Source organism: Isoptericola sp. S6320L, assembly GCF_023015685.1.
In the GTDB taxonomy this organism is placed as follows: domain Bacteria; phylum Actinomycetota; class Actinomycetes; order Actinomycetales; family Cellulomonadaceae; genus Isoptericola; species Isoptericola halotolerans_A.
The window spans coordinates 1-55818 of sequence record NZ_JALKAT010000013.1 but is presented as its reverse complement, the minus strand read 5'-3'; the positions used below and the strand labels follow the sequence as shown (position 1 = coordinate 55818).

Below are 55818 nucleotides of genomic sequence, written 5' to 3'. Positions count from 1 at the left end.
GTCTCGTTCGCCACGGCGTTCGCGCACTCGTGCAACACGGCCTTCATCGGGACGGCCGAGGCGGTCACGCAGGCCGAGCTCGCCGCGGCCGGCGCGGACCTGGGGCTCGGCACCTCCACCCGGTTCGACCGGACACCGGTGTTCACCGGCTCGGTGCCGTCCGAGGCGTCGCAGACGGGGCACGCGGAGTCCGTCATCGGGCAGGGCAAGGTGCTCGCGTCCCCCTTGGGGATGGCGACCGTGGCGGCGAGCGTCGCCGCGGGGGAGCGGGTCGAGCCGCGCATCGTCCGGTCGGTGACGGACGCCGAGGGCGCCGAGGTGGACACGTCCGCCGAGCCCGAGGCCTCGGCGGACGCCTCCGCCGAGGCACCGGAGGACGGCCCGGCCGGGGACGGGCTGACCGAGACGGAGGCCGCCGACCTGCTCGACCTCATGGGCGGCGTGGTCACGGACGGCAGCGCGTCGGTGCTCGCCGACGTCCCGGACGTGGTGGGCGCCAAGACCGGCACGGCGCAGTACGGCGACGGCTCACGCCAGCACGCGTGGATGCTGGCGGTCGCGGACGACCTGGCCGTGGCGGTGTTCGTCGAGGACGGCGAGTACGGCTCGACGACGGCGGGCCCGCTGATGGAGAGATTCCTCGCGGGCCGCTGAGCCGCCGGTCAGCCGCTCATCAGCCGCCGGTCAGCCGCTCATCAGCCGCTGGTCAGCGGCTCAGGAGCGGTAGCCCGCGTCGGCGCACATCCGCTTCACCACGTCGGCGGCCGACTCGACGTCGGCGGGATCCGCCGAACCGCCGGCGAGCGAGGTGGCGAACGGCTCGCGGACGGCCTCGAGGATCGAGGCGGGCCCGGGCTGCGCGTCGAGGATCTGTCCCTCGAGACGGTCCCGGATGGTGGTCAGCTCCACGGAGTTCTCGGCGGTCGCGGGGTAGGCGACCGCCGAGGTCCACCGCTTGACGCGCTTGTTGATCGACTGGCTGCCGCCGACGTGGTACGCGCGGCAGGTGGCCGCGACGTCGACGCTCTCCGCCTCCGCCGGACCGGCGGCGGCGGTGGGGGACTCGGCGGCGGGGCCGCCGCTGCCCGGCTGGGCGCACGCGGCGAGCAGGAGGACGGCGGAGAGGGCCGCGGCGGCGGCGAGGGGACGCATGGGGCGATTCGACTACGAGGTGCCACGCCCAGGCAATCCTCAGCCCCCGACTGTGCCGAGGGTCACTCCCGGACGAACCGTGCGCCGCGCTCGGCGACGCGTCCGGCGCCCCGTCCGCCGTCGGCCGCCGCGTCCCAGGTGTAGACCTCCGTGCCGGTGACGAACACGTGCTCGGCACGGGAGGTCACGTCGAGCGGGTCGCCGGACCAGACGACGACGTCGCCGTCCAGCCCGGGTCGCAGCGCCCCGACGCGCTCGTCGAGACCGAGGAACGCCGCCGGGTTCACGGTGAGCGCCTCGAGCGCCACCTGCCGGTCGAGGCCCTCCTTGACCGCCAGCGACGCCTGGTGCACCAGGAAGTTGATCGGCACCACGGGGTGGTCGGTGGTGATGGCGACCCGCACCCCGGCCTCGGCCAGGCGCGCGAGGCTGGAGATCGCCCGGTTGCGCAGCTCGACCTTGGTGCGGGTGGTGAACATCGGGCCGAAGATGACCGGCACGTCCCGCTCGGCGAGCACGTCCGCGACGGCCGCGCCGTCGGTGCCGTGGTTGATCACGAGGCGGTAGCCGAACTCGTCGGCGAGTCGCAGGGCCGTCGCGATGTCGTCGGCGCGGTGGACGTGCTGGTCCCAGGCGAGCTCGCCGGCGAGCACGCGGGCCAGCGTCTCCTTGCCGAGGTCGCGGGCGAACGGCTCGCCCTTGGCCTCGGCGGCGGCGCGGGCGGCGGCGTAGTGCTGGGCCTCGACGAAGGCCTGGCGGATGACCGCGGCGACGCCGAGCCGGGTGGACGGCAGCTTCTTCTGGTCGCCGTAGACGCGCTTGGGGTTCTCGCCGAGGGCGGACTTCACCGAGACGGCCTCCGCGAGGAGCTGCTCGTCGACGGTGCGCCCGCCCCACGTCTTGATCGCGACGGTCTGCCCGCCGATCGGGTTGCCGGAGCCGGGCTTGACGACCACGGACGTCACGCCGCCGCCGAGGGCGTCACGGAACCCCTCGTCCTCGATGTTGATGGCGTCGAGGGCGCGCAGCGCGGCGCCGTTCGGGTCGGTCATCTCGTTGGTGTCGTTGCCCGCCCAGCCCTCGGACTCCTCGTGCACGCCGACGTGCCCGTGCGACTCGACGAACCCGGGCAGCACCCACCGCCCGCCCACGTCGAGGGTGCGCACGCCGTCGGGCACGGCGACGTCGGTGCCGACGGCGGTGATGACGCCGTCGGTGACCAGGACGGTCCCGCCGTCGACCGGGTCGCCGACCACGGGGACCACGTAGGCGTTGGTGAGGGCCACGGAGCTGCGGGTGGTGCCCGGGGTGCCGGGTCGCGTCGAAGAGGTCATCACCCCATCCTGCCCGGTCCTGTCGCCCGGGTCATCGGTCGGACGGCAGGTGCGCGGCGACGGCCGTGCCTCCCGGTGCGATGATTCGGTCCGTGCTGCGCCCACCGTTCCTTGCCCTCGACGCCGTCGCGGCCGACTGCTACGCGGAGGTCGGCTGGAGCATCGAGCGCGCGGCGTCCTCCTTCCGACGAGTGCCGCACCGCGTGCTCCTCGTGCCGTCCCTGGACCGGAGGACGGCGCTGGGCGAGCTACGACACAGGTCGCTCGCCGACAAGGGGACCGATTGGATCTCCGGGGGCCATGACTTCTTGGCCGAGTGGTACGACGACCCGGGCGCCCGCGAGATCGCGACCGGCGTCCTCGTGACCGCTGGGCAGACACCGCGGAAGTCAGCGGAGCGCGTCGTCGCTCTCGTCGGAGGAGGGCACCCGTGACCGCCGGCGGTGCCGAGACGGTCCCCTGGCGGGTGCTGCTGCCGGTGTGCGTGGGTCTCGTCCTCGCCGTCGGCGGCGCGTTCGTCGCCGGGGACGCGGGATCCACGGTCCTGACCGCCGAGCGTCTCGCCACCCACGGGGAGGCCACCACCGCGGCCGACGCCGAGGGGTCGGGCGGCCGGGAGCGCGCGGTCGAGGCGTCGGTCGCCCTGCCCGGCCGCGACCGTCGGCTCCGGCTCGACGGAGCGACCGTCGCGGACTCCGACCTGGCACCGGCGTCGGTCGGCGCGGAGCTGTCCGGCGCATGGCGTCCGGTGGACAGCGGGCCCTATGCCGGGACGTTCGACGTCCTGCACGATCCTGCCGACGTCGAGACGGTCATGGCCGTGCGCGACGTGGAGAGCGTCACCGGCGACGAGGTGACGCGGACGATCGCCGTCGTCTCGGCCGGGGTGTCGCTGACCGCGACGGCGCTCCTGGCGCTCGCGGCGGTCGTCGGGTACCGCCGTGCCCGCCGGCGGACCACCGGCACCGCCTGAGCGCTGCCGCCCGGTTCAGGCCTCCGGGACGTTCTCCTCGATCTCGCGCAGCCAGGCCGCCGGCGACGCGTCCGAGGGCATCCGCCAGTCCCCGCGCGGCGACATCGTGCCGCCCGCGGAGACCTTGGGCCCGTTGGGCAGGGCGGAGCGCTTGAACTGCGCGGCGAAGAAGCGCCGGTAGAACACGAGCATCCAGTGCCGGACGGTCGCCAGGTCGTAGGCGGAACGCTCGTCGTGGGGGTAGTTCGGCGGCCAGTCCCCGACGGACGCGTCGCACCACGCGTGCCACGCCAGGAACGCGATCTTGGACGGCCGCAGCCCGTGCCGCAGCGTCCAGTACAGCGTGAGGTCCTGCAGCGCGTACGGCCCGACCATCGCCTCGGTGGACTGCGGCGTCTCGCCCTCGCCGACGGGGACCAGCTCCGGAGAGATCTCCTGCACCACGATCTCGCGCAGCACGTCGCCCACCTCGGCGGGGAAGTCCCCGGAGTCGGCCACCCAGCGGATGAGGTGCTGGATGAGGGTCTTCGGCACGCCGGTGTTGACGGCGTAGTGCGACATCTGGTCGCCCACGCCGTACGTGCACCAGCCCAGCGCCAGCTCGGACAGGTCGCCCGTGCCCAGCACGATCCCGCCGCGGTGGTTCGCGATCCGGAACAGGTAGTCGGTGCGCAGCCCGGCCTGGACGTTCTCGAACGTCACGTCGTACACCGGCTCGCCGTCGCCCGCGGGGTGGCCGAGGTCGCGCAGCATCTGGGTCGCCGCGGGCCGGATGTCCAGCTCCTCGAACCCCACGCCGAGGGCGCGCGCCAGCCGCGTGGCGCGGTCCTTCGTCGCGGCCGACGTCGCGAAACCCGGCATGGTGATCGCGTGGACGTCCGTCCGGGGCCGCCCCAGCCGGTCCATCGCCCGGGCGGCGACGACGAGCGCGTGCGTGGAGTCCAGCCCGCCGGAGACGCCGATGACCACCTTCGGCCGGCCGATGGCCTGCAGCCGCTTCTCCAGGCCCGTGACCTGGATGTTGTACGCCTCGTAGCAGTCGAGCGCGAGGCGCGCCGCGTCGTCGGGCACGAACGGGAAGCGGTCGACCTTGCGGAGCAGCCCGAGGTCGCCCGCCGGCGGCCGGACCTCCCACTCGACGGTGCGGAAGCCCGCGACCCGCTCGCCGAGCCCGCGCCGGTTGTCGTCGAAGGTGCCCTGCCGCAGGCGGTCCTGGCGCAGCCGGTCGAGGTCGACGTCCGCGACGGCGCGGCGGGGCCCGTCCGGGAAGCGCTCGGTCTCGGCCAGCAGGTCGCCGGCCTCGTAGACCATGGTCTGGCCGTCCCAGGACAGGTCGGTGGTCGACTCGCCCTGCGCCGCGGCGGCGTAGACGTACGCGGCCAGGCAGCGGGACGACGCCGAGCGCACCATGAGGCGCCGGTCCTCGGCGCGCGCGATCGTGATGGGGCTCGCGGACAGGTTGAGCAGCACGGTGGCGCCGGCCAGGGCGGCCTCGGCGGACGGCGGGACCGGGACCCACATGTCCTCGCACACCTCGACGTGCACCGTGAGGCCGGCGACGTCCGTGGCGCGGAACAGCAGGTCCGGGCCGAACGGGACGTCGTCGTCGGCGAACGGCAGCCGGACGCTGCCGCCCCGGCGGTCCGCGCCGGCGGCGAACCACCGCGACTCGTAGAACTCGCGGTAGGTCGGCAGGTAGGACTTCGGGGCGACGCCGAGCACCCGGCCCCCCTGGACGACGACGGCGCAGTTCAGCACGCGTCCGCCGACCTCGAGCGGTGCGCCCACCACCAGCAGCGGGCGCAGGTCGGCGCTCGCGGCGACGATCTCGGCGAGGGAGTCGGCGACGGCCTCCAGGAGGGTGTCGGCCAGGTGGAGGTCGTCCAGCGCGTAGCCCGACACGGACAGCTCGGGGAAGACCGCCACGGCGACGCCGTCGTCGTGGCAGGCGCGTGCCTCGGCGAGGATGGCGGCCGCGTTGGCGGCGGGATCGGCGACCGTCACGGGCACGGTGCAGGCGGCCACACGGGCGAAGCCGTGGGCGTAGGCGTTGCGGAAGTCCACCCTCCGAGTGTGCCCGACGTCCTGCCCTCCGTGTTCGCCGCGGGCGGCGCGGCCCGGATATGGTCGCACCGTGGCGCAGAAACCTGCGGGCTCCGAGCCTGCTCCCCGACCTTCCCCCCGCTCGTCGGGGGGCTCCGGACCGGACTGGACGCCCGTGCGCAAGAACCGCGGCCGCGTCGTCGCGGCGATCGTGGCCCTGGCGATGCTGCTGACGGCGATCGGGGGGACGGCCGTGAGCATCCTGGGGGCCTCGTCGGCGAGCGCCCACGACCGGCTGGTCTCCTCGGACCCCGCCGACGGCGCCGAGCTCGACGCGCCGGTCGACACCCTCACGCTGACCTTCAGCGCGGCGATCATCCCGGACGGCACCCAGGTGCGCGTCAGCACGCCGGCCGCCGAGGTCGACGCCGACGTCGCCGTCGACGGCGAGACCGTCACCGCGACGTTCGACCCGCCCGCGGAGGGCGGCGAGCACCGGGTGCAGTGGCGTGCCGTCTCGGCGGACGGGCACCCGATCGAGGGCGAGCTCGCCTACGACGTCGCCGCGCCCGCCGAGCCGAGCCCGGAGGCGTCGGAGCCGGCGGACGCCGGTGCGGCGGAGGCGGAGCTGGAGGAGTCGGGCGAGCTGGAGGGGCTCGGTGCCGCGGCACCGGAGCCGTCCTCCTCGCCCGCCGGCGGCGGTGCGGGCACCGACCCCGAGGCCGGCGGCGCGATGCCGCTGGTCTACGGTGCTGTCCTGGTGGCCCTGGTCGGGACGGCGGGCGTGCTCGTCGCCCGGTCGCGCCGCCGCCTGCACCAGTCCGTCGAGCCCGGCCGGCAGGACGGACCGCAGGACTGAACCAACCGTCCGCGGGGACTGCGAGCCACGCCGAAGGGCGCAAAAGTCGCAGGAACGTGCGGATGTTCCTTAGTGTGTTCCCGGTCCACCGGTTCGCGCCGGACCGACCGAGAACGTGACGACGTGCGGGTCTCGTACGTCGTGATCCGGAGAAGGGATTCACATGTCGCTGAACAAGTCCGAGCTCGCCTCGGCCATCGCCGCCAAGGCCGACCTGACCAAGTCGGACGCCGAGGCTGCGCTCAACGCCCTGCAGGAGGTGCTCATCGAGTCCCTCGGCAAGGGCGAGGCCGTCAAGGTCACCGGTCTGCTGTCGGTGGAGCGCGTCGAGCGTGCCGCCCGTACCGGCCGCAACCCCCGCACCGGCGAGGAGATCCAGATCCCCGCGGGCTACGGAGTCAAGATCAGCGCCGGTTCGCTGCTGAAGAAGGCCGTCGCCAAGTGACGTCCCGCTGACCCCGGTCAGCATCTCGAGAGCCCGTCGTCCGATGCCGGACGGCGGGCTCTCGCGCGTCGTGCCGGGGGACGCTCAGAGGTCGCCCTTGCGCTCCAGGTAGCGCATGGCCACCCAGCCGAACGGCACCCGGCCCCAGTAGGTCACCAGCCGGAACAGGATCGTCGTGGACAGCGCGATCGACGCCGGGATGCCCGCGGCGGTGAGCCCGGCGGTCAGCGCGGCCTCGACGCCGCCCAGGCCGCCCGGGGTGGGGACGAGCGCCCCGAGGGCGTTGCCGACCAGGTAGATGACGGCGACGTCGATGAGCCGGAGGGACTGCCCGAACGCCGCCAGCGACGCGTCGAAGGCCAGCACGTAGCCCAGCGACATGATGACGTTGCCTCCGATCCCCAGGGCGAGCCGGTCCGGCCGCCCGAGCATCTGCGACAGGCGGGGCCACACCTGCTCCAGGGTGGGGCGCGTCTTCTCCCAGACCCAGCGGCGGACGGCGGGGACCAGCAGGGTGGCGATGACGGCGGCGGCGACGCCCGCGATCGCCAGCAGCACGGTGATGGACGGCAGCTCGATGAGACCACCGGAGCCGGTGAAGATCGAGAGCACCACGAGCAGCACGACCGTCACCACGAACTGGGACGCCTGCACCAGCGCCACGGTCGCGACGGCCATGGGCACCGCGACGCCGCGGCGGGTCAGCATGCGCAGGTTCAGCGCCGCGGGCCCGATCCCGGCCGGCGCGGCGAGCGACACGAACGACCCGGCCATCTGGGTCAGGGTGGCGCGCCACAGCGGCAGCCGCTTCGGCGAGAACGCGACGAACGTCAGCGCCGCCCCGAACCAGGTGACCGCGCCCAGCAGGAACGCGACGACGATCCACCACGGGTTGGCCTGGCTGACCGCGGCGGTGATCTCGTCGAGGTTCATCGTGGTGACCAGCGCGGTGATCACCACGATGAACAGGGTCAGCATGATGACGGTGCGCGCACCGAACCGGGTGATGTTCTGCGGCTGGACGTCCACCTGCGGGAGCCGTGCGACCAGCGCGTCGCGCAACGCGTCCAGCAGGCCCTTGCGGTGGCGCACGGCGACCCGGGTGGGGGCCGGCAGCGCGACGGACTGCAGCAGCGGGCCGACGGCGGTCACGTCCGCGTCGGGCAGCGCCCGGACGGCGGAGGCGACGGCACGGTCGGGACCGACCTTGAGCGCGAGCAGCGCGAGCATCTGCGTGAGGTCCAGGCGGCGGCCGAGCGTGGTGGAGGCGATCTCGCCCTGCTCCCAGCCGGTGAGCCAGACCCGGGGGCCGCCGTCGTCGTCGCGCCCCACCAGGAGGACGTCCTGCGTGAGCGCGTGGTGCGTCAGGCCGGCCGCGTGGGCGCGCCGGAGCTGTTCCCAGGCGGCCGCGAGGACCGCGTCCCCCGCGGGGCCGTCGAGCGCGTCGTCCGGCAGGTCCCGCCACGAGACGGCGCCCTCGGCGTGCTCGGTGACCAGCACGATGGAGTCGGCGGCCTCGCCGACGCCGAGCAGGTGCGGCGTGCGGACGCCGGCGGCGGTCGCGGCGTAGGTGAGCAGCGCGGTGCGCTCGGCGACCGCCTTGAGCGACACCTGGGCGCGGCCCTCGAGGCCGCGCAGCCGCAGCGCCCGCCACGCCCGCGTCAGCATCCCCACCACGTGCCGGTCGCCGTCGAGGACGACGACGTCGCGGCGGTCGCCGTCGGGGGTGAACATCGCGTACACCCGGGTGTCGCCCGCCCGGGTGAGCGCCATCGTGGCGGGGTCGGCGAGGGTGCCCGACGACGGGAGGTCGGGCTGGTCCAGCGGCTCGCCGCGGCTCCCGCGTGCGCCGACCCGGCCGCGGTGGCGGAGCATGGCGCGCAGGGTGGTGCGTCCGGTGACCTCCCCGGCGGCGTCGACGTGGGTGACCGTGTCGTCGGGGAGCCCGCCGCCCGAGCCGTGGTCGGGTCCGTCGGTGTCGGTGTCCTCGACCTGGGCGGACACGCCCCGGACGCGGACCAGGGCGGTGGGCCGGAATCCTGCGTGCCGGACGGCGGTGACGAGGTCGCCGCCGTAGGCCCGCTCCGAGCGCACCCCCGAGGCGTACTGGACCGCCTGCCCCGCGATGCGGCCCAGCAGCAGGGCCACGAGCACGCCCGGCAGGGCCGCCTGCCCGGTGATGAGCGCGATGACGAGCGCCAGGTAGAGCACGTTCCACGACCACCGCACCGTCCGTCGGCGGGTGCGCGGCCCGGCGGTCGTCAGCAGCCCGGCGATGGCCGCGACGTACCCGGGGATGGTGATCCTCCACGAGCCGTCCCGGAGCACGGAGAGCGTCCGGACGAGCTCGTCGCTGCCGAGCCAGTCGATCGCCAGCACGGCGAGCACGCCGAGGACCAGGCCGAGCGCCGCGGCGACGATCGACTCGACGACCTGCCGTCCCAGCCGGCGCATGCCGAGCTCGAGCAGCACCGCGACCGGCACGATGAGCGTGACGAGCCCTTCGAGCAGGGCGACGGGGACGAAGAGCAGCTCGCCGAGGAGCGTGTTGAACGCACGCACGTCCTGGGTGACGCCCTCGGTGGTGCCGTGCGCGACCACGGACAGCACCAGCACCAGGGCGACGCCCAGCGCGCTGAGGACCAGCCCGAGCAGGTCGGACGGCTTGCGGACGCGCTGCTCGGGGTTGTCGACGACGCGCACCAGGCCGGCGTCACGGTCGGACGGACCCTCCGGGGCGAACAGCGCGCGCAGCGCGCCCGTCGGCGGCTTCGCGACGTCCCCGGGCGCGAGGGAACCGACCTCGTGCACCACGGAGCGCGGTGCAGCGGGGCCCGTGGGGGCCTCCTCACGCGCGCGGGACATGCTCGCGAGTCTAGGTGGGCGCGGCGCGGAGGGCTGGTCGAAATGTGCCGTGTCCGGGGGGTAGTGTGCCCGCACAACTACCGCACCGTCGCGGAGCAGGTCTGATGGCGTCACACCGACGTGATCTGCCCGACACAGGCGGCTGCTAGACAACTCCGTGCCCGCGACGACCCGCGGACGCATCCAGAGGAGATCAACCATGAGGTTCATTCGAGGCAACCGACGGGGCGTGCCCGCCGTCGCCGGTGCGGCAGGCATCGCGGTCCTGCTCGCGGCGTGCAGCGGCGGCGGCGACGGGGAGAGCACCGCCGAGGGCGGCGGCGAGGCCGGTGGCGCGCTGACCATCGGCACCACCGACAAGGTCACGACGATCGACCCCGCCGGTTCGTACGACAACGGCTCGTTCGCCGTCATGAACCAGGTCTACCCGTTCCTGATGAACACCCCGTACGGGAGCCCCGACGTCGAGCCCGACATCGCCGAGTCGGCCGAGTTCACGGCGCCCACCGAGTACACGGTGACGCTCAAGCCCGGCCTGAAGTGGGCCAACGGCAACGACCTGACCGCCTCGGACGTGAAGTTCAGCTTCGACCGCATGGTGGGCATCGCCGCCGAGAACGGTCCTTCCTCGCTGCTGTACAACCTCGACAGCACCGAGGTCGTGGACGACACCACCGTGGTCTTCCACCTCAAGAGCGAGAACGACCAGGTGTTCCCGCAGATCCTGTCGTCCCCGGCCGGCCCGATCGTGGACGAGGACGTCTTCTCCGCCGACGAGCTGACGCCCGACCAGGAGATCGTCGACGGCAACGCGTTCGCCGGCCAGTACACGATCACGAGCTACAACTTCAACGAGCTCATCACGTACGAGGCCTACGAGGGCTACCAGGGTCTGCTCGGCCCGGCCGAGACGCCCGAGATCAACGTGTCGTACTTCGCCGACTCCTCGAACCTCAAGCTCGAGGTGCAGCAGGGCTCCGTCGACGTGGCGTTCCGCTCGCTGTCCTCGACGGACGTCGAGGACCTCCAGGGCGACGACAACGTCAAGGTCGTCGAGGGGCCGGGCGGCGAGATCCGCTACGTCGTCTTCAACTTCGACACCCAGCCGTACGGCGCCGCGCAGCCGGAGGCCGACGAGGACAAGGCCCTCGCCGTGCGCCAGGCCGTCGCGCACCTGATCGACCGCGAGGCGATCTCGGAGCAGGTCTACAAGGGCACCTACACGCCGCTGTACTCCTACGTCCCGGCGGGCCTGACCGGCGCCACCGAGTCGCTCAAGGAGCTCTACGGCGACGGGCAGGGCGGCCCCGACGCGGCCGCTGCCGAGCAGGCGCTGAACGACGCGGGCGTCGAGACCCCGGTCGCCCTGAGCCTGCAGTACTCGAACGACCACTACGGCCCGTCCTCCGGTGACGAGTACGCGCTGATCAAGGACCAGCTCGAGGCGTCCGGCCTGTTCACGGTCGACCTGCAGACCACCGAGTGGGTCCAGTACAGCGAGGACCGCACGGCCGACGTCTACCCGGCCTACCAGCTCGGCTGGTTCCCGGACTACTCGGACGCCGACAACTACCTCACGCCGTTCTTCCTCACGGAGAACTTCCTGGCCAACCACTACTCGAACCCGGCCGTCGACGAGCTCATCCTCGAGCAGAGCGTCACCGCGGACCCGGACGAGCGCACCGCCGTCATCGAGGAGATCCAGGACACCGTGGCGCAGGACCTGTCCACGGTCCCGTACCTGCAGGGTGCTCAGGTCGCCGTCGTCGGGGCCGACGTGACGGGTGCCGAGGACACGCTCGACGCGTCGTTCAAGTTCCGCTACGCGGCGCTGGCCAAGGGCTGACGGGCCGGTACCCCGCTCGTGGCTGCAGCACCGGCAGCAGGAGGCGCACTGGGACGGTACGTCCTGGTGCGCTTCCTGCTGATCATCCCCACCGTCTTCATCCTGGTCACCACCGTGTTCGTGCTCATGCGCGCCACGGGTGACCCGATCACGGCCGCCCTCGGCGGTCGTCTCACCCCGGACCAGCTCGCCGAGCGCATCCATGCCGCCGGGTACGACCGGCCGATCCTCGTGCAGTACTGGGACTACCTGTCCGGCGTCTTCACCGGCGACCTCGGCACCACGCTCAGCGACAGCCGGCCCGTGACCGAGGTGCTCACCACCTACGGTGCGGCGACGCTGGAGCTGAGCCTGTACGCCGTGCTGGTCGCGACGGTGCTGGGCGTCCCGTTCGGGATGCTCAGCGGGTACTTCCGCGACCGTGTCCCGGACGCCGTCCTGCGCGTGCTCGCGATCCTCGCGTACGCCACCCCGGTCTTCTTCGCCGGCCTGCTGCTCAAGCTGGTCTTCTCCGTCTGGCTCGGGTGGTTCCCCGTGGCCGGCCGCGTGTCGACCGCCGGCGAGATCGAGATGCGCAAGGCCGGGGCCGACTCCGGCTTCATGGTGATCGACGCCCTGCAGACCGGGGACCCCGCCGTCCTCCTGGACGTGCTGTCCCACGCCGTCCTGCCGGCCATGGCGCTCGGGCTGCTGACCGCCGGGATCTTCCTCCGGCTGGTCCGGACCAACATGATCGGCACCCTCGGCACCGACTACGTCACGGCGGCCCGGTCGCGGGGCGTCCGCGAGCGCCGTCTCGTCACGGGTCACGCCTGGCGCCCGGCTCTCATCCCCGTCATCACGGTGGCGGGCATGCAGATCGCCATGCTGCTGGTCGGTGCGGTGCTGACCGAGACCACGTTCGAGTGGCGCGGGCTGGGCTTCCAGCTCGCCCAGTACCTGCAGGCGCGCGACTTCGTCGCGGTGCAGGGGATCGTCGTGGTGATGGCGGTCGTGGTGGCCGTGACGAACTTCCTGGTCGACATGATCGCGGTCCTCGTGGACCCGAGGGTGAGGTACTGATGACTGCGCCGGAGATCACGGGCGTCGGCACCGCCGGCGCCGCGCCGGAGCACCTGCGCGGTCGCGGTGCGTGGTTCAAGCGCCTGCCCGTGGTGCACCAGCTGCGCCAGAGCGTCGGGCTGCAGCGCGGCATGCTGGTGGCGGGCCTGGTTCTCACGGTGGCCTTCGTCGTGCTGGCGGCCGGTGCCCGGTGGATCGCCCCGTACGGCTGGGCACAGCTGCGCGGCCCCGACGGCATGTTCGGGGCGCAGCAGCCGCCCAGCGCCGACCACTGGTTCGGCACCACCGTGGGCGGCTACGACGTGCTGTCGCGCGTCGTGTGGGGCGCGCAGACGGCACTGTTCGTCGTCGTCGTCGCGGTGCTGTCCTCGATCGTGGTCGGGGTGGTCCTCGGGCTGCTGTCCGGGTACTTCGGCGGCTGGGTCGACCGGCTGCTGGTGCTGGTGGCCGACGCCGTCTACGCGTTCCCCTCCCTGCTGCTCGCCATCCTGCTCGCGATCGTCATCTCCGGCGGTCAGTCGAGCATGTGGGGCGGCATCTTCGCGGCGGCGCTGTCCATCACCGTGGTGTTCGTGCCGCAGTACTTCCGGGTGGTGCGGGCGGAGGTGGTCCGGGTCAAGGGCGAGGCGTTCGTCGACTCGGCACGCGTGCTCGGCACCGGGCACTGGCGGATCATGACCCGCCACGTGCTGCGCAACTCGATCCGCACGCTGCCCCTGATCGTGACCCTCAACGCCTCCGAGGCGATCCTCACGCTGGCCGGGCTCGGGTTCCTCGGGTTCGGGATCGAGCCGACGGCGGCCGCCGAGTGGGGCTACGACCTGCAGCGGGCCGTCGCCGACGTGACCTCGGGCATCTGGTGGACCGCGCTGTTCCCGGGCCTGGCGATCGTCGTCGCCGCGATGGGCATGACGCTGGTGGGCGAGTCGCTCAACGACCTCGCGGACCCGCGGCTGCGCTCGCGGTCGCGCTCGAAGCAGGTCTCCGGGAAGGTCGCGGCCACGTCCGTCGTCGCGGACGACCAGCAGAAGGGAGACGTCGCGTGAGCGCCGTCGCATCGATCAACGACCTGGCGGTCTCGTTCGCCACCGACGCCGGCCCGGTGCGCGCCGTCGACGGCGTGAGCCTCGAGGTCCGGCCCGGCGAGGTCCTCGCCGTCGTGGGCGAGTCCGGCTCGGGCAAGACCGTCACGGCGAAGGCGATCCTGGGGCTGCTGCCCGCCACGGCGACGACCCGTGGCGCCGTGGTGCTCACGGCGCGGGACGGCACCACCACCGACGTCGTCTCGGTGTCGGGGGCGAGGCTGCGCGAGGTGCGCGGCCGGGACGTCGCCATGGTCTTCCAGGAGCCGTCGAGCGTCCTCAACCCCGTGTACACGGTGGGGCGGCAGATCGCGGAGGGCCTGCGCGCCCACGGCAAGGTGTCGAAGAAGGAGGCGCGCCGGCGCGCGATCGAGGTGCTGGGCACGGTGGGCATCCCCGATCCCGAGGAGCGGGTGGACCACTACCCGCACCAGTTCTCGGGCGGGCAGAAGCAGCGCATCGTCATCGCGATGGCGCTCGTGCTGAACCCCGGCCTCATCGTGGCGGACGAGCCCACCACCGCACTCGACGTGACCGTGCAGGCGGAGATCCTGGAGCTGCTGCGGCGGCTGCGGGACGACACGGGCACGGCGATCGTGCTCATCACCCACAACATGGGCGTGGTCGCGGACCTCGCGGACCGGGTCGCGGTGATGTACCAGGGCGAGGTGGTGGAGAGCGCTCCGGTCAAGGACCTCTTCGCCGACCCGCAGGCCGAGTACACCCGGGCGCTGCTCGGTGCGGTCCCGCGGATCGGCGAGGGTGTGGCCCGCGCGGCAGCGCGGCTCGAGGCACGACCGGAAGGCTGGCACGACGCCGAGCCGGTCGTCCGGGCCGAGGGCCTGACGATCACCTATCCGGGCCGGTTCCGGCAGCCGTCGTTCACCGCGGTGGACGACGTCTCGTTCGCCATCCGGCCGGGCGAGGTGCTGGGCCTGGTGGGGGAGTCCGGTTCGGGCAAGACGACGATCGCCCGCGCGATCGCCGGTCTGACCCCGGTGAGCGGCGGCTCGCTCGAGGTGCTCGGCGCGCAGATGAACGGCGCCCGCGGGCGCCGGCTGCGCACGATGCGCCCCCGGCTGGGGTTCGTGTTCCAGGACCCGGCCACCTCGTTCAACCCGCTGCTGACCATCGCCGAGTGCGTGGCCGAGCCGCTGGTGGTGCACGGGCGGGCCCGGACGCCGGAGGCGGCGCGCCGGCGGGTCGACGAGCTGCTGGAGGCGGTGCAGCTGCCCCGCTCGTACGGTGACCGGTTCCCGCACGAGCTGTCCGGCGGGCAGCGCCAGCGCGCCTCGCTGGCCCGGGGTCTGGCGCTCGACCCGGAGCTGCTGGTGGCGGACGAGCCGACGTCGGCCCTCGACGTCTCCGTCCAGGCCAAGGTGCTGGAGCTGTTCACCGAGCTGCAGGCCGAGCTCGGCTTCGCGTGCCTGTTCGTCTCGCACGACCTCGCGGTGGTCGACCTCCTCGCGGACCGGATCGCGGTGCTGTACCGTGGCCGGCTCGTGGAGGAGGGCACGGGTGCCGAGGTGCTCGGGTCACCGCGGGAGGACTACACGCGCCGCCTGCTCGCCTCCCTGCCCGTGCCGGACCCGGTGGCCCAGGCGGAGCGGCGGCAGGCGTGGGAGACGCTCGCCGAGCCGTCCGTCAGGTGATGCCCAGCGCCTCGCGCCAGGCGGCCGGCACCAGCGCGTAGCCGACGAACGCGACGACGTCGAGCACGGTGTGCGCGACGACGAGCGGCAGCACGCGGTGCCGGCCCCACCGGGAGGTGTAGAACCAGGCGAACACGACGCCCATGACGACGTTGCCGACGAACGGCCCGATGCCCTGGTACAGGTGGTAGGACCCGCGCAGCAGCGCACTGGCGGCGACGATCTTGAGGCGCGTCCAGCCCAGGTCGGCGGTGCGCTCGGCGAGGTATGCCACTGCGACGACTTCCTCGAGCAGCCCGTTCTGCAGGGCCGCCAGGATCAGCACGGGCACCGTCCACCAGTGCTCGTCCAGGGCGCTGGCCTGCACGCTGACGGTGATCCCGAGGAGCCGGCCCAGCGCGTAGAAGGCGAGCCCGGGCAGCCCGATGGCGGCCGCCAGCGCGAAACCCCAGGCGGTGTCGCGTCCGGGCCGTGCGGCGTCGAGCCCGATGCGTCGCAGGGTGCCGGGACCCCGGGCGCTGAGCAGGTAGAGCGCCAGGGCCACGGGGACGAGCGCGAACGCGATGCCGAGGAGCTGGTACGTCAGGTCGAGCCACGGCCGGGGCGAGCGGGACGCGTTGAGCGTGGCGGACTGCTCGGCCAGCGACGTCTCGGCGGTGAGCCGCGCGACGATGTTCACCAGCGCGTAGACGCCGCTCTGCCCCAGGCTCAGGCCCAGGACGATCCAGATCTCGGCGCCGGTCCGACGGCGGTCGCGCGGCGTGCGCACCGGTGCGGCCGGGGCGGGCGGAGCCCATCGGTCGGTGGCTGCCGGGGCGGGGGCTGAGTCGGGCACGGCGTCCAGCGTAGGCCCACCGCCACGCCGCCGCGGGGCGCGGCGTGGGCTCAGGAACGGGCCGGGCGGTCGGCGTCGGTGCGGGCGTAGAGCCGGACGAGCGGGGCCGCCGTCGTCCCGTGCACCACGGTGCTGGCCGCGACGACGAGCATCCCGAGCGCGAAGACCCGCGGGTCGGTCACACCCTGGTCCCGCGCGTGGGCGAGGTAGAACACGGCGGAGACGCCCATCGGGCCGAACCACCCGGCGAACGCGGCGTCGCGGCGGGTCAGGCCGAGCACGGGCGCCATCAGCAGCACCGTCGGCAGCCGGCGCACGACGAGCACCCCGACGGTGACGAGCACGACGACGGGTCCCAGCGCGGCCCAGTCCGCCCACGGCAGGGCGGCCCCGACGAGCAGGAAGAACGGGACGACGGCGTACCGGTTCACGGCCTCGTCGATCATGTCCTGGTGCTCGCGCGTCGACTCGTCGGTGCGCGCCCCGTAGGCGATGCCCGCCACGAACACGGCGAGCACGCCGTCGGTCCCGGCGAGCCGGGCGACGCCGAGGGCGGCGAGGGCGAGCAGGAGCGTCAGGACGAGCGAGGGGCCGCCGGCCAGGTCGTGCTCGCGCGTCGCGAGCCGGCGTCCCGCGGCGGTGACGAGCCCGGCGACGACGCCGATCACGACGGCGCCCAGCACCTCCCAGGTGAGGATCAGCAGCTCGTGGCCCGTGTCGCGCGTGGTGAGCGCGAGGGAGACGGCGATGGCGACCAGGGGCAGGGCGAGGCCGTCGTTGGCGCCGCTCTCCGCGGTGAGCAGCGCGCGCAGGCGGCTCGGCAGGGACCTCTCGGCGACGTCGCCGGTGACCACGGATGCCGCGAGCACCGGGTCGGTGGGGCTCAGGCAAGCCCCGACGACGACGGCGAGCGCCAGCGGCAGCCCGAGGGTGAGGGCGAGGCCGCCCGAGATCACTGCCGCGACGGGCATGACGACGAGCAGCATCCAGGCGACCGGCCGCACCAGCGCCCGCAGCCGGTGGGTCGGGAAGCGCAGCGCGGCGGCCATGACGGAGGCGGCGAGCAGCAGGCGGGACGACTCGAGCAGGAGGGTGTCGCGCTGCGCCTCGTCCCAGCCGAGGGCGCCGGACCCGCCCAGGACGCCGGCCTGGCCGAGCGCGACGCCGAGCAGCAGGCCGACCAGGGGTTCGGTGACGGGCAGCGAGCGCAGCCGTCTGCTCACCAGGGCCAGGACGACGCTCGCGACGCCGACCGTCGCGTACAGCAGCGGCAGCTCCAACCAGGTCACCTCCCGGGTCGTGCGGCGGTGTCCTCGCACCGTAGACGCGACCCCGTCGGGTCGCAGGTCTTGTGCCGCCACGATCGGCGTGAGACTCTACAAACAGGTTTGCAGCACAAACTACTTCGCAGGTCCCGAGAGGTGGAGAGATGACGACACCCGAGCACGACGACGCGGCCGGTCGCGAGCCGGACGAGCACCGGGGCCACGGGCGCTCGGCGTTCGACCCCGCCGAGTCCCTGCGGCTCATCGAGGAGTCCCAGCAGCGCGCCCGTGCCGCGACGGAGCCCGACGGGCGCCTGCTCTACCTCGTCTGGGGCGTCGCGTGGCTCGCCGGCTACCTGGTGCTGTGGACGAGCGCCCGCTCGGCCGACGGCGCACCCGGCGGCGTCGCCTTCGCCGTCTTCTTCGCCCTGCTCGCCGCCGCGATCACCATCACGGTCGTGCACAGCGGCGTCCGCAGCGCCGGGACCCGTGGCCCCAGCGCCCGCGTCGGCATGATGTACGGCTGGTCCTGGGCGCTCGGGTTCGTCGCGTACCCGTTCGTCATCAGCGGCATCGCCCGCGCCGGGGCGTCCGACGAGGTGATCGGCCTGGTGGCCAACGCCCTCGCCTGTGCCGTCGTCGGCCTGCTCTACCTCGCCGGCGGCACGTTCTTCTGCGACAACCGGCTCTACGTCCTCGGCCTGTGGATCCTGCTCACCGGCGGCGTCGCCACGATCGCCGGCATGCCCGCCACGTACCTCGTCATGGCGCTGGCCGGCGGCGGCGGGTTCCTCGTCATGTGCGGCGTCGAGTCCGTCCTCGTCGCCCGACGACGCCACCGCGGCCGCGCGTCCGGCGCGACCACCGGCGTCGGACCGGGGGTGGGTGATGACTGAGCTCGACACCGTCATCCACGCCCCCGCCCGGCTGCGGGTGGTCTCGACGCTGGCGGCGCTGCCGCCCGGGGACGAGATCGTCTTCCCGAAGCTGCAGAAGCTGCTCGACATGACCGCGGGCAACCTCTCGACCCACGTGCGCAAGCTGGAGGACGCCGGCTACGTCCGGGTCGCCAAGGCGCACGCCGGGCGCAAGCCCGTCACCTACCTCGCGCTGACCACCGAGGGTCGGCGCGCCTTCGAGGACTACACCGCCACCCTCACCGCACTGCTGAAGGGAACAGGAGCATGACCGTCATCACCGTCGACGGCGTCACCCGCAGGTTCGGGGACGTGGTCGCGCTCGACGACGTCTCCCTCGACGTCGGACCCGGCGAGCTCGTGGGGCTGCTCGGCCCCAACGGCGCCGGCAAGTCCACCCTGCTGTCCCTCGTCAGCGGGCAGCGCCGACCCGACCGGGGGACGGTCCGCCTCCTGGGCGGCGACCCCCGCGACGCGGCCAGCCGGATCGGCCTCGGCGTCACCCCGCAGGAGACCGGCCTGCCCCCGACGCTCCGGGTGGGGGAGGTCGTCGACTTCGTCGGCGGCCACTTCCCGGCCCCCGTGCCCACCGGCGAGCTGCTCGACCGGTTCGGCCTCACCGAGATGGCCCGCAAGCAGACCGGCGCGCTGTCCGGCGGGCAGAAGCGGCGGCTGGCCGTGGCCCTGTCGCTGGTCGGCAACCCGCGCGTCATCCTGCTCGACGAGCCCACGACCGGGCTCGACGTCGGGGCCCGCCAGGCGCTGTGGGACGCGATCCGCGCCTATCACGCGGACGGCGGCACGGTGCTGCTGACCAGCCACTACCTGGAGGAGGTGCAGGCGCTGGCCGAGCGCGTCGTCGTCATCGACCACGGCGTCGTCCGCGCCGACGACTCCCTCGGCGCGATCCTGCGCCGGGTCGCGCTGCGGCGCGTCGTCCTGACCTGCGCCGACGACCTCTCGGCGTGGCCGGGCGTCGCGCGCGCCGAGGCCGTCGCTCCGACGGCCGGGGCCGACGGCGGCACGCGGCAGTCCTTGTTCACCCCCGACGCCGACGCCCTGGTCCGCGACCTGGTGCGTGCCGACGTCGACTTCCGCGACCTCGAGATCCGGGGCGCCAGCCTGGAGGAGGCGTTCGCCGAGATGGTGGACGCCGACGTGCCGGCCCGTCTGGAAGGAGCGACCCGATGACCACCGCGAACCCTGCATCGGCTAGCCCGAGGGTCGTCAGCCCCCTCCGGTTCGCCTGGCTGCACCTGAAGTTCCAGTTCCTCGAGACCGTCCGCATCCCGATGGCCGTGATCGGCAACGCGGTGTTCCCGGCGCTGGCGATGGTGTTCTTCGTCGTGCCGCAGGACTCCGTCGCCGGCAACCCGCAGTTCGCGACGATGGCGGTCGCGGGACTGGCGATGTTCGCGGTGTGCTCGGCGAGCCTGTTCACCTACGGCCTCGGCGTGGCCGAGGACCGGGCGCTGCCCTTCGACCCGTTCGTGCGCTCGCTGCCCGCGGGTCCGGGGCCGCGGATGGTCGCCCGCGTGGGCAACGGGGCGATCTTCACGCTCGTCGGGCTGCTCCCGCTCATCGCGGTGGCGTGGCTCTTCACGTCGGCGGCCGTGACGGCGACGCAGCTCGCGGCGGGGGTCGGGATGATCCTGCTGGCGTCGGTGCCGTTCGTGCTCCTGGGCATGGCGGTGGGCTACTCGCTGACCGCCAAGGCGGCGCTGCCGGTGGTGCAGGTCGTCCTGTTCCCGCTGGCGTTCGCCGGCGGGCTGTTCCTGCCGCCGATGATGTTCCCGGCGTGGCTGGACACCCTCTCCCAGCTCACGCCCACGCGGGCCGCCCGGGACCTGCTGGTCCAGGCGCTCACCGGCGCACCGGCCAACCCGTGGGCGTGGCCGGTGCTGGTCGGCTGGACGGCGGTCTTCGCCGCGCTGGCGGCCTGGGCCTACCGCCGCGACGAGGGACGCCGCTTCCGCTGAGCCCGTCGAGCGTTGTGAACCCCGTCGAGCGTTGTGGGCGCGAATTCTGTGCCGCAGTATCCCCGCAAAGGGGATGAAACGGGCCAGAATTCGCGCCCACAGCGAGAGATGGGGGCGGTGGGGTCAGCCGGCTCGCCGCAGGCGCAGCGAGTTCGTCACCACGATGACCGACGACGCCGCCATCGCCGCGCCCGCGATCATCGGGTTGAGCAGCCCGGCCGCGGCGAGCGGGATCGCCGCCACGTTGTACGCGAACGCCCAGAACAGGTTCTGCTTGATCACGCGCAACGTGCGCCGCGAGAGCCGCACGGCGGTGGCGGCCGCCCGCAGGTCCCCGCGCACCAGCGTGATGTCGCTCGCCTCGATGGCCACGTCGGTGCCCGTGCCCATCGCGAGCCCGAGATCGGCGGTCGCCAGCGCTGCGGCGTCGTTCACGCCGTCGCCCACCATCGCCACCGTCCGTCCCTCGCCCTGCAGGCGCGAGATCGTCGCCGCCTTGTCCGCCGGGAGCACGCGGGCGATCACCTCGTCGATGCCGACCTCGGCGGCCGCGGCGCGCGCCGCGCCCTCGGAGTCGCCGGTGAGCAGCACGGGGTGCAGGCCGAGCGCCTTCAGCTCGGCCACGGCCTCGGCGGAGGTCGGCTTGACCGGGTCGCGCAGCACGAGCGCGGCCCGGGCGCTGCCGTCCCAGGCGACGACGACGGCGGTCGCCCCGTCCCGCTCGGCGTGCCCGACGGCGTCGCGCACCTCGTCCGGGACGCGCACGCCCGTCTCGTCGAGCCAGGTCAGGCGGCCGACCGCGACGCGGCGCGCGCCGAGCCCACCCGATCCCTCGCTGCCCAGGCCCGCGTGCGCCGTCCGGACCACGGCCTCGACACCGCCGCCCGCCGTGGAGCGGAAGTCGAAGACCTGCAGTGCGCCGATCGTGACGCCGTCGGCCCCGGTTCCCGCGGAGCTGTCAGAACCAGCGCGCGGTACCCCACCACGAGGTTCTGACAGGTCGGAGGAGGCGATCGCCTGGGCGATCGGGTGCTCGCTGCGGTCCTCCACCGCGGCGGCCCAGCGCAGGGCCTCGTCGGCGTCCACGCCCTCGGCGGGCACCACGCGCTCCAGCGCCATCGCGCCGGCCGTGACGGTGCCGGTCTTGTCGAGCACCACGGTGTCGACCCGGCGGGTGGACTCCAGGATCTCCGGGCCCTTGATGAGCACGCCGAGCTGGGCGCCGCGCCCGGTGCCGACCAGCAGCGCCGTCGGGGTCGCGAGACCCAGGGCGCAGGGGCAGGCGATGATCAGCACCGCCACGGCGGCGGTGAAGGCGAACTGCGCCCCGGCACCGGCCAGCAGCCAGCCACCCAGGGTGAGGACGGCCAGGGCCAGCACGATCGGCACGAACACCGCCGAGATGCGGTCCGCGAGCCGCTGCACCGGCGCCTTGCCCGTCTGCGCCTGCGAGACCAGCCGCCCGATCTGGGCCAGCGTGGTCTCCTCGCCGACCCGCGTGGCGCGGACCAGCAGGTGACCGGAGGTGTTCACGGTGGCCCCGGTGACGGCGTCGCCGGGGGCGACGTCCACGGGCACCGGCTCGCCCGTCAGCAGCGAGGTGTCGACCGCGGAGGTCCCCTCGACGACCTCGCCGTCGGTGGCCACCTTCTCGCCCGGGCGGACCGTGAACAGGTCGCCCGTGCGCAGCGCCCCGACGGCGACGCGCTCGGTGACCAGGGTGCCGCCGTCGGAGCTCACGGGACGCCCGTCCGGACCGGTGACGACCCGCTCGGCCTCCTTGGCGCCGAGCTCCAGGAGCGAGCGCAGCGCGTCGCCGGCGCGGCGCTTGGACCGGTGCTCGGCGTAGCGGCCGGCCAGCAGGAACGTCGTGACGACGGCGGCCACCTCGAGATAGAGCTCCGGCGTGGCGCCGTGCTCGCGCGACGGCAGCAGGGAGACCTGCATGGTCATGCCGATCTCGCCGGCCCCGCCGAGCAGCAGCGCCCACAGCGACCACAGGGTCGCCGCGACCACGCCGATCGAGACGAGGGTGTCCATGGTCGAGGCACCGTGCCGGGCCGCACGGGCCGCCGCGGCGTGGAACGGCCAGGCGCCCCAGGTCACCACGGGCAGGGCCAGGGCCGCGACGACCCACTGCCAGCCGGCGAACTGCAGCGCGGGGACCATGGAGAGCAGCACGACCGGCACGGTGAGGACGGCGGCGACGCGCAGGCGCCGCCGCAGGTCGTCGCCGCGGTACTCGGTGTGCACGTGGCCGCCGGAGTGCTCGCCGTGCTCTGCCTGCTCAGGGCGCGCGTCGTGCTCAGCGTGCTCGTCGGGGTGTGCCGCGCCGTCGGGAGCGGGCGCCGTGGACCGCGAACGGGTGACGGTCGCGGTGTAGCCGGCGGACGCGACGGCCTGCACGAGGTCGGCGTCGGTGACGCCGTCGGGGCGGCGCACGTGCGCGCTCTCCAACGGCAGGTTCACGGTGGCTTCGACGCCGGGCAGCCGCGTGAGCTTCTTCTCGACCCGGGCGACGCACGAGGCGCACGTCATGCCCTGGATGGCGAGGTCGACCTCGGCCTGCGGTGCGGCCGGGGCGGTGTGGGTGTTGTGCGGGGTGCTCATGGGTGACTCCTGGGGAGAGCTGGTGCGGAGGTCACCGGCGACGGACCGGGGTGGCGGCCGTCGGGGTCGGGGCGCGGGGCGGATGCCGCCCGGCGCGGCGCGGAGTGCCTGCACGGTCCGACGGCGTGGCGTCGGACCGTGGTTCGGCAGGCTGTCCGCGAGGGAGGGCCGGGCTACTCGCCCGGCCCGAACGAACGGGCGGCGGCGTCGTGGGCGTGCTGGCGCGCCGGGGCCTGCTCGGCGTGCTGCTCCCGCAGGGCGTTCGGCTGCACGGTCAGCGAGGCGACGGCGTAGCCGGCCTCGTCCACGGCGTCGCGCAGCGCCTGCTCGTCGAGCGGCTCGTCGGAGAAGACGGTGGCCTCGGACTCGCCGCCGTTCTCGAGGACGATGCTGACGTGCTCGACGCCCTGGACGTTCTCGAGCTCGCTGGTCACGTGGGCGACGCAGTTGGCGCAGGTCATGCCGGTGACGCCCAGCGTGGTGACGGTGCTCATGGGTGCTCCCTCGGTCGGTGGTGGGTGGATCAGCTGCGGACGAGGCGCCCGATCGCGGCGGACGCCTCCTTGACCTTGGCGGCCCCGGCCTCGTCGGACTCACGGGCCGCGTCGACGACGCAGTGCCCGAGGTGGTCCTCGACGAGGGCGAGGCTGACGGACTGCAGGGCCTTCGTCACGGCGGACACCTGCGTGAGGATGTCGATGCAGTAGACGTCCTCGTCGATCATCCGCGCGATGCCCCGCACCTGCCCCTCGATGCGACGCATGCGCTTGAGGTACGCCGCCTTGTCGGACGCGTACCCGTGGGGTGCGTCGTGCTCGCCGATGGTGGTGTCGGGGTGCGTGATGGCCTCGGTCATGCTTCCAACATACCCCCATGGGGTATGAAGTCAAGGGGCGCGACCGAATTCGCGGGACGTCTCGACAGCCCGGGCGCTCGCCGCGAGGATGGAGGCATGGACGACGACGCGGACGCCGGCCCCGAGTTCGACGGCGTGCGGATCGGGCGCCCCGCCACCAGGGCGCTGTCGCGCGCGGGCTACACCACCCTCGTCGAGCTGCCCGAGCCGCTCGACGAGCTGCTGGCCCTGCACGGCGTCGGACCGAGGGCCGTCCGGCTGCTGAGCGAGGCCCGCGCGGACCGCTGACGCGCGCGCGTCACTTCTTCTTGGACTTCTTGCCCTTCTTCGACTTCTTCTTGCCCTTGGCGTCCTTCTTCGAGCTCGCCGTCGAAGCCTTCGCCGCGTCCTTCTTCGCCTTCTTCTTCCCGTCCGAGTTCGAGCCCTTCGACCCACCGGCCGACGCCGCGGTCCCGGCCGCCGGGACCGGCTTGCGCGCCGTGGCGGTGGCGCGTGCCGCCGTCGGACCCTCGGCGTCGGCGACCTTGGCCTTGAAGCCCGCCCCGATCCGGAACCGGGGCACGACGGCGGCCGGCACGTCGACGGTGGCGCCCGTGCGGGGGTTGCGGGCGGTCCGGGCGGGGCGCGACGTGCTGTCGAACGTGCCGAACCCCACCAGGGACACCCGCTCCCCGGCGGAGACGCCGTCGACGATGGACGCCAGGACGGCGTCGACGTGCCGCCTGGCCTCGGCGGGGCTGCTGCCCGCGCGCTCGGCGACGGCGTGGACGAGCTCGGCCTTGTTCATGCGTACCTCCGGTGTCGTCGTCGGCACGCGGCGGCGTCCATCGAGCGGGGTGTCGACCGGTGCCAGTCCATGCCCCATTGAAGCGTGAAGCCCGCAGCAGGTCACCGACCGCGCGGGCGCGCCGTCCTGACCGTGTGCTCAGTCGGCGAGCCGGATCGACGCCGCGAACTCGTCGAGGACGGGTAGCAGCGCGTCGAGCTGCACGAGGTTCGAGGTGCCGTACATGACCACGACGTCGCGCCCGCCGGCACGCCACGCCCAGTTCACGGAGACGACGATCTCGCCCTCGAGCGCGTCGGCGCGCGTGTACCGGACCGCACGGCGACCGCTGCCCAGCCCGCCGACGACGTCGGTCACCTGAGGCTCGCGGGTGGCGTCCGGGTCGGGCAGGCCGAGCATCCTCTCCTCGGTGGTCTCGGGCGAGGTGGGGGCGTCGACGACCTGCACCATCTCCAGCCCCTTGTCGGGCGTGCCGAGCAGGGCGAACCGGTGCATCCCCTCGAGCATGCGCGGATAGGCCAGCAGGGCGTCGAGCATGCGACGGAGGGCCGCCTGCTCGTCGTCGGTGTACTCGAAGGCCTGGGCGGCGAGGTGCGCGACGGTCCCGGCCCACTCGTCCTCGTCCGGGTAGCCGTTCCACGGGAACGCCTCCGGGACGTAGACCCATCGGTCGGTGTCGAAGTCGACGCGGAGCGTCATGCGGGCTGCCTCTCGGGGGTGGTGTCGTCGGCCGTCGACCGGCCGGCGGGAACGTCCCGCCAGCGCAGCGAGGCCATCATCGTGTCGCCCAGCTCCGTGAGCTCGTCGACCAGCGGCGTCAGCTCCGGGTCGGGCGCGCCCGAGATCGTGAACGTCCCGACCAGCACCGCCGCACCGGGGACCGGCGGCGTCCAGACGTGGTGCACGGTGCGCACCGCGCCGCCCGGCGACTCCCCGGGGAGGTCGACGTCCGGGGCGGGCGCGTCGTGATGCTCCACCACCTGACGGCGGGCCTCACCCGCCCGGGTCACGACCGTCGTCGCGTCCGCGTCGGGTGCGCCACCCGGCCCTGCCGGGGCGAACGCCAGGGCCAGGGACACCGGTGCCCGCCACGGGACGCCGAGCGGGAGGACGACGTCGACGACGCCGCGCTCGCGTGCCGATCTCACCGTCGCGACCAGCGACCGCTCCAGCCGGCGGATACGCCCCCGCGTCCGGTCGTCGAGCCGGGTGCCGTAGTGACGCCGGACGACGGCGCGGACGTCGGCCTCGACGTCGCCCTGCGCCGGGATCAGGACGAAGCCCGGCGGCAGGATGAGGGCGTATGCCGGTGGTCTGGGGTGTGTGGGGGCCACGGTCTCGGTCACGGAGCAGGTGGCTCTCGGGTAGTGCGTGGGGGTGCGAGTCGCTGCTCGGGGACCTCGATGCCGTCGCCGGGCGCAGGTGCTGACGCCGGGGCGACGCGCCAGGAGCGTGGGAGCAGTCGGAAGGTGCCCAGGACAATGCGCGTCAGGAGGATGCCGTTCAAGCACAACATCACGGTGACGACATACCCGGCGGTGGGGGGAGGAGAATCCTCGGGCAAGAGCGACCCGGCGTGCGCACCTGTGCTGAAGAAGAGCAGGACTCCGAAGAAGAGGAGCATCCCGCGACCGATCGGTGGAATCCGCAGGTGCCCGTCAGCGGACCAACTCGTGTCTCGACGGACGCGTGGAAGCCGGATGCTGAGGAATATTGCCGCAGCATAGATGGATGCCGGGACCCAAGAGAGCCAACGGAACGCGGTAGCGAGGAGACCCAGCGATCCAAAGTTGTCGCCCATCGCTAGTGCGACGAACATCTGCACCACCACCCAGAACATCTCGGCACAGAAGCACATCGCCATGACAAACGTGAGTCTGCCGACCACGTCCCAGCGATCGAGCATCTTCTCGAGCGTCACTTGGATCTCCCTGCTGGGTCCCATGCACCGACGACATCGAACGTCGCACCATCCACCTCAGCCCACCAGTCGCCGTATGCTCGGAGGGCATCGCCCGCCGAGCCGCGTGCCTCCCGGAAGCCTCCCCCTAGACCGAGGATTCCGCCGTTGATCACGTCGTCGTGCCAGCTCACGCCGGTTCCGGCGACCCCGACGATGTTGTTGGTGAATCCGGCGTTCCGCAGCGCACCCCCGGCGCCGAGGATCGCGTCGTCGACCAGGCCGCCGGCACCGAGACGGGCGTTCTGTGCGGCAGTAGCGAAGGCTGCTCCGTCGGTGCCGCCGCCACGGAACACTCTCCACACGTCGTCGAGGCTCCGGTAGGCAGGGCGACCCGCGAGCTTGATGCCTTCGAGCATCATCCCGTCGGGCAGGACGCCCGAGATGTCGTCGGCGACGCGGACCGCCTCGTCGCCGTACTGCATGGCGGCTCGGAACGGGCGCAGGAGCGTGCCGAACACGCCGGGACGCTGTGCGCCGGACCACGCGAGCCGTGCGGAGCGTGTCACCCGGAGTGCCCCGGTCGCGCCCTTGACGCCGGACCCGATCGCTGCGCCGACGCCCAGGGTCAGCAGCGCGACCGTGTCGAGCCCGACATCGAGCCAGGACCCGTTGCCCGTCGTCGCTAGCGTGAGGCTGAGGAGCAAGGTCGCCGCCGCGAACGCGACGGCGAAGGGCAGCAGGAAGGGGAAGAAGATCGATAGCACTCCGAGGGCCGTCGCGATGATCGACAAAGCGTCCTTGAGGACCTTGATCCAGCCCATGTTGTCTGTGACCCAGCTCTTGAAGCTGTCCCAGCGGGAGTCGGTGAGCCCGTCGGCGTCGACGGCGTCGTCGATCTTGCGTCGGGCGACGTCTCCCGCCTCCTCGACGGCCGCGAGCGCACCGTCGTACGACGTCCGCGCCTCCACGAGGGTCTGGGTGAGGGGCTCGACGGCGTTCTCGAGCCGGGTCAGCTCGTCGCGGCGCGACTCCAGTTCCTCGATCGTGGCCCACTGCATCGCGTGCTCGGCCTCGGTGATCTGCGCGTCGTAGGACGAGACGGTGTCGGCGGTGGACTCCCGGACCGCGATCGCCCCGGTGACGTCGGACTGTGCCTGGTCGAGCACGTCCGCGAACGTGCTCAGGGCGGATCCCGCCGTCTCGTAGCGGTCCTGGATGGCGGCGAGGTGGGGGATCACCTCGTCCGACTGGGTGGCGAGCTCGGTCATCGCCTCGGACTCGTGCGCCTCGGCGTCCGCGATCGCTCGCTTGAGGTCGGTCACGGCGGTGCCGACCTTCTCGGCGAGACGGGTGTAGCGGGTCGCGTGCCGTCGGATCCCGCCGGCGTCGCCGTCGAGCGGCTCCATCGTCCAGACGCCCTGGAGCGCTTCGGTACGTGTCGTCATCGGTTGCCCTCCACCGCCACGGCCAGCTCGCCGTCGACCTCGGCGAACGTGTCCGCCACGCCGTCGGCGGCTTGTTGCAGGCCCTCCAGCGTGGCGATGAGCTCTGTCCTCGCGACGTCCCAGTTCTTGCCGAACGTCGCGACCGCGCCAGCCAGCCCGCGGTGCGGGATCATCGCGGCGAGGTCGTCGGCGGCGGACTCCGCGTCCGCGAGCGATCGCCCGATGCTCCGCAGCCGCGCGGACGTGTCCCGCACCGCTTCCAGGTCGAGCTGCAGCCGTTCACCCATCCGTCGTCTCCCTCGCCGATCCCCACGTCGCCGGGGGACAGCATGCCAGACCGGCGCCGCGCTGCCGATGGGCTGGACGACCCGTCTCACCTGCTGAGTCGGCTGGTCAGGCGCTCGCCGCGGCCGCCGCCCGTGCCCCGGCGGGGAGCGCCTCGAGGATGCGGTGCACCGCGTCGTCGTCGTGGGCCGCCGAGCAGAACCACGCCTCGAACACCGACGGCGGCAGGTTGACCCCTGCGTCGAGCATCGCGTGGAAGAACGGTCCGTGCCGGAACACGTCCTGCGCCTGGGCGTCGGCGTAGGAGGCGACGCCGTCGCGGGCCGCGGCCTCGCCGAAGAACACCGAGAACAGCGACCCGGCCCGCTGGATGCGGTGCGGCACGCCCTCGGCGTCGAGCGCCTCGCCCAGCCCGTGGGACACGGCGTCGGCCGCCTCGGCGACGCGTGCGTACACGCCGTCGTCCGCCAGGCGCAGCGTGGTCAGGCCGGCAGCCACCGCCACCGGGTTCCCCGACAGCGTGCCCGCCTGGTACACCGGCCCGGTCGGTGCGAGCTGGTCCATGATCGCGGCCGGCCCGCCGAGCGCGGCCACGGGCATCCCTCCGCCCACCACCTTGCCGAAGGTGAACAGGTCGGGGGTCCAGACGTCCTCGGCCGCCTGGCCGGCGTTCTCGAAGCCCCAGTACCCGGCCTCGGAGACGCGGAACCCGGTGAGCACCTCGTCCAGGATCAGCAGCGCCCCGTGCGCGGCGGTGATCCGCCGCAGCCCGGCGTTGAACCCGTCCGACGGCGGCACCACGCCCATGTTGGCGGGCGCGGCCTCGGTGATGACCGCGGCGATGCGCTCCCCGTGCTCGGCGAAGGCCGCCTCGACCGCGGGCAGGTCGTTGTAGGGCAGCACGAGCGTCTCGGCGGCGGAGGCCTCGGTGACGCCCGCGGTGCCCGGCATCGCCAGCGTCGCGACGCCGGAGCCCGCCTCGGCGAGCAGGGCGTCGACGTGCCCGTGGTAGCAGCCGGCGAACTTGATGACCAGCGGGCGTCCGGTGACGCCGCGGGCGAGGCGGACCGCCGTCATCGTCGCCTCGGTGCCGGTGGAGACGAGGCGGACCCGCTCGGCGGCGGGGACGCGACGCCGGATCTCCTCGGCGAGCTCGATCTCGCCCACCGTGGGCGCCCCGAACGACAGCCCGCGGGCGGCGGCCTCCTGCACGGCGGCGACGACCTCGGGGTGCGCGTGCCCCAGCAGCGCCGGACCCCACGACCCGACGAGGTCGACGTACTCGCGCCCGGCGACGTCGGTGACGTACGCGCCGCGCGCGCTCGCCAGGAACCGAGGGTCGCCGCCGACCGAGCCGTAGGCGCGGACCGGCGAGTTGACGCCGCCGGGGATCGCGCGCCGGGCGCGCAGGAAGGCCTCGTGGTTGTCGACCGGGGGCGTGCTGCTCACCAGTGCCGCCTCGATGTGCCCGAAGCCTGCGGTGTCCGTCATCGTCGTTCCTCCGTGGGGTTGCTGCGGCGTGCGTCGTCGGCCGGGGTCACTCGAGCCACGAGGCGATCTCGAGCGCCCAGTAGGTGAGGATCACGTCGGCCCCGGCGCGCCGGATGCCGAGGACCGACTCGAGCACCGAGGCGCGCCGGTCGATCCAGCCGTTCGCGGCGGCTGCCTCGATCATGGCGTACTCGCCGGACACCTGGTACGCGGCCACGGGGACGTCGGAGCGGTCGGCGACACCGCGCAGCACGTCCAGGTAGGAGCCGGCCGGCTTGACCATCACCATGTCCGCGCCCTCGGCCAGGTCCAGGTCGGCCTCGCGCAGTCCCTCGCGGGCGTTGGCGGCGTCCATCTGGTAGGTCCGCCGGTCGCCCTGCAGCGCCGAGTCGACGGCCTCGCGGAACGGACCGTAGAACGGGCTGGCGTACTTGGCGCTGTAGGCGAGGATCGACACGTGCTCGAACCCGGCGTCGTCGAGCGCGTCGCGGATCGCGGCGACCTGGCCGTCCATCATGCCCGACGGCGAGACGACGTCCGCGCCGGCCCGCGCCTGGGCGACGGCCATCGTCGCGTACCGCTCGAGCGTGGCGTCGTTGTCGACGACGGCCGTGCCGTCGGGGCCGTCCGTGAGGACGCCGCAGTGCCCGTGGTCGGTGAACTCGTCCAGGCAGGTGTCCGCCATGACGACGGGCCCCGGCCTTCCGGTCTCCGACTCGACCGCGGCGACGGCCTCGCGCGCGATACGGATGCCGCGCTGCAGGATCCCGTCGGGCGCCTCGGCCTGGGTGCCGCGGGCGTCACGCACCGCCGGGATGCCGAAGAGCATCACGCCGCCGAGCCCGGCCCGCGCGGCCGCGGTGACGGCGTCGTGCAGGGTGGCCTCGCTGTGCTGCACCTGGCCGGGCATGGAGCTGATCGGGACGGGCGCGGAGATGCCCTCCTTGACGAACAGCGGCAGCACGAGGTCCGCCGCGTGCAGCCGGTGCTCCGCCACGAGGCGGCGCATGCGGGGCGTGGCGCGCAGCCGCCGTGGCCGGTGGACGATCCCCGAGGTGCTCATGGTTCTCCTTCGCAGGCGGTGGTGACGGCGGCGGCGAGCGCCGCGTCGGTGGGACGGTCGGCGACGGCGGCCACGGTCAGCCCGGTCTCGCGCGCCGCCTCGGCGCTGGGTCGGCCGATCGCGACGACGGGCGCGTGCGTGCCGTACTGCGTGGCGATCTCGCGGGCCACGGAGCCGGAGGTCACCACCACGATGTCATAGCGTGCGCCCACCACGTCCGCCGGCAGGTCGCTGCGCACGGTGCGGTAGGCGGTGACGACGTCCGGCGTCCACCCGAGGGTCCGGAGCCCGTCGCGCAGCGTGGGGCGCGCCCGGTCCCCGAGCGGCAGCAGGACCCGGGTGCCGGCCGGATCCGCGGAGGCCGGAGCCGCGGACGACGGAGCAGGGAAGGTGGCGACGAGGCCGTCCGCGGACGCCTCGCCGTCGGGCACCAGGTCGGCCGCGATCCCGGCGTCGGCCAGGGCGCGCACGGTCGCGGGCCCGACGGCGGCCCACCGGACGGGTGCGGCGGCCAGCGTCGCGCTGGTCGCGCCGGTCGGGTGGTGCTGTGCGGCGCTGAGCGCCTCGACCGCGTTGACGCTGGTGATCACGACCCAGGCGTACCGGCCGGCCAGCACGTCGGAGACTGCCGCCGCGAGCGTGGCGCCGTCGTCGGCGGGAGCCCGCTCGATGACGGGCGCGACGGTCACCTCGGCCCCGGCGCGGCGCAGGAGGCCGGCCAGCCCGGCGGCGCGTGCGGGGGATCGGGGCAGCAGGACGGTGCGCCCGGTCAGGTCGGTCACGCCCCCTCCGGGTCGTCCGTCCCGGTGGTGGCCCGGGTGGGCTCCGGCGGAGCGGGCTCGGCCGGGGAGAGGGGCGCCAGCCGGGCAGCGCCGTCGGCCAGGAGCCGCTCGGCGACCCGGACGCCCAGGGCGTAGGCGGCCTCGTCGGCTGTGGTGAGCGTCGCCGTCGGGGCGATCTCGACGCGGGCGGTGTGCTTGAGCTGCTCGGTGCCGTCCAGGGAGGCGACGACGGCGGACAGCACCAGCACTCCGTCCTCCAGCCGGGCGTAGGCACCGATCGGTGCGGCGCAGCCCGCCTCGAGCCGCGCCAGGACGGCGCGCTCGGCGGTGACGGCGAGCCGGGTGGGCCGGTGGTCGAGCTCGGCGAACGCCTCGGCGAGCACGGCGCCGAGCCCCGGGCTGCCCGTCGTGCCGCCGTCGGGCACCAGGTCGGTGCTGCGCGCCTCCACGGCGAGCGCACCCTGGCCGGGCGCGGGGGCGACGACGAGCGGGTCGAGGATCTCGCTGACCACCTCGGTGCGGTGCAGGCGCGCAAGACCGGCGAGGGCGAGCACCACGGCGTCGAGGTCCGGGTCGGGTCCGAGGGCCCGCGCCAGGCGGGTCTCGACGTTGCCCCGGATGTCGACGATCTCGAGGTCGGGACGCGCGGCCTGGAGCTGTGCGGCACGGCGCGGCGAACCGGTCCCGACGCGACCGTTGCGCGGCAGCGTGTCGAGCGTGCGTCCGTCGCGGGCGCAGAGCGCGTCCCGCGGGTCCTCGCGCTCGGGCGTGACGTAGGTCAGCCCGGGCGCGGGGGTGGTCGGCAGGTCCTTGAGGGAGTGCACGGCGACGTCGCAGCGGTCCCCGGCCAGCGCGTCGCGCAGCGCGGTGACGAACACGCCGGTGCCGCCGAGGGAGGCGAGGGAGCCGGTCTTGACGTCGCCCTCGGTCTTGATGCGGACGAGCTCGACCGGGCGGTCCAGGAGCACCTCCAGCCGACGCGCGACGAGCCCGGACTGGGTGGTCGCCAGTGCGCTGCCGCGGGTGCCGAGACGCAGAGGGGCGGGTGCGGGGGTTGTCACCCGTCCATTGTCACGCATGGGCGCGGTGCGGCGTCGAGGGCACGGAGTGACGTGGGACCGAGTGTGAGGGGACCGAGGTTGACGGGGCAGAGGTGCAAGCCAGCGGCGGTTCAGAACGGAGGGTCGCCGGAGCCCACGGACGAGAGGTCGCGTGGCGCCGAGTCGCGTGGCGCTGAGCCGTGCCGACTGGCGACGACGCCGCCGTCCGGGCGGGTGGTGTGGCGTCGACCGGTGGGTGAGGTCCACTCGAGGTTGCCGCCGGGTGCCGGACCCTGCCGTGCCGTCCAGCCGGTCTGGTGCTTGAGCACGTGGTGGTGCCGGCACAGGTGGGCCAGGTTGTCCGCCCCGGTGGTGCCGCCGTCGGCCCACGCCGTCGTGTGGTCGAGGTCGGCGCGGACCGCCGGCACCGTGCACCCCGGGAACCGGCAGGTGGCGTCGCGGTGCCTGAGCGTGGCCTTGAGCGCCGACGGGGCCGTGTAGCTCTCCCGTCCCACCGACAGCGGAACGCCCGACTCGGGGTGGGTCAGCACGCGCCGGAGCGACGGCGCGAGGGCGGCGAGCTCGCGGGCCGTGTCCGGTGCGACCGGTACGTGGCCGTCCAGGTCCGCGGGGATGTCGGCGACGCCGAGCAGGGTCAGGACCGGCACGGTCACCGTGACCTGCGGGCGGATGCTCCGCGCGATCGTCGCGATGCCCAGCACGGGGCGCGTGCGGGCCGTACCGGGGGCTGTCCCGGAGTCTCTACCGGGTGCCGTCGCGGGTACCGCGTCGCGGTCCAGGGTGCCGTCGTCGAGCAGCAGCGCGGCCAGGACGTCCGCGCGGCCCTGGGAGACGGTGAGGCTGTCGGTTTCCGCGTGGAGCGCCGTCGCGGTGCGGGTCAGCCGGTCGTACGCCGCATGGGCGAGGGTCACGGGCAGGTGCGCCGTGAGCCAGGCCATCCCGTCGCGGGCGTCGTCGAGGTAGACCGCCCGGTGCTCCGACGCCTTCGCGGACCGGACCTCGACCGGTTCGGGGTGGACGTTGTCGCGTGCGCGCCGCGTGCGGGCGTCCACCTGGGCCGGGGTGCTCGTGGCCAGCGCGGGGGCGACGGAGGACTCGACGCGCCGGGCGTCCGCCGGGTCGAGGTCGGCGAGGTGCCGGGCGAGGCGCGCCGCGTGCGCCCAGGAGCACCGGCCGGCGGCCAGCGCCGCGAACGACCGGGGTGCCTTGCGCCGCAGGGTCTGCGCCTGCTCGCAAAGGCTTCCGGCGGCGTGCTCGCCCAGGCGCAGCGTGGTCCCGACCTCGGCGACGACCGCCCGCCGCACCAGCTCCCGCCGGCGGGACGAGGAGGTCCGCCGCAGGGACGGGTCGTCGGTGTCGAGCACCGCCGACTCGGCGTCCTCGGCCAGGTCGGCGATGTCGGCCAGCAGCGCGGCCCGGCGGCCCTCCAGGGCGTTGATCTCGGCCTGGGCCGCGCTCAGGTCCGCCAACAGCTCGTCCAGGCGTGCGAGCGTCACGTCCCGGCCGGCGGGCCGCCGTCGGGCACCGGAATCTGCCCTGGTGCGGGTGTCGGCGGACCTCGTTGTCATGCACCGAGACTATCAGAAATCGAACACCCGTTCGAGTGTTGCGGAAGGCTGATCGCGCACTCGCTGCCGGTCCGCCCCGCGCGTGGAAGCATGAGGCAGACGGGTGCAGCGCGCGCCCGGGTGAGGAGCGCTCCCATGGACGCGGTTCAGCACAGCATCGCCCTGGTGGCCCACGACAACAAGAAGGTCGAGCTCCTGCGCTGGGCAGAGTTCAACCGGGGGACGCTCTCCGGGCACTCGCTCTGGGCCACGGGGACCACCGGGACGATGCTGGAGTTCGAGCTGGGCCTGCCGGTCCACCGGCTCCTGTCCGGACCGGTGGGCGGTGACCAGCAGATCGGCGCGAAGATCGCCGAGGGCTTCATCGACATGCTGATCTTCTTCTGGGACCCGCTCGAGGCGCAGCCTCACGACCCGGACGTCAAGGCGCTGCTCCGGCTCGCGGCGGTCTGGAACGTGCCCATGGCGTGCAACGTCGCGACGGCGGACATGATGATCTCCTCGCCGATGATGCGCGAGGACTACGCGGCGAGCCGGCCCGTGATCGGCGCGCGGCCCTGGGAGGGCGGCGCCGTCCCGTGACGTGCGGCCACCAGGCTTCATGAGACCTCTCTCACGGTGCTGCCACGGTGGCCTCATGGACCGTCCCTAGCGTGCGAGGCACGAGCCGCACAGCGCATCCCGCGCCCCGCGGCACTCTCACCGGGGAGCACCTGTGATGAAGAACAGGATCTTAGGGACGTTCGCCGCGCTGTGCCTGGCACTGGCGAGCGTCGGCATGGGAGCGGGCGCGGCGCACGCCGACGACGACGACCGGGTCAGCTGCACGGGGTACGCCTCGAAGAACGCGCAGTACCGGGTGACGCTCGCGGAGCGCGACGACGACCGGATGCGGGCGGCCATGCGGGTCGACGCCGCGAAGCCCGGCCAGCGGTGGACCGTCACGGTCTACCGCAACGGCAGCAAGGCCTACCGGATCACCGAGCGGGCGAACCGTCACGGGAACATCAGCGTCGCCAGGACCGTGCGCGGAGACGACGACGACCGGTTCCGGTTCGTCGCCGTCTCGAGCAGCGGCCAGCGGGCCGCGCGCACGGTCGAGCTCGACGACGATCTCGAGTGCCGCAGCGGCAAGGGCTCGAAGGGCAGCAGGTACGGCTACTCGGTCCAGGAGTCGGGCGACGACCGCGTGACGGCGCAGGTTCGTGTCAACGGCCCGACGAAGGGCGCCCGGTGGACCGCCACGTTCTACCGGGACGGCAGCAGGGTCGCCTCGACCACCTCGCGGGCGAACTCGTTCGGCAACGTCACCCTCGGCCGGACGTTCGGCGCGGACGACGACCGGGTCAAGGTGGTGGTGAGGTCCTCCACCGGCGAACGGATCTCGCGCACCGTCGACCTCGACGACTGACGGCCGTCCCGCACGCCTCGCTCCCGGCCGCCCTCGTGGCACGCCGGGGGCGGGGCGACGCCGCGTGAGACGCTGAGCCATGCCGCTGCGCTTCGAAGAGCTCGACTTCCAGACCACGCCGATGGGGGAGATCAGCCTGCGCCGCCGGTACGACCCGGCCGCGCAGCAGGACGTGTACGAGGTCCGGCTCGGCGACGAGTACCTCATGTCCAGCCTGTTCACGGTGGCGGAGCGCGAGCTCGCCACCCTCGCCCTCGCCCGGCTCGACGCACCCGCCGGCGGCCTGCGCGTCCTCGTCGGCGGCCTCGGGCTCGGCTACACGGCGCTCGCGGCGCTGGCCGACCCGCGCGTCGGGGACGTGACCGTCGTCGAGTACTCGGGGCCGGTCCTGGACTGGCACCGGCGCGAGCTGCTGCCGGAGGCCGCGGGGCTCGCCACCGACCCGCGCTGCCGGCTCGTCCAGGACGACTTCTTCCGCCGCGTCCGTGCCGAGCCCGAGGTCCGGTACGACGCGATCCTGCTGGACGTCGACCACAGCCCGCGTCACGTGCTCCACCCGAGCCACGCGGCGTTCTACGCCGCGGACGGGCTGCGGGCGATGTCCCGGCACCTGGCGGACGGGGGCCTCTTCGCCCTCTGGTCGGACGACCCTCCCGACGCCCCGTTCGAGGCCGTGCTCGGCCAGGTGTTCGCCGAGCATTCGGCGCACCCCGTCGACTTCCCCAACCCGATCACCGGTGGTCGCTCCAGCAACACGGTCTACCTGGCCCGCGGCGTCACAGCCCGTTGACCGCCGCCTGGGCGTGCGCCACGATCGCGGCCAGCCCCGTGCCGGCCACCCAGCCGCCCGTCACGGCGAGCCCGGGGACCTGCCCGACGGCGGCGCTCAGCGCCGTGACGTCGGCCCGGTAGGCGGGGGTCGGCGGCGGCAGGGCGCCGTCCCAGCGCTGCAGCAGGTGGTCCTGCACCCGGTCCGCCAGCGGCACGCCCAGGAGCACCGAGGCGTCCCGTGCGGCCTCGTCCGCGGTCGGGGGGACGGTCTCCTCGCCGAGACGCCCGTACGACAGCCGCAGCACGTGCATCCCCGCACCGGCCGCGCTCCGCACCCGGGCGGCGAGCCACGGCCACTTGGCGGTCGAGTGCGTCAGCGCCTTCGCGCGCACGTCCGCGCCGCCGGGAGCCACCAGCATCCCGGACCCGCGGGGCGCGGCGTCCAGCTCCGGGGCGTCCACGAGCAGCGTCGCGAGCCGCACGTCCGCCCCGGCCTCCGGGGCGGGGACGACGTCGGTCCACGGCGAGAGTAGCGGCCCGACGGCGGGTGTGGTCACCACGAGGCGCGGCGCCGTGACGGTGTGCAGCGACCCGCGGCCCCCGGCGACCCCCGCGGCCGTGGCGCGCGAGCGCACGACCCAGCCGCCGTCGTCGGCCCGCTCGATGCCCACGACCTCCTGGCCGAGCCGGAGCGCGGTGTGGATGGGACCGGTCGCGTCCGTGATCGGGGTGTCGGTCCAGATCTCGGCGCTCGCGGCGATCTGCCCGGCGAGCGCCTCGACGACCGCGTGCATCCCGCCGTCGATGCCGCGCACGGCCGAGCCGGCCGGGGCGGCGGCACGCAGCGCCGCGACGGCCCGGGTGAGGGACCCCTCGACGGCGAACCGGTCCTGGAGGCCGGGGGCGACGGACGCCACGGCGAGCCGGTCGAGCGGTGCTGAGTGCACGCCGGTGGCGACCGGGGCGACGAGCCGGTCGGTGGCCCGCGCGCCGAGCCGTGCGCGCACCAGCGTGCCGAGGTCGTCGGCGTCGGCGCCCACGAACCGGGGCAGGACGCGGTCGAGCGAGGCGCGCAGGACGCCGGGCCAGCCGATGGCACGGCGGACGTCGGGTGCCCACGGCACGGCCGGGATGCCGAGCACGCCGGCCCGGGGCAGTGGGAACGCGTGCCCGGCGGCGTACCCCCAGGCGGACAGGGGTGCGGGCTCGACGACGTCGAGGCCCAGCTCCTCCGCGAGCTCGGTGACGGCGGTGCCCCGGGCGGCGAAGGACTCGGCACCGAGGTCGACGGGGACGCGCGGCAGCGACTCGAACGCGCCGCCGCGCACCGGGCCGCCCAGCCGGGTCGACGACTCGAGCACCACCGTGCGCAGCCCGCGCTCGATGAGCGTGCGGGCGGCGACCAGCCCGCCGATCCCGCCGCCGACGACGACGGCGTCGACCTGCTGGCTCACAGCGAGTGGACGAGCTCGACCACGCGCGTGAGCACGGTCGGGTCGGTGGTCGGGGGCACGCCGTGGCCCAGGTTCACCACGTGGCCCGGCGCCCCGGCACCGCGGGCGACGACGTCGCGGACGTGCGCCTCCAGCGCCTCCCAGGGGGCGCCGAGGAGCGCCGGGTCGATGTTGCCCTGCACGGGGACGTCGCCGCCGAGGAGCTCCGTGGCCTCGTCGAGCGGGGTGCGGTAGTCGACCCCCACCGTCGGGTGGCTGATCCCGGCGTCGCGCAGCACGTCGCGCATCGCCGGGAGCAGGTGCCCCGTGGCGGTGCCGAAGTGGATGCCGGGAACCCCCAGCTCCGCCACGTGCCGCAGGGCACGGGTGGACGACGGCGCCACGTGCGCCGTGTAGTCGGCGAGGGACAGCGAACCCGCCCACGAGTCGAAGAGCTGCACGGCGCTGGCGCCGGCCAGGACCTGGGTGCGCAGGAACCGCCCGGTGAGGTCGGCGGTCCACGTGGTCAGCCGGCGCCAGGTCTCCGGGTCGGCGTGCATGAGCGTGCGCGCGGCCAGGTGGTCCCGCGAGGGCCGGCCCTCGACGAGGTAGGCGGCGAGCGTGAACGGCGCGCCGCCGAACCCGATGAGGGGCGTCGAGGCGGAGGCGTCGGACAGCCCGGCGACGGTGCGCTCCACGGCCTGGGCGATCGGCGCGAGGGTCTCGTCGTCGAGGTCGCGCGCGACGAGCTCGTCGATGTCGGCGGCCGTCCGGTAGGGGCGGTCCATGACCGGCCCGACGCCGGAGACGATCTCGACGTCGACGCCGGCCAGCTTGAGCGGCACCACGATGTCGCTGAAGAAGATCGCCGCGTCGACGCCGTGGCGGCGGACGGGCTGCAGCGTGATCTCGGCGGCGAGGTCCGGCCGCAGGCAGGACTCCAGCATCCCGACACCCTGTCGCACCTCGCGGTACTCGGGCAGGGACCGGCCGGCCTGCCGCATGAACCACACGGGCGTCCGTGCCGGGCGATCACCTCGCAGCGCGCTGACCAGCGGGGACGTGGTCGTGCGCCCGTCGGCGAGGGGGTGGGAGGCGGGCAGGTTGCTGACGTTCACCGTGGGGGATGTCACGGTCAACGATTCTGCCCCGTGGGGGCACAGATCATAAAGTGGGGGCACTGTGGTTCTCCTCTCCCTCACCGCGTCCCACCACGAGCTGGACCTCGACGCCCTCGAGCGTCTGTCCACCGGCTCGATGTCCGTGGGCCGTACCGTCGTGGGCACGTGCCGCCCCGTGCAGGGCACCGTGGTCATCTCGACCTGCAACCGGTTCGAGCTCTACCTGGACGTCGACGCCCCCCTCGACGGGGACACGGTCCGCCACGCCACGCGTCACGTCGCCGAGCTCGTCGCCGAGTCCTCGGGGGTGTCCACCGACGTCGCCGCGAGCTCGTTCACGGTGCGCACCGGGTCCGAGGTCACCGAGCACCTCTTCGCGGTGGCCGCCGGCCTGGACTCGATGGTGGTGGGCGAGCGGGAGATCGCCGGGCAGGTGAAGCGGGCGCTCGCGGAGTCCCGGGCCGACGGGACCACGTCCAAGACGCTGGAGCTGCTGTTCCAGACGGCGTCGCGCACGTCCAAGCAGGTCGGGCGGTCGACGGCGCTGGGCGGCGCCGGGCGCTCCCTGGTGGCGGTCGGGCTGGACCTGGCCGGCCGGTCGATGCGCCCGTACCCCGTGGCCCGCGCCGTCATCATCGGCACCGGTGCCTACGCGGGCGCCACCGTCGCGGCGTTGCGCGCCCGGGGGTGCGAGGACATCCGGGTGTACTCGCGGTCCGGGCGGGCGCAGGCGTTCGCGGCGTCGCACGGCACGGGCGCCGTCGGCGTCGACACCGAGTCGCTGGTGGAGGCGCTGGGCGACGCGGACGTCGTGGTGTCCTGCTCGGGGGCGCGGGGCGGCCGCCCTGGTCCGGCGGCGGACGCGGAGGCCTCGCTGGCCTACGTCCTCGACGCGGCCTCCGTGGCCCGTGCCCGGGAGCGCGCCGCCGCACGGGCGGGCGACGAGCCGGAGCCGGACGCCCTGGTGATCCTGGACCTGGCGCTGCACCGTGACGTGGAGCCGTCGGTGGCGGACGTCGAGGGCGTGCTGCTGTACGACCTGGCCTCGCTGACGGCGCACGCCCCGGCCACCGAGCGCGCCGTCGTCGACCAGGCCGGCCGGCTGGTGGCCCAGGCCGCCGCACGGTTCGAGGAGACCCGGCTGGGTCGCGCCGCGGACGCCGCCGTCGTCGGGCTGCTCGACGAGGCGGAGCGCCAGGTCGCCGTCGAGGTGGCGGCCGCCGTGGAACGGCTGGCCGGCGAGCTCGCGCCGCACGGGCAGGAGCCCACCGAGTCGGACCGGGACGAGATCGCCCGGGCGGTGCGCCGCCGCGCGCACGCCGCCCTGCACGGCCGCATCGTCGCGGCCCGCGCGACGGCCCTCGCCGAGGCACGGGCGGCGGAGGCCGCCGTCGTCGCGGCGGCCGAGCGGACGCTTCGCGCCGTTCCGGCGACCGATTGAACCTTTGTCGGGTTATATCGGGCCGTTCTCCGCGTTCGTGGGTAGCGTGATCGCCGAGGGGTCGCGGCTGCGGTCCCCGCGGGATCTCACCTCGGACGCGGAAGGACATTCACGATGGATGACTTTTGGAGCTATGTCTGGTTCCTCCTCTGGATCTTCCTCTTCATGGCGTACCTCATCGTCCTGTTCCAGATCCTCACGGACCTGTTCCGGGACCATCAGCTGAACGGCTGGTGGAAGGCGCTCTGGGTCGTCCTGCTGATCTTCGTCCCCATGATCACGGCGCTGGTGTACCTCATCGCGCGCGGGCGCGGCATGGCCGAGCGCAACATGGCGGCCGCGAAGGACGCCAAGGCGGCCACCGACGACTACATCAAGACGGTCGCCGGCTCGCCCGCCGACCACATCGCGTCGGCGAAGAAGCTGCTCGACGACGGCACGATCACCCCGCAGGAGTTCGAGGCGCTCAAGGCCAAGGCGCTGGCCTGAACCGACGGTCCGTGCGGTGCCGTCGACCGGTAGTTTGAGCGCCATGCGACTCGGCGTGATCGACATCGGCTCCAACACCGTGCACCTGCTCGTCATGGACGCGCGAGCGGGTGCACGGCCGGTGCCGCAGGCCAGCCACAAGACCACCGTGCGCCTGATGCGGTACGTCGAGCCCGACGGCTCGATCTCCAAGGCGGGCGTCAAGGAGCTGCGCAAGGCCGTCGAGGCGGCGGCGGCCGAGGGCGCCGAGCACGGCATCGAGCAGACGATGGCGCTGGCGACCTCCGCGCTGCGCGAGGCGACCAACGGCGCCGAGGTGCTGGCCGACCTGGAGAAGCGCGCGGGCGTGCCCATCGAGGTGCTCGCCGGCGACGAGGAGGCGCGGCTGACCTTCCTGGCGGCGCGCCGCTGGTACGGCTGGGGCGCCGGCCGGCTCCTGCTGCTCGACATCGGCGGCGGCTCCCTCGAGATCGCCACCGGCGTGGACGAGGCCCCGGACGTCGCCCTGTCCGTGCCGCTCGGTGCCGGCCGCATGACCCGGCGCTTCCTCCTCGACGCCGACCCGCCGAAGCCCGACGACGTGGAGACGCTGCGCGAGCACGCGCGCTCGGTGCTGCGCGACGCCGTCGGCCCCGTCGCGAAGGCCCCGGCGCCCGACCACGCCGTGGCCACCTCCAAGACGTTCCGCTCCCTGGCCCGGCTGGCCGGGATGCCTCGCCAGGTCATGGGAACCGGCGAGCGCTGGCGGATGCGCCACGACCACCTGGCCGACTGGGAGCCACGCCTGGCGAAGCTGTCCTCGGCGGACCGCACCGTGCTGCCCGGGATCGGTCCGGGCCGGGCGCTGCAGATCGTGGCGGGCGCTGTCGTCGCGCAGGAGGCGATGGCCGCCCTCGGCGTCGACGAGGTGGAGATCTGCCCGTGGGCCCTGCGCGAGGGCGCGATCCTGCAGCGGCTCGACCACCTCTGACTCACCAGCGGGGCGGGTCGCCGCCCCAGGGCCGCGCCGGTGCGGCGTAGTCGTCCACGGGCAGCGCCGGGCGCGCGGACCGCACGCGGCCGTGGGTGACGGTGGTGCCCGACGGCGGCAGCGCGGCCGGCGGGTGGTCCGGCTCCCGGCCGGGCGCGTCGAGGAGCCAGGCGGCCGTGCGGGCCAGGGAGGTCGCCACGTCCCGGCCGGCGCCGTCCCGGGCGCGCTCGACGAGGGCGTCGAGCACCCCCGCGGCGAGGAGGTAGCCGGTGGCGTGGTCGAGGGCCTGTGCGGGCAGCGCGCCCGGGGTGACGCCGTCGGCGGACTCGAGCAGTGCGATGCCGCTCGCGGCCTGCACGATCGAGTCGAACCCGCGGCGGCCCGCCCACGGGCCGGCCGGCCCCCAGGCCGAGACGCGGGCGTGCACCGCACCGGGCGGCAGCCGCAGCCCGTGGGCCTCGATCGCGCCGGGACGGTATCCGGTCACCAGCACGTCCGCGGCGTCGAGGAGCTCCTGGGCGCGGGCGTGGTCGTCCTGGCGGCGCAGGTCGAGGAGCGTCGACCGCTTGCCCTGCCCGGTGTCGAGGTGCTGGGCGGCGATCTCGGCCGGCTCGGGCGGGTCCACGCGCAGCACGTCCGCGCCGAGCAGCGCCAGGGTCCGGGTCCCGACGGGTCCCGCGATGACCCGGGTGAGGTCCAGCACCCGCGCACCCGCCAGGGGAGCAGCCGCCCGCCGGGCCGGTCGTCCGTCGGCGCGTGCCGTCGCCGCGACGAGGGGGCCGACGGCGGCGGCCCGGCCGGGTGCGCTCGCCCGCCACCCGCTCTCGCTCCGCACCCGGACCGCGACCGCCCCGGCGTCGGCCGCCGCGTCCTCGACGTCCTGGGCGGAGGCCTGCGCGAGGTGGTCGGCGAGGTCGTCGCGCGAGGCGTCGTCGGGCAGGTCGAGGATCCGCAGCAGCCGGGCGCGGTGGTGCGGGTAGTTGGCGTGGGTGCGGACCCAGCCGTCGGCCGTCGCGAAGAACCCGGAGTGGGGGGCGAACCCGGCCCAGGGTTCGCCGTCGAGGCGCAGCAGGCGGTCGGAGGCGAAGGACGCCGCCACGCGCGCCGGGTCGAGCGGGGCGTCCACCAGCGGCCCGCGCACCCCGGCGCGGCGCGCGGCGGAGCGCAGCGCCTCGAGCGCGGTGCGGGCGAGGTCGGCGACGGGCAGCGTCGCGGCGAGCCACGGCATGCCCCGACCGTATGCCACGGGATTTCACCCGTCCCGGTGGGCGAGCCGGGTGGATCCTGGGAGAGGCGGCGCCCTCATGCCACGGGCCCTCGGCCCCCGGGACCGCCGTGGCGCGAAGGAGTGCCTCATGGTCAGCACGCAGCGAGGTTTCGGCAGCTTCTCGGTCGACGACGTGGACGCCGCACGGCGGTTCTACGAGGACGTCCTCGGGATGCGGGTCACGGGCGACCGCGGGTTCCTCGCCCTGCACCTCGACAGCGGGACCACGTTCATGGTGTACCCGAAGGAGGACCACGTCCCCGCGAGCTTCACGGTGCTGCACCTCGCGGTCGACGACGTCGACGAGGTGGTGGACGAGCTGGGCCGGCAGGGGGTGGAGATGCTCCGTTACGAGTCCTTCGACCACGACGAGCGAGGGATCGTCCGCGGCTTCATGGAGGGTGGCGACGGCGCCTGGTTCACCGACCCGGCCGGCAACGTGATCGGGCTCATGGACGGTCCGGGGGCGGAGCTCTTCGGCGCGATGACCTCCTGACCGCGGCGGCCGATAGGATCGGGCGCATGGCCAAGACTGCTGAGTTCGTGCTGCGTCCGTTCGAGGGTCTCCCGGGGGAGGCCGACTGGGTCTCGATGCGGGAGATCGTGCCCTCGGCGACCGCGCCGGCCCGCACCGTCGAGGCCCACGGCGGCCGCGACGTCGTCGTCGCCACGGTGCTGCCGGGCGGCTGGGCCGCGCTCCACCGCGAGGACGGCACCGTCCTGCTCGCGGTGCAGGGCGTGCTCAGCTCCGACGACATCAGCCGGTCGTTGGCCGCCGCGCTGCTCGCGGCGATCGACGTCGAGCCGGGCACGGGCATCCTGCCGGAGCAGCTCGAGGTCACCGCGGAGACCCCGCGCCTGCAGGACGTGCTGGACGCCTCCGTGCCGTTCGAGGTCACGGTCCACGAGGGCTACGACTACTGGATCGACTCCTCGGCGGAGATGACAGCCGAGATCAAGGAAGGCCTCGAGGAGGCCGCCGAGCAGACCGTCCCCACGGTCAAGCTCGAGGGTGTCGACGCCGCCTACTGGTGCCGGATGAGCCGCGAGTTCGTGCGGTGGGCCCGCACCGAGGACGAGGACCGCGTGGTCGACGCGATCGCCCGCCTGCACGCGAAGCGGGACTCGGGTCTGGCCGGCGGCAAGTTCCTCGGCATGTTCCGCGCCTGCGGACTCGTGGTGCCGGTGTGGGAGCTGCCGCGCGGCACGGAGGCGGACGAGCTGGCCGAGCCGGTCCAGGACCTGTCGACCCGGTTCGAGGCGGCGCTGGCCGTGGACGCACCGCTGGACGCGAACGAGCGCCGCGCGCGGGCGGGCATCATCTCCCGCCAGGTGACCCTGCGCTGACCCGCACAGAAACTTCACCCGGTCGCCCCCGACCGCGCCCCGAGGCGTGCAGGATCCCGCCCTACCCTGGGAGTAGGATTCTGAGGGAAGTTCTTTGCACTTCCGATCCCGGCGGGTCGCGCCGAGGATCACACCGACGATCGTGGCTGTGACGGCCGCACAGGCAGGGAGCTGTGAACGCGGACCAAGGGGGAACACGGACGAGCCGTGAGCCGGTGCCCGGCGAGACGGCGGTCAACCCGGGGGCACGCCGGCCGAGCATGCCCGTGGCCAAGACGCCCCGCCCACCCACCGCCCGGGGTGGTCGGAGCGTCCAGCGCGTGGCGGTCATCGTCCCGGCGAAGGACGAGGCCGAGCGGATCGCGGCGACCGTCCGGTCGGCCCGCGCCATCCCGCACGTCGACCTCGTGCTCGTGGTGGACGACGGCTCCGAGGACGAGACCCAGCACGTCGCCCGGGACGCGGGTGCCGTGGTGGTGCGGCACTCCCACAACCGGGGCAAGGCCGCCGCGATGGAGACCGGTGCCGCCGTCGTCGCCATGCGGGACGCCGACGGCCGGGCGCCGCGCCTGCTGCTCTTCATCGACGGCGACCTCGGCGACACGGCGGTCAACACCGCCCCGCTCGTCAGCCCGGTGCGCGAGGGCGTCGCCGACCTGGCCATCGCGCTGCTGCCCACGCAGCAGGGGGCCGGCGGCCGCGGCATCGTCGTCGGTGCGGCACGGCGTGCGATCCAGCGGCTCACCGGCTGGAGCCCCACCCAGCCGCTGTCGGGCATGCGCTGCCTGACCCGCGAGGCCTTCGAGTCCGCGACCCCGCTGGCGCACGGCTGGGGCGTCGAGACCGGGATGACGATCGACCTGCTGCGCGCCGGCTACGTCGCGGTCGAGGTGCCCTGCGACCTGCGGCACCGGCCGTCGTCGAACGACCTCGCCGGCCAGCTCCACCGCGCCGGGCAGTACCGCGACGTCATGGCGGCGGTCAGCGCGCGCCAGGTGCGACGGGTCGTCGACCGGATCGGCCGGATGGGAACCCGCCCGTCCCCGCGCGGCTGACCGACCCTCCCCGGCGTCAGCCGGCGGGGTCGGCGTCGTCGGCGCGGAGGGCCACGAGCGCGACGAGCGGCACCGCGGCGAACAGCATGAGCGACACGACGCGGATGCCGTAGTCGTTGGCCACCGCGCCGCCCACGCCGGCGATGAGCAGGGCGACGAGGACGGGCCGCAGGAGCGGCCACGCCGCCTCGGCCCGCGCGAGCCAGTCGGGGCGCCACCGCCGCGGGCCCCACAGCGCGAGGACGAGCAGCACGACGACGGCGAGCGCCAGCCAGGCGTCGAACCCTCCGGACAGCGACCGGTAGGCGTACCCGGCCTTGCGCCCGATCGTCTCCAGCCCCGTGCCGTCGATCGTCGACTGCACGAACGACCCGAGGTGCGACCTCTCGGTGGCCGGCCGCAGCCAGTCGAGGACCCCGATGGCGGCCACGAGCAGCACGCCGGCGCCACCGGCGACGAGCAGGCGCTGCCACGTGATCCGCGCGCCGACGACGGCGAGCACGACGACGACCATGACGGGCAGCAGCACGAGCCCGCCGCCGACGTCGGCACCGAGCGAGGGCAGCACGCTGACGACGAGCGCCACGAGCCCGACCACGGACGCGGCGACGCCGCCCGCCAGGCGACCGAGGCGGCGGGCGAGCACGGTGCCCAGGCCGGCGGCGCAGACGACGGCCGCCACCGCGTACACGGAGTAGGTCGGGTTCCCGAACCCGTAGAACCGCCCGCCGAGGGTCGGTGCGGCACCGAGCGGGCTGCCGCGGTGCAGGGGCGTGCCGAGCAGCGCGTCCAGCGTCAGCACCGCGAACGTGAGCGTGGCCAGGACGGTGGGGCCGGTCCACACCGGCCAGCGGGGGGCCAGGGCGGCGACGAGCGCCACGAGCGCCGTGCTCGCGCCCAGCGACAGCCAGAGGGCCAGGGTGATGTTCTCCCCGCGCCACCAGCCCCAGGTGGTCATGAGGAACGTCGCGGCGGGCAGCGAGGCGCCGACGAGCAGGGTGACGTCCAGCGCACGCGACCAGGCGCGGGCGGCCCGGGGCGCCCGCCGGCGCAGGCGCGGCAGCCAGAGCGCCACGAGGGCGAGCGCCAGGAGGGCGACGACCGCCGGGATGCCGGTGATCGTGCCGGTGGTGGTGCGCAGCTCGTGGTCGCGCGCGGTGAGGGAGTCGAGCTCGCGGACGGTCGCCGTGGTGGTGCTGGGGCGGTCGTCGGCGAGGGTGAGCGGCGCGCCGGAGAAGTCGGCGGGCCGGGGCAGCCCGTAGGCGTCGACGAGCGTGACCGGTACGTCGAGCAGCCGCACGACGCCGAGCCACCGCGTCGAGGAGGTCGTCAGGTAGGCGGGCGCGGTGTCGGTGTCGGTCTGCACGACGCCGACGCCCAGCGCCGGCCGGCCGGGTGCCGGGTTGCCGACGTCGAGCACCATGACGGTGGTCTCGTCCGGCACGCCGGCCAGGACCCGGCGCACGGTGGTGTCGACGGCTCGCAGCGCGGCGACCCGCTCCTCGCCGCCGGCGGTCGCGTCGTCCGGCACCGGCCGGGACGTGCTGCTCTCGCCGGTGGGGTGGTAGGGGGCGGCGCCCGCGTCGACCATCGTCACCGGGCAGGAGAAGGCGTCGTCGGGGTCGGCGAGCGCCGCCTCGAGGGTGCGGTAGCGCTCGACGGTCCCGTCGGTGCCCGCGAGGGCGAGCGCGGCGCCGGGCTCGACGGCGGTCGCGCACGTCCCGCCGTCGGCCAGGGACTCGCCGAGCACGCCCAGCTGCGGGCGGAACTCGGACCGGGACTGCAGGGCGGCCAGGTCGTCCCAGCCGTCGACCTGCGCGGTCCCGTCGGAGCCGGGCTCCACGTCCCACGGGGTGCACGTCCACGTGCCGTCGACCGGCTCGCCGGTGACGGGGCTGCGACCCGAGCTCAGGCCCAGCCAGCCCGCGGCGGGGCAGTCTCCCGAGGCCCCCGTGACGGCGGCCGTGACCCCGGTGGCGCTCGCGCCGTCGCGCAGCAGCCCCCACAGCGTGGGCGTCGCGGCGGGATCGACGTCGGCCCAGCTCAGCCCCTCGGTGCCGATGATGACGACGGGCTCGGCGTCGAGCACCTCCACCCCGGCACCGGAGACGTCACCGGCGCCCGCGAGGCCGCGGGCGGGCACGGCCGCGGCGCCGAGCAGCAGCGCCACGAGCAGGCCGGCGGCGACGCCGACGGCGACCGCCGGGGTGCGGGCCAGCAGCGGGCCCGACCGCGACGCGCCCGCGCCGTCGTCGGGGTCCGCGGGCTCGGTGGGCTCGGTGCGGGTGGCGGGCGCGGCGGTCGCGTCCGCGTGCTCGAGCGGTCCGACGACGAGGAGCGGCGTGGCCACGAGCAGCACGTAGACCGCCACGACGATCCCGGAGTCGTTGAGCACGGTGCCGACGACGGCGACGGTCACCAGCGCCAGGACGGCGCGGCGCAGCAGCGGGTCGGCCCGGTAGGCGGCGTCCACGCCGCGCAGCCGCGCGCGCTCGGGGTCGAGCACCGCCCAGCCGGCGACGGCGCACACGACGACGGCGAACGCCCCGGCGGGGTTCGCCACCGTGGCCCACGCCCCGGCCGCCTTGCCGGCGAGCACGTCGAACGCGTCGCCGTCGAGCACGGACTGGACGAACCCGCCGAGGTGGGTGCCGGGCCCGGGCAGCACCCAGTCCACGAGGGACACGAGGGCGACCGCGCCGACCGTGACGCCCACGACCGCGAGGACGCGCCGCCAGGTCAGGCGCCACCCGGCCACGCCCGCGACGAGCACGGCGAACGCCGGCAGGAGCGCGAGGATGCCGCCGAGGTCGGCACCGAACGGGGGCAGGCCGTCGACGGCGGTGGTCGCCAGCCCGACGGCGGCCGCCACCAGGACGCGGGTGCGGCGGCGCACGCCGGCGTCACGCAGCAGCGCCGCCAGCCCGGCGGCGAGCACCAGCCCGGCGACCGAGTAGACCGCGAACACGGAGTTGGAGAAGCCGTAGAACCGGGCGCCCAGGGACGGCGCGGGGCCGAGCAGGGAGCCCTGCTGCAGCGTGGTGCCGGTGAGGCCGTCCACGGTCAGCACGAGCCAGGTGACCGCGGCGAGCGCCGTCGGCAGGCGCCAGGGACCGGGCGGGACGACGCGCCGCAGCGCCCAGGCCGCGAGCGCCGCGGCGAGCGCCAGCCCGCTGAGCGCCACGGCGAGCAGCGTCACCGGGGTGGTGCCGACCCACCAGCGCGTCAGGGTGGCCAGCGTCGCGGCCACGGGCAGCGAGGCGGCGACGGCGAGGACCGCGACCGCCAGGCGGCGCGACACGGCGCCCTGGGGGCCCCGCACGCCCTGCCGGGCCGTCGTCCCGGCGGCGCGGCGGCGTGCGACCAGCAGGCCTGCCACGACCACGACGTCGGCGAGGGCCAGGATGCCGACGAGCACCGGCGTCATGAGCGGCAGCGCCTCGGTGAGCACGCCGAGGTACTGGCGGTTCTCGACCGTCCGGCTCACGGACAGCCGCCGGTCGTCGCCGCGCTCCAAGGGCGACCCGGTGAAGGCGGAGGGCTCCTGGTCGGCGGACGCGTCGTCCTCGTCCTGCTCCGGGTGGGGCTCGCCGGGCGGCGTGGTGGCGCTGGCGGTGATCGCGTCGGCGAGGGTGGCCGAGAGGTCGGCGCTCACCACCACACCCGGCCACCGGGCCGAGGTCGAGCTCAGCCACGTGGCGGTCCCGCCGGGGGCGGTCCAGTCCGCCACGACCTGCAGGTCGGCCGGGCCGTTCGGGGTGTCGGAGATCCCCGCGACGACCAGCCGGCCGCCGTCGGGCAGCAGCGCGCCCAGGGAGCCGATGGCGCCGTCGAGGACGGTGAGGGCCTCGGTGCGTTCCGTCGCGGCGTCGGGCAGCTCGCCCAGGTCGACGACGGTGACCGGGCAGGCGGCGACGTCGTCCGCGGTGAGGTCCCCGGCACCGGTGACGTACCGGGGGACGTCACCCGAGCCGTCCGCGAGCGCCACCGCCCCGCCCGGGCCCGCCGCCGTCGTGCACACGCCCGACGCCGCGGCGAGGTCGCCGAGTGCTCCCGGGTCCGCCGTCGGGCCCGTGGTGTCCTGGTCGACCAGACGGTTCCAGCCGGGCACCGTGACCGGGGTGGGCTCGGCGGCCGCGGGCAGCAGCGGCATGTCCGCGCAGCCGACGGCGGCGGCCTGGTCGCCGAGCGCCGCGAGCCCGCCGCCCTCGTCCTCCTCGTCGGGACCCGGCGCCGGCAGGGCGTCCTCGTCGACCGCCGCGGAGACCCGGCTGCCCGCCGACATCGAGAGCCAGGCGTCGAGCGGACAGGTGGGCGTCAGCGTGCGCACGGACACCGACGCGACCGACCCGCCGCCCACGAGCCGCCACAGGTTCGGCGTGCGCGCGGCGTCCACGTCGGACCACTGCAGGCCCGCCACGCCCGCCATCACCAGCGGCGTCTGGGTCGGCCGCTCGACGTCGTCGGCGTGCGCCGCCGTGGGCAGCAGGCCCAGGAACAGGGCGGTCAGCAGCGCGGCGACGACGGTGAGGGGACGGACCAGGGAAGGCACCACGCCAGCCTATGCGGGCGCGCGCACCACCAGCGCTCCCGGCTCCACCCACGACTCCATGCAGCTGGCCCGGCCGAGCACGTCGCCGTCGACCTGCGCCTGCTCCCCGCCCTCGACGTCGATGCGGATGTGGCGGGCGCGCACGTGGTCGATGCGGCCGATCCTGAGCTTCGCCTCGTTCTGCACGCCCATGCCCTGGGCGACCACCTCGCCGAAGAGCTGCGCCCAGCCGGCGAGACCGCCGCGGGTGTCGATCGCGGCGACGTCGAGGATGCCGTCGTCGATGATGGCGTCCGGCAGCAGCGTGATGCCGCCGGGCAGCCGGCCGGTGTTGCCGACCAGGATGCTGCGCAGGCGGGCGGCCACCGGGGTCTCGTCGTCGATGGTGATCTGCGCCTTCATCCGGCGACCGTGCAGGTGCCGCGCACCGGCGAGGAAGTATGCGACCCAGCCCATCTTCGCCTTGAGGTGGTCGTCGGCGTCCGCGACCATCGCGGCGTCGAAGCCCAGCCCCGCGATGACGAGGAAGATGTGTGCGTCCTGCTCGTCGCCAGGACCCTCGGGCGCCACGTCCTCCGACGTGACGGCCTCCGGGGCGACGTCGCCCGGGGCCGTGCCGTCGTCGGGCACGGGCGTGATGCGGGCGCGTCCGACGTCGATCCGGCGGTCCCGCCCGCCGATGACGACCGCCATCGCCTCGCCGACGTCGGCCAGCGGGATGTCGAGGTTGCGGGCCAGCAGGTTGCCGGTGCCGGCCGGGACGATGCCCATGGGGGTGTCGGTGCCGGTGAGGCCCTCGGCGACCGCCCGCACCGTGCCGTCGCCGCCGGCGGCGACCACGACGTCCGCGCCCGCGGCCAGCGCGGCGCGCGCCTGCCCGGTGCCCGGGTCGTCGACGGTCGTGTCGTAGAAGAGCGGGTCGGGCAGCGCGGCCTCCGCGCAGACCCGCCGCGCCGTGTCCACGATCCGGTCGGTGTTCTCCTTCGACGGGTTGACGACGACGGCGATCTGCGGTCCGGTCCGCGGCGGACCGGACCGGGGTGCCGCCGTCGTGCGGGACGCGGCGCGCTGCCGGGTGCGCCGCATCCCCACCACCGCCGTCGCGAGCGCGGCGACGCCGATGACGAGGGCGACGATCCCGACGGTGAGTTCCCAAGGCATGGGGGCAACATAGGACGAATCGGGGCCCCGGCGCGCGAGGTAGGGCGCGTGGCCGACCGTTAGGCTGACGGGCGTGATCGACATCCGACTCCTGCGCGACAACCCCGACGCCGTCCGCGCGAGCCAGCAGGCCCGCGGCGCGGACCTCTCCCTGGTCGACGAGGCCCTGGCCGCCGAGTCGCGACGACGGTCCGCCCTGGCGGAGTTCGAGTCGCTGCGTGCGGAGCAGAAGGCGCTGGGCAAGCAGGTCGCCCGGGCGACGGGTGACGACAAGGCGGCGCTGCTCGCCCGGACCAAGGAGCTCGCCGGCCAGGTCAAGGAGCACCAGGCCGCGGCCCACGCGGCCGAGGCCGAGCTGGACGAGCTGCTGTACCGGATCCCCAACGTGGTCGACGGCGCCCCGGCGGGCGGCGAGGAGGACTACGTCACGCTCAAGACCGTCGGCACCCCGCGCGACTTCGCGGCCGAGGGCTTCACCGCGCGCGACCACCTGGACCTGGGCGAGGGCCTCGGCGCCATCGACACCGCGCGGGGCGCGAAGGTCTCCGGCTCGCGCTTCTACTTCCTCACCGGCGTGGGGGCGCGGCTCGAGCTGGCGATCCTCAACGCGGCGATGGACCAGGCCGTGGCCGAGGGCTTCACCCCGATGATCACGCCGACGCTCGTCACGCCCGGCACGATGCGCGGCACCGGGTTCCTCGGCGAGCACGCCGACGAGATCTACCGCCTGGAGCGTGACGACCTGTACCTCGTGGGCACCAGCGAGGTGGCGCTCGCCGGCTACCACGGCGACGAGATCCTCGACCTGTCGGACGGTCCGCGGCGGTACGCGGGCTGGAGCGCCTGCTACCGGCGCGAGGCGGGCTCGCACGGCAAGGACGTGCGCGGCATCATCCGCGTCCACCAGTTCCACAAGGTGGAGATGTTCAGCTACTGCCCGGTGGACGACGCCGCGGCCGAGCACCAGCGCATGCTCGCCTGGGAGGAGGCCATGCTCGCCAAGGTCGAGCTGCCCTACCGCGTCATCGACACCGCGGCGGGGGACCTGGGCACGAGCGCGGCGCGCAAGTTCGACTGCGAGGCGTGGCTGCCGTCCCAGGAGCGGTACCTCGAGCTCACCTCCACGTCGAACTGCACCACGTTCCAGGCGCGCCGGATGAACGTGCGCGAGCGCTCCGACGCCGGCACCCGGACGGTCGCGACGCTCAACGGGACGCTCGGCACCACGCGGTGGATCGTGGCCATCCTGGAGAACCATCAGCAGCCCGACGGCTCGGTGCGCGTCCCCGAGGGGCTGCGTCCCTACCTGGGCGGCCTCGAGGTCCTCGAGCCGGTGCGCTGACGATGACCGGGGGCACCGCCGCGGACCGGCTGCTGGTCGCGCTCGACATCGACGGCACGCTGCTGTCCTACGACGGCGACATGACGCCCGCGGTGCGCGACGCCGTGGGCGCGGTGCGCGCGGCGGGCCACGAGGTGGTGCTCGCCTCGGGGCGGTCGCTCATCGCGATGCTGCCGGTCGCGGAGCACCTGGGCATCGACACCGGCTGGATGGTCTGCTCCAACGGTGCGGTGACGGTCCGTCTCGACCCGGCCCTGCCGGAGGGCTGGGTCGAGACGGACGTCGTGACGTTCGACCCGCAGCCGGCGCTCAGCCTGCTGCGCGACGAGCTGCCGGACGCCCGCTACGCGGTCGAGGACCTCGGCGTCGGCTTCCGGATGACCGAGCGCTTCCCCGAGGGCGAGCTCGAGGGCGTGCACGTCGTCGTGCCGCTCGAGGACCTCTGGTCCAGCGAGGTCACGCGCGTCATCGTGCGCAGCCCGGAGTCCACGTCCGAGCGGTTCCACGAGCTGGTGGAGCACCTCGGCCTCGACGACGTCACCTACGCGGTGGGCTGGAGCGCCTGGATGGACCTGGCGCCCCTGGGGGTCTCCAAGGCCACCGCGCTCGAGCAGGTCCGACGGCGCACGCACGTCCAGCCGCACCGCACGGTCGCGATGGGCGACGGGCGCAACGACGTGGAGATGCTCGAGTGGGCCGCCCGAGGTGTCGCGATGGGGCACGCGGACGACGTGGTGCGGGCGGCCGCCGACGAGGTGACCGGGTCGATCGACGAGGACGGCGCGGCCCAGCTGCTGAAGTCGCTGCTGTAGCCGCCGCCGTCGCCCTCAGTCGCGGGCGGTGAGGACGACCGGGCCGTCCTGCGTGATCGCGATGGTGTGCTCGCTGTGGGCGCCGCGCGAGCCGTCGACCGAGCGCAGCGTCCAGCCGTCGTCGTCCGTGTAGATCTCGTCCGTGGTCTCGAGGAACCAGGGCTCGATGGCGATGACGAGCCCGGGGCGCAGGGGGAAGCCGCGCCCGGCGCGGCCGTCGTTGGGCACGTGCGGGTCGCCGTGCATGGTGCGGCCCACGCCGTGCCCGCCGAAGTCGGTGTTGATCCGGTAGCCGGCCTCGCGGGCGACGGCGGCGATCGCGGCGGAGATGTCGCCGATCTTCTTGCCGGGCTGGGCGGCAGCGATGCCCGCCTCCAGCGCGACCTCGGTGGTGCGGATCAGCCGGGCGTCGGCCTCCGCGCGCTCGGTCGACGACGGCTCGCCGACGACGAACGACAGCGCGGAGTCGGAGACCCACCCGTCCACCGCGACGGCGAAGTCGATGCTCAGCAGGTCCCCGTCGCGCAGGTCGTAGTCGTGGGGGAGACCATGGAGCACGGCATCGTTGACGGACGTGCAGATGACCTTGCCGAAGGGGCTCGCGCCGAAGGAGGGGTGGTAGTCGATGTAGCACGACTCGGCGCCGCGCTCCTTGATGCGGCGGTGCGCGAGCTCGTCGAGCTCGAGCAGGTTGACGCCGGGTCTCGCGGCCTCGCGGACCGCCTGCAGGGTCTCCGCGACGAAGCGGCCTGCGGGCCGCATCTCCTCGATCTCCCGCGGCGTCCTCAGCTCGATCATGGTGGTCCTTCCGCTCTGGTCCGACGTGCTCGTGACATCCGACGCCCAGGGTGTCACGACGGGCGGGGAGGTCGGATCGTCACCGCATCGTAACCGTCGGGCAGCGCTCTCTCGGTTGCATGGCCTGCAAACTTGCGGTCAACTTTACAAAGGGGTCGTGAGTGCCGAAGACGGGACAAAACGGCCCAGGGAGAGTCCGACGGCGGACCTTGCCGGCGGCACGACCACACGACGTAGTGGAGGGTTGGACATGAACAGAACGACCACGGCACGACGTCGCCGGCTGGCGGCGGTCGCGACCGGTGCGAGCCTCGCACTCGTCCTGGCGGCCTGCGGCGGGGACGGGGACGACGGCGGCGGTGACGACATGGAAGAGGGCGGCGCCGGGGCGGCGGAGGACATCGACTGCGCCGCCTACGACGAGTTCGGTGACCTCGAGGGCACGTCGGTGAGCGTCTACACCTCGATCGTCGAGCCCGAGCAGACCCAGCAGGAGAACTCCTACGACGCGTTCGAGGAGTGCACCGGCGTCACGGTCGACTACGAGGGGTCGCGCGAGTTCGAGGCGCAGCTGCTGGTGCGGATCCAGGCGGGCAACACCCCGGACATCGCGTACCTGCCGCAGCCCGGCCTGCTGAACACCATCGTCAGCGACTTCCCGGACGCGATCGTCGAGCCGCCGGAGGCCACCGTGGCCAACGTCGACGAGTTCTTCAGCGAGGAGTGGAAGGAGTACGGCTCGGTCGACGGCACCTTCTACGCCGCCCCGCTCGGCGCGAACGCCAAGTCGTTCGTCTGGTACAACCCGGCGATGTTCGCCGACGCCGGGTACGAGGTCCCCGAGACCTGGACCGAGCTGATGGAGCTCACCGAGACCATCGCGTCGGAGCAGGAGGTCCTGCCGTGGTGCGCCGGTGTCGAGTCCGGGGACGCGACCGGCTGGGCCGGCACCGACTGGATCGAGGACGTCGTGCTCCGCACGGCCGGCCCCGAGGTGTACGACCAGTGGATCTCCCACGAGATCCCGTTCAACGACCCGCAGATCGTCGAGGCGTTCGACACGGCCGGGGAGATCCTCAAGAACCCGGAGTACGTCAACGCGGGTCTCGGCGGGGTCGACTCGATCGCCACGACGGCGTGGGACCAGGCCGGTGTCGGCGTGCTGGACGGCAGCTGCTGGATGTACCGCATGGCCAGCTTCTACGCCACGCAGTGGCCGGAAGGGACCGAGGTCGGTTCGGAGGGTGACGTCTACGCGTTCTACCTGCCGACCGACCAGACGGACATGCAGCCGGTGCTCGGCGGCGGGGAGTTCGTCGCGGCGTTCGACGACCGCCCGGAGGTCCAGGCGTTCCAGACCTACCTCGCCAGCGCGGACTGGGCCAACCAGAAGGCCATCGCCACGCCCGAGGGCGGCTGGTTCAGCGCCAACAACGGCCTGGACGTCAACAACCTGGCCTCGGAGTTCGACCGGGACGCCGCGGCGCTGGTCGCGGACGAGGAGACGGTCTTCCGGTTCGACGCCTCCGACCTGATGCCCGGTGAGGTGGGGGCGGGGACGTTCTGGAACGGCATCGTCGACTGGCTGACCGGTGCCTCCTCGCAGGAGGTCACCGACCAGATCGAGAGCAGCTGGCCGATGTGATCCCCCCGGTCCGGCCCGTCGGACGCCGCGCGCGTCCGACGGG

Annotated in this window: 52 protein-coding genes (1 of these 52 only partly in view); 26 read left to right on the top strand and 26 right to left on the bottom strand. The window is 74.2% G+C overall.

The genetic code is table 11. The features are described 5' to 3' along the window. Positions 1 to 654, top strand: partial view of a penicillin-binding transpeptidase domain-containing protein gene (locus tag MWU57_RS09660; protein WP_246908960.1) — the 3' end only. The gene continues 1377 nt to the left of window position 1, outside the view; 654 of the gene's 2031 nt are visible here — the last part of the coding sequence; its start codon lies beyond the left edge, outside the window; its stop codon occupies positions 652 to 654. Positions 655 to 714: 60 nt separating this feature from the next. Here MWU57_RS09660 and MWU57_RS09655 read toward each other — a convergent pair whose 3' ends face one another. Next, positions 715 to 1152: a hypothetical protein gene (locus MWU57_RS09655; RefSeq protein ID WP_106265345.1), complete on the bottom strand. Its 438-nt coding sequence runs from the start codon at positions 1150 to 1152 to the stop codon at positions 715 to 717. A gap of 62 nt (positions 1153 to 1214) precedes the next feature. Next, positions 1215 to 2486 (bottom strand): amidohydrolase, encoded by a 1272-nt coding sequence (locus MWU57_RS09650; RefSeq protein WP_246908959.1) that lies wholly within the window; start codon positions 2484 to 2486, stop codon positions 1215 to 1217. 92 nt (positions 2487 to 2578) lie between these two features. Here MWU57_RS09650 and MWU57_RS09645 point away from each other — a divergent pair, with 92 nt between their 5' ends. Continuing rightward, positions 2579 to 2920 (top strand): hypothetical protein, encoded by a 342-nt coding sequence (locus tag MWU57_RS09645; RefSeq protein WP_246908958.1) that lies wholly within the window; start codon positions 2579 to 2581, stop codon positions 2918 to 2920. After that, positions 2917 to 3459 (top strand): hypothetical protein, encoded by a 543-nt coding sequence (locus MWU57_RS09640; RefSeq protein WP_106265339.1) that lies wholly within the window; start codon positions 2917 to 2919, stop codon positions 3457 to 3459. Before MWU57_RS09645 ends, MWU57_RS09640 begins: the two co-directional genes overlap by 4 nt. Positions 3460 to 3474: 15 nt before the next feature. Here MWU57_RS09640 and MWU57_RS09635 read toward each other — a convergent pair whose 3' ends face one another. Continuing rightward, positions 3475 to 5523 (bottom strand): NAD(+) synthase, encoded by a 2049-nt coding sequence (locus MWU57_RS09635; RefSeq protein WP_246908956.1) that lies wholly within the window; start codon positions 5521 to 5523, stop codon positions 3475 to 3477. A 70-nt stretch (positions 5524 to 5593) separates the two neighbouring features. Here MWU57_RS09635 and MWU57_RS09630 point away from each other — a divergent pair, with 70 nt between their 5' ends. Both MWU57_RS09630 and MWU57_RS09625 read left to right on the top strand, forming a co-directional pair. Further along, the gene (locus MWU57_RS09630; RefSeq protein WP_246908955.1) at positions 5594 to 6361 is read left to right on the top strand and encodes a copper resistance CopC family protein; all 768 of its coding nucleotides are present in this window, start codon (positions 5594 to 5596) and stop codon (positions 6359 to 6361) included. A 163-nt stretch (positions 6362 to 6524) separates the two neighbouring features. Continuing rightward, positions 6525 to 6806 carry an HU family DNA-binding protein gene (locus MWU57_RS09625; RefSeq protein ID WP_106265333.1) on the top strand — a complete coding sequence of 94 codons (282 nt, stop codon included), beginning with the start codon at positions 6525 to 6527 and terminating at the stop codon, positions 6804 to 6806. 84 nt (positions 6807 to 6890) lie between these two features. Here MWU57_RS09625 and MWU57_RS09620 read toward each other — a convergent pair whose 3' ends face one another. After that, positions 6891 to 9671: a lysylphosphatidylglycerol synthase transmembrane domain-containing protein gene (locus tag MWU57_RS09620; protein WP_246908954.1), complete on the bottom strand. Its 2781-nt coding sequence runs from the start codon at positions 9669 to 9671 to the stop codon at positions 6891 to 6893. 199 nt (positions 9672 to 9870) lie between these two features. On the opposite strand from MWU57_RS09620, the gene MWU57_RS09615 reads away from it, so the two are divergent. From MWU57_RS09615 to MWU57_RS09600, 4 genes are all read left to right on the top strand, one after another. After that, positions 9871 to 11517 carry an ABC transporter substrate-binding protein gene (locus tag MWU57_RS09615; protein WP_246908953.1) on the top strand — a complete coding sequence of 549 codons (1647 nt, stop codon included), beginning with the start codon at positions 9871 to 9873 and terminating at the stop codon, positions 11515 to 11517. Between the two features lie 63 nt (positions 11518 to 11580). After that, positions 11581 to 12579 carry an ABC transporter permease gene (locus tag MWU57_RS09610; RefSeq protein ID WP_374108544.1) on the top strand — a complete coding sequence of 333 codons (999 nt, stop codon included), beginning with the start codon at positions 11581 to 11583 and terminating at the stop codon, positions 12577 to 12579. Beyond that, the gene (locus MWU57_RS09605; protein WP_246908952.1) at positions 12579 to 13625 is read left to right on the top strand and encodes an ABC transporter permease; all 1047 of its coding nucleotides are present in this window, start codon (positions 12579 to 12581) and stop codon (positions 13623 to 13625) included. The genes MWU57_RS09610 and MWU57_RS09605 overlap by 1 nt, the downstream gene beginning before the upstream one ends. Next, positions 13622 to 15313 carry an ABC transporter ATP-binding protein gene (locus tag MWU57_RS09600; protein WP_246908951.1) on the top strand — a complete coding sequence of 564 codons (1692 nt, stop codon included), beginning with the start codon at positions 13622 to 13624 and terminating at the stop codon, positions 15311 to 15313. Before MWU57_RS09605 ends, MWU57_RS09600 begins: the two co-directional genes overlap by 4 nt. On the opposite strand, the gene MWU57_RS09595 is transcribed toward MWU57_RS09600, so the two are convergent. Then, positions 15306 to 16157: a CPBP family intramembrane glutamic endopeptidase gene (locus MWU57_RS09595; protein WP_374108543.1), complete on the bottom strand. Its 852-nt coding sequence runs from the start codon at positions 16155 to 16157 to the stop codon at positions 15306 to 15308. The two genes, MWU57_RS09600 and MWU57_RS09595, sit on opposite strands and share 8 nt — an antisense overlap. 41 nt (positions 16158 to 16198) lie before the next feature. Beyond that, the gene (locus tag MWU57_RS09590) at positions 16199 to 17437 is read right to left on the bottom strand and encodes a cation:proton antiporter (protein WP_246908950.1); all 1239 of its coding nucleotides are present in this window, start codon (positions 17435 to 17437) and stop codon (positions 16199 to 16201) included. Positions 17438 to 17577: 140 nt separating this feature from the next. On the opposite strand from MWU57_RS09590, the gene MWU57_RS09585 reads away from it, so the two are divergent. From MWU57_RS09585 to MWU57_RS09570, 4 genes are read left to right on the top strand one after another with little or no spacing between them, the layout of a single operon-like run. Beyond that, positions 17578 to 18309, top strand: a complete 732-nt coding sequence (locus MWU57_RS09585; protein WP_246908949.1) for a hypothetical protein — start codon at positions 17578 to 17580, stop codon at positions 18307 to 18309. Continuing rightward, positions 18302 to 18601, top strand: a complete 300-nt coding sequence (locus tag MWU57_RS09580) for a transcriptional regulator (protein ID WP_106265317.1) — start codon at positions 18302 to 18304, stop codon at positions 18599 to 18601. The genes MWU57_RS09585 and MWU57_RS09580 overlap by 8 nt, the downstream gene beginning before the upstream one ends. Then, the gene (locus tag MWU57_RS09575; protein ID WP_106265315.1) at positions 18598 to 19521 is read left to right on the top strand and encodes an ABC transporter ATP-binding protein; all 924 of its coding nucleotides are present in this window, start codon (positions 18598 to 18600) and stop codon (positions 19519 to 19521) included. Before MWU57_RS09580 ends, MWU57_RS09575 begins: the two co-directional genes overlap by 4 nt. Continuing rightward, entirely contained in the window at positions 19518 to 20309 is a 792-nt protein-coding gene (locus tag MWU57_RS09570) for an ABC transporter permease (RefSeq protein WP_246908948.1), read from the top strand. The genes MWU57_RS09575 and MWU57_RS09570 overlap by 4 nt, the downstream gene beginning before the upstream one ends. A 123-nt stretch (positions 20310 to 20432) precedes the next feature. Here the strand turns inward: MWU57_RS09570 and MWU57_RS09565 are convergent, their stop codons facing one another. From MWU57_RS09565 to MWU57_RS09555, 3 genes are all read right to left on the bottom strand, one after another. Beyond that, positions 20433 to 22919: a cation-translocating P-type ATPase gene (locus tag MWU57_RS09565; RefSeq protein ID WP_246908947.1), complete on the bottom strand. Its 2487-nt coding sequence runs from the start codon at positions 22917 to 22919 to the stop codon at positions 20433 to 20435. Positions 22920 to 23092: 173 nt separating this feature from the next. Then, positions 23093 to 23413: a heavy-metal-associated domain-containing protein gene (locus tag MWU57_RS09560; RefSeq protein WP_106265309.1), complete on the bottom strand. Its 321-nt coding sequence runs from the start codon at positions 23411 to 23413 to the stop codon at positions 23093 to 23095. Positions 23414 to 23442: 29 nt separating this feature from the next. Continuing rightward, entirely contained in the window at positions 23443 to 23775 is a 333-nt protein-coding gene (locus MWU57_RS09555) for a metal-sensitive transcriptional regulator (RefSeq protein WP_281495500.1), read from the bottom strand. Between the two features lie 96 nt (positions 23776 to 23871). Between MWU57_RS09555 and MWU57_RS09550 the strand changes: the two genes are divergently transcribed. Continuing rightward, on the top strand, positions 23872 to 24063 hold the full coding sequence (locus MWU57_RS09550) for a helix-hairpin-helix domain-containing protein (protein WP_246908946.1): 192 nt from the start codon (positions 23872 to 23874) through the stop codon (positions 24061 to 24063). Positions 24064 to 24073: 10 nt separating this feature from the next. Here the strand turns inward: MWU57_RS09550 and MWU57_RS18080 are convergent, their stop codons facing one another. The 11 genes from MWU57_RS18080 to MWU57_RS09495 all read right to left on the bottom strand — a co-directional run bounded on the left by MWU57_RS18080 (position 24074) and on the right by MWU57_RS09495 (position 34160). Then, on the bottom strand, positions 24074 to 24589 hold the full coding sequence (locus tag MWU57_RS18080; protein WP_374108542.1) for an HU family DNA-binding protein: 516 nt from the start codon (positions 24587 to 24589) through the stop codon (positions 24074 to 24076). A gap of 111 nt (positions 24590 to 24700) precedes the next feature. Continuing rightward, complete coding sequence (locus MWU57_RS09540; RefSeq protein WP_246908945.1) at positions 24701 to 25261, bottom strand: hypothetical protein; 561 nt, start codon at positions 25259 to 25261, stop codon at positions 24701 to 24703. Continuing rightward, positions 25258 to 25908 carry a hypothetical protein gene (locus MWU57_RS09535; protein ID WP_246908943.1) on the bottom strand — a complete coding sequence of 217 codons (651 nt, stop codon included), beginning with the start codon at positions 25906 to 25908 and terminating at the stop codon, positions 25258 to 25260. Before MWU57_RS09535 ends, MWU57_RS09540 begins: the two co-directional genes overlap by 4 nt. Continuing rightward, positions 25905 to 26483, bottom strand: a complete 579-nt coding sequence (locus MWU57_RS09530) for a hypothetical protein (RefSeq protein ID WP_125206468.1) — start codon at positions 26481 to 26483, stop codon at positions 25905 to 25907. Before MWU57_RS09530 ends, MWU57_RS09535 begins: the two co-directional genes overlap by 4 nt. Then, on the bottom strand, positions 26480 to 27910 hold the full coding sequence (locus MWU57_RS09525) for a hypothetical protein (protein WP_246908941.1): 1431 nt from the start codon (positions 27908 to 27910) through the stop codon (positions 26480 to 26482). The genes MWU57_RS09530 and MWU57_RS09525 overlap by 4 nt, the downstream gene beginning before the upstream one ends. Next, a complete protein-coding gene (locus MWU57_RS09520; protein WP_246908940.1) occupies positions 27907 to 28197 on the bottom strand; it encodes a hypothetical protein in 291 nt (96 codons plus the stop codon). The genes MWU57_RS09525 and MWU57_RS09520 overlap by 4 nt, the downstream gene beginning before the upstream one ends. 106 nt (positions 28198 to 28303) lie before the next feature. Next, on the bottom strand, positions 28304 to 29686 hold the full coding sequence (gene hemL / locus MWU57_RS09515; protein ID WP_246908938.1) for a glutamate-1-semialdehyde 2,1-aminomutase: 1383 nt from the start codon (positions 29684 to 29686) through the stop codon (positions 28304 to 28306). Positions 29687 to 29732: 46 nt separating this feature from the next. After that, complete coding sequence (gene hemB / locus MWU57_RS09510) at positions 29733 to 30749, bottom strand: porphobilinogen synthase (RefSeq protein WP_246908936.1); 1017 nt, start codon at positions 30747 to 30749, stop codon at positions 29733 to 29735. After that, positions 30746 to 31531, bottom strand: a complete 786-nt coding sequence (locus MWU57_RS09505; RefSeq protein WP_246908934.1) for a uroporphyrinogen-III synthase — start codon at positions 31529 to 31531, stop codon at positions 30746 to 30748. Before MWU57_RS09505 ends, hemB begins: the two co-directional genes overlap by 4 nt. After that, a complete protein-coding gene (gene hemC / locus MWU57_RS09500; protein WP_374108541.1) occupies positions 31528 to 32610 on the bottom strand; it encodes a hydroxymethylbilane synthase in 1083 nt (360 codons plus the stop codon). Before hemC ends, MWU57_RS09505 begins: the two co-directional genes overlap by 4 nt. 92 nt (positions 32611 to 32702) lie before the next feature. After that, entirely contained in the window at positions 32703 to 34160 is a 1458-nt protein-coding gene (locus tag MWU57_RS09495; protein WP_246908930.1) for an HNH endonuclease signature motif containing protein, read from the bottom strand. A 135-nt stretch (positions 34161 to 34295) separates the two neighbouring features. Between MWU57_RS09495 and MWU57_RS09490 the strand changes: the two genes are divergently transcribed. From MWU57_RS09490 to MWU57_RS09480, 3 genes are all read left to right on the top strand, one after another. After that, complete coding sequence (locus MWU57_RS09490; RefSeq protein ID WP_106265283.1) at positions 34296 to 34742, top strand: methylglyoxal synthase; 447 nt, start codon at positions 34296 to 34298, stop codon at positions 34740 to 34742. A 136-nt stretch (positions 34743 to 34878) separates the two neighbouring features. Next, entirely contained in the window at positions 34879 to 35571 is a 693-nt protein-coding gene (locus tag MWU57_RS09485; RefSeq protein ID WP_246908928.1) for a hypothetical protein, read from the top strand. Between the two features lie 79 nt (positions 35572 to 35650). Further along, the gene (locus tag MWU57_RS09480) at positions 35651 to 36361 is read left to right on the top strand and encodes a spermidine synthase (RefSeq protein ID WP_246908926.1); all 711 of its coding nucleotides are present in this window, start codon (positions 35651 to 35653) and stop codon (positions 36359 to 36361) included. Here the strand turns inward: MWU57_RS09480 and MWU57_RS09475 are convergent. Together MWU57_RS09475 and hemE are read right to left on the bottom strand one after the other, a co-directional pair. Next, positions 36348 to 37796 (bottom strand): NAD(P)/FAD-dependent oxidoreductase, encoded by a 1449-nt coding sequence (locus MWU57_RS09475; RefSeq protein WP_246908924.1) that lies wholly within the window; start codon positions 37794 to 37796, stop codon positions 36348 to 36350. The two genes, MWU57_RS09480 and MWU57_RS09475, sit on opposite strands and share 14 nt — an antisense overlap. After that, positions 37793 to 38908, bottom strand: coding sequence for a uroporphyrinogen decarboxylase (hemE, locus tag MWU57_RS09470; RefSeq protein WP_246908923.1), 1116 nt, complete (start codon positions 38906 to 38908; stop codon positions 37793 to 37795). The genes MWU57_RS09475 and hemE overlap by 4 nt, the downstream gene beginning before the upstream one ends. 49 nt (positions 38909 to 38957) lie before the next feature. Between hemE and MWU57_RS09465 the strand changes: the two genes are divergently transcribed. From MWU57_RS09465 to MWU57_RS09455, 3 genes are all read left to right on the top strand, one after another. Beyond that, complete coding sequence (locus MWU57_RS09465) at positions 38958 to 40337, top strand: glutamyl-tRNA reductase (protein WP_246908922.1); 1380 nt, start codon at positions 38958 to 38960, stop codon at positions 40335 to 40337. Positions 40338 to 40451: 114 nt separating this feature from the next. Continuing rightward, positions 40452 to 40826, top strand: coding sequence for an SHOCT domain-containing protein (locus MWU57_RS09460; protein ID WP_106265272.1), 375 nt, complete (start codon positions 40452 to 40454; stop codon positions 40824 to 40826). 43 nt (positions 40827 to 40869) lie between these two features. Then, entirely contained in the window at positions 40870 to 41796 is a 927-nt protein-coding gene (locus MWU57_RS09455; protein ID WP_246908921.1) for a Ppx/GppA family phosphatase, read from the top strand. A gap of 1 nt (position 41797) precedes the next feature. On the opposite strand, the gene MWU57_RS09450 is transcribed toward MWU57_RS09455, so the two are convergent. Then, positions 41798 to 43024, bottom strand: coding sequence for a CoA transferase (locus tag MWU57_RS09450; RefSeq protein ID WP_246908920.1), 1227 nt, complete (start codon positions 43022 to 43024; stop codon positions 41798 to 41800). 127 nt (positions 43025 to 43151) lie between these two features. Here MWU57_RS09450 and MWU57_RS09445 point away from each other — a divergent pair, with 127 nt between their 5' ends. The 3 genes from MWU57_RS09445 (at position 43152) to MWU57_RS09435 (ending at position 45465) form a co-directional block, all read left to right on the top strand. Then, positions 43152 to 43559: a VOC family protein gene (locus MWU57_RS09445; RefSeq protein WP_106265266.1), complete on the top strand. Its 408-nt coding sequence runs from the start codon at positions 43152 to 43154 to the stop codon at positions 43557 to 43559. Between the two features lie 26 nt (positions 43560 to 43585). Continuing rightward, positions 43586 to 44410 (top strand): DUF5926 family protein, encoded by an 825-nt coding sequence (locus MWU57_RS09440; RefSeq protein WP_246908919.1) that lies wholly within the window; start codon positions 43586 to 43588, stop codon positions 44408 to 44410. A 260-nt stretch (positions 44411 to 44670) separates the two neighbouring features. Continuing rightward, on the top strand, positions 44671 to 45465 hold the full coding sequence (locus MWU57_RS09435) for a glycosyltransferase family 2 protein (RefSeq protein WP_106265902.1): 795 nt from the start codon (positions 44671 to 44673) through the stop codon (positions 45463 to 45465). A 16-nt stretch (positions 45466 to 45481) separates the two neighbouring features. On the opposite strand, the gene MWU57_RS09430 is transcribed toward MWU57_RS09435, so the two are convergent. Both MWU57_RS09430 and MWU57_RS09425 read right to left on the bottom strand, forming a co-directional pair. Further along, a complete protein-coding gene (locus MWU57_RS09430) occupies positions 45482 to 50017 on the bottom strand; it encodes a hypothetical protein (RefSeq protein WP_246908917.1) in 4536 nt (1511 codons plus the stop codon). A gap of 9 nt (positions 50018 to 50026) precedes the next feature. Further along, complete coding sequence (locus tag MWU57_RS09425) at positions 50027 to 51178, bottom strand: diacylglycerol kinase family protein (protein ID WP_246908916.1); 1152 nt, start codon at positions 51176 to 51178, stop codon at positions 50027 to 50029. Positions 51179 to 51251: 73 nt separating this feature from the next. On the opposite strand from MWU57_RS09425, the gene serS reads away from it, so the two are divergent. Both serS and MWU57_RS09415 read left to right on the top strand, forming a co-directional pair. Beyond that, positions 51252 to 52520, top strand: coding sequence for a serine--tRNA ligase (gene serS, locus MWU57_RS09420; protein WP_246908915.1), 1269 nt, complete (start codon positions 51252 to 51254; stop codon positions 52518 to 52520). 2 nt (positions 52521 to 52522) lie between these two features. Continuing rightward, a complete protein-coding gene (locus MWU57_RS09415) occupies positions 52523 to 53332 on the top strand; it encodes an HAD family hydrolase (RefSeq protein ID WP_106265257.1) in 810 nt (269 codons plus the stop codon). A gap of 15 nt (positions 53333 to 53347) precedes the next feature. On the opposite strand, the gene map is transcribed toward MWU57_RS09415, so the two are convergent. After that, complete coding sequence (gene map, locus MWU57_RS09410) at positions 53348 to 54130, bottom strand: type I methionyl aminopeptidase (RefSeq protein WP_246908914.1); 783 nt, start codon at positions 54128 to 54130, stop codon at positions 53348 to 53350. 250 nt (positions 54131 to 54380) lie between these two features. Between map and MWU57_RS09405 the strand changes: the two genes are divergently transcribed. Continuing rightward, positions 54381 to 55775, top strand: a complete 1395-nt coding sequence (locus MWU57_RS09405) for an ABC transporter substrate-binding protein (protein ID WP_106265254.1) — start codon at positions 54381 to 54383, stop codon at positions 55773 to 55775. Positions 55776 to 55818: the final 43 nt, after the last annotated feature.

Excerpts from the sequence above, each read along its gene's own strand:
- MWU57_RS09655 (WP_106265345.1), bottom strand. The coding sequence starts at position 1,152 with ATGCGTCCCCTCGCCGCCGCCGCGGCCCTCTCCGCCGTCCTCCTGCTC.
- MWU57_RS09650 (WP_246908959.1), bottom strand. The coding sequence starts at position 2,486 with ATGACCTCTTCGACGCGACCCGGCACCCCGGGCACCACCCGCAGCTCC.
- MWU57_RS09625 (WP_106265333.1), top strand. The coding sequence starts at position 6,525 with ATGTCGCTGAACAAGTCCGAGCTCGCCTCGGCCATCGCCGCCAAGGCC.
- MWU57_RS09620 (WP_246908954.1), bottom strand. The coding sequence starts at position 9,671 with ATGTCCCGCGCGCGTGAGGAGGCCCCCACGGGCCCCGCTGCACCGCGC.
- MWU57_RS09615 (WP_246908953.1), top strand. The coding sequence starts at position 9,871 with ATGAGGTTCATTCGAGGCAACCGACGGGGCGTGCCCGCCGTCGCCGGT.
- MWU57_RS09605 (WP_246908952.1), top strand. The coding sequence starts at position 12,579 with ATGACTGCGCCGGAGATCACGGGCGTCGGCACCGCCGGCGCCGCGCCG.
- MWU57_RS09585 (WP_246908949.1), top strand. The coding sequence starts at position 17,578 with ATGACGACACCCGAGCACGACGACGCGGCCGGTCGCGAGCCGGACGAG.
- MWU57_RS09580 (WP_106265317.1), top strand. The coding sequence starts at position 18,302 with ATGACTGAGCTCGACACCGTCATCCACGCCCCCGCCCGGCTGCGGGTG.
- MWU57_RS09575 (WP_106265315.1), top strand. The coding sequence starts at position 18,598 with ATGACCGTCATCACCGTCGACGGCGTCACCCGCAGGTTCGGGGACGTG.
- MWU57_RS09570 (WP_246908948.1), top strand. The coding sequence starts at position 19,518 with ATGACCACCGCGAACCCTGCATCGGCTAGCCCGAGGGTCGTCAGCCCC.
- MWU57_RS09565 (WP_246908947.1), bottom strand. The coding sequence starts at position 22,919 with ATGAGCACCCCGCACAACACCCACACCGCCCCGGCCGCACCGCAGGCC.
- MWU57_RS09560 (WP_106265309.1), bottom strand. The coding sequence starts at position 23,413 with ATGAGCACCGTCACCACGCTGGGCGTCACCGGCATGACCTGCGCCAAC.
- MWU57_RS09555 (WP_281495500.1), bottom strand. The coding sequence starts at position 23,775 with ATGACCGAGGCCATCACGCACCCCGACACCACCATCGGCGAGCACGAC.
- MWU57_RS09550 (WP_246908946.1), top strand. The coding sequence starts at position 23,872 with ATGGACGACGACGCGGACGCCGGCCCCGAGTTCGACGGCGTGCGGATC.
- MWU57_RS09540 (WP_246908945.1), bottom strand. The coding sequence starts at position 25,261 with ATGACGCTCCGCGTCGACTTCGACACCGACCGATGGGTCTACGTCCCG.
- MWU57_RS09525 (WP_246908941.1), bottom strand. The coding sequence starts at position 27,910 with ATGACGACACGTACCGAAGCGCTCCAGGGCGTCTGGACGATGGAGCCG.
- MWU57_RS09520 (WP_246908940.1), bottom strand. The coding sequence starts at position 28,197 with ATGGGTGAACGGCTGCAGCTCGACCTGGAAGCGGTGCGGGACACGTCC.
- hemL (WP_246908938.1), bottom strand. The coding sequence starts at position 29,686 with ATGACGGACACCGCAGGCTTCGGGCACATCGAGGCGGCACTGGTGAGC.
- hemB (WP_246908936.1), bottom strand. The coding sequence starts at position 30,749 with ATGAGCACCTCGGGGATCGTCCACCGGCCACGGCGGCTGCGCGCCACG.
- hemC (WP_374108541.1), bottom strand. The coding sequence starts at position 32,610 with ATGCGTGACAATGGACGGGTGACAACCCCCGCACCCGCCCCTCTGCGT.
- MWU57_RS09495 (WP_246908930.1), bottom strand. The coding sequence starts at position 34,160 with ATGACAACGAGGTCCGCCGACACCCGCACCAGGGCAGATTCCGGTGCC.
- MWU57_RS09490 (WP_106265283.1), top strand. The coding sequence starts at position 34,296 with ATGGACGCGGTTCAGCACAGCATCGCCCTGGTGGCCCACGACAACAAG.
- MWU57_RS09485 (WP_246908928.1), top strand. The coding sequence starts at position 34,879 with ATGAAGAACAGGATCTTAGGGACGTTCGCCGCGCTGTGCCTGGCACTG.
- MWU57_RS09480 (WP_246908926.1), top strand. The coding sequence starts at position 35,651 with ATGCCGCTGCGCTTCGAAGAGCTCGACTTCCAGACCACGCCGATGGGG.
- MWU57_RS09460 (WP_106265272.1), top strand. The coding sequence starts at position 40,452 with ATGGATGACTTTTGGAGCTATGTCTGGTTCCTCCTCTGGATCTTCCTC.
- MWU57_RS09455 (WP_246908921.1), top strand. The coding sequence starts at position 40,870 with ATGCGACTCGGCGTGATCGACATCGGCTCCAACACCGTGCACCTGCTC.
- MWU57_RS09450 (WP_246908920.1), bottom strand. The coding sequence starts at position 43,024 with ATGCCGTGGCTCGCCGCGACGCTGCCCGTCGCCGACCTCGCCCGCACC.
- MWU57_RS09445 (WP_106265266.1), top strand. The coding sequence starts at position 43,152 with ATGGTCAGCACGCAGCGAGGTTTCGGCAGCTTCTCGGTCGACGACGTG.
- MWU57_RS09440 (WP_246908919.1), top strand. The coding sequence starts at position 43,586 with ATGGCCAAGACTGCTGAGTTCGTGCTGCGTCCGTTCGAGGGTCTCCCG.
- MWU57_RS09435 (WP_106265902.1), top strand. The coding sequence starts at position 44,671 with ATGCCCGTGGCCAAGACGCCCCGCCCACCCACCGCCCGGGGTGGTCGG.
- MWU57_RS09425 (WP_246908916.1), bottom strand. The coding sequence starts at position 51,178 with ATGCCTTGGGAACTCACCGTCGGGATCGTCGCCCTCGTCATCGGCGTC.
- MWU57_RS09415 (WP_106265257.1), top strand. The coding sequence starts at position 52,523 with ATGACCGGGGGCACCGCCGCGGACCGGCTGCTGGTCGCGCTCGACATC.
- map (WP_246908914.1), bottom strand. The coding sequence starts at position 54,130 with ATGATCGAGCTGAGGACGCCGCGGGAGATCGAGGAGATGCGGCCCGCA.
- MWU57_RS09405 (WP_106265254.1), top strand. The coding sequence starts at position 54,381 with ATGAACAGAACGACCACGGCACGACGTCGCCGGCTGGCGGCGGTCGCG.